General features: G+C 62.9%; 49 protein-coding genes and 1 pseudogene (1 of these 50 running past the window's edge). 33 read left to right on the top strand and 17 right to left on the bottom strand.

The window, feature by feature from the left end; all coding sequences use genetic code 11:
• Positions 1-658, top strand: the 3' portion of a protein-coding gene (locus PVZ80_RS17000) for a substrate-binding periplasmic protein (protein WP_009046527.1). It extends 98 nt beyond the left edge of the window; the window shows 658 of its 756 coding nt (coding positions 99-756); its start codon lies beyond the left edge, outside the window; its stop codon occupies positions 656-658.
• Positions 659-789: 131 nt separating this feature from the next.
• Here the strand turns inward: PVZ80_RS17000 and PVZ80_RS16995 are convergent, their stop codons facing one another.
• The 4 genes from PVZ80_RS16995 to gpmI all read right to left on the bottom strand — a co-directional run bounded on the left by PVZ80_RS16995 (position 790) and on the right by gpmI (position 6,006).
• Positions 790-1,548 carry a divergent polysaccharide deacetylase family protein gene (locus PVZ80_RS16995; RefSeq protein ID WP_041985458.1) on the bottom strand — a complete coding sequence of 253 codons (759 nt, stop codon included), beginning with the start codon at positions 1,546-1,548 and terminating at the stop codon, positions 790-792.
• Between the two features lie 163 nt (positions 1,549-1,711).
• Positions 1,712-3,022, bottom strand: coding sequence for a S41 family peptidase (locus PVZ80_RS16990; protein WP_009046529.1), 1,311 nt, complete (start codon positions 3,020-3,022; stop codon positions 1,712-1,714).
• A gap of 31 nt (positions 3,023-3,053) precedes the next feature.
• Positions 3,054-4,340, bottom strand: a complete 1,287-nt coding sequence (locus PVZ80_RS16985; RefSeq protein ID WP_041985460.1) for a murein hydrolase activator EnvC family protein — start codon at positions 4,338-4,340, stop codon at positions 3,054-3,056.
• A 136-nt stretch (positions 4,341-4,476) separates the two neighbouring features.
• Complete coding sequence (gene gpmI / locus PVZ80_RS16980; protein WP_198919643.1) at positions 4,477-6,006, bottom strand: 2,3-bisphosphoglycerate-independent phosphoglycerate mutase; 1,530 nt, start codon at positions 6,004-6,006, stop codon at positions 4,477-4,479.
• A 151-nt stretch (positions 6,007-6,157) separates the two neighbouring features.
• Here gpmI and PVZ80_RS16975 point away from each other — a divergent pair, with 151 nt between their 5' ends.
• The 3 genes from PVZ80_RS16975 to secB are packed head-to-tail and all read left to right on the top strand — an operon-like array spanning position 6,158 to position 7,366.
• Complete coding sequence (locus PVZ80_RS16975; protein ID WP_009046532.1) at positions 6,158-6,571, top strand: rhodanese-like domain-containing protein; 414 nt, start codon at positions 6,158-6,160, stop codon at positions 6,569-6,571.
• 1 nt (position 6,572) lies between these two features.
• Positions 6,573-6,827 carry a glutaredoxin 3 gene (grxC, locus tag PVZ80_RS16970; RefSeq protein WP_124339496.1) on the top strand — a complete coding sequence of 85 codons (255 nt, stop codon included), beginning with the start codon at positions 6,573-6,575 and terminating at the stop codon, positions 6,825-6,827.
• A 56-nt stretch (positions 6,828-6,883) separates the two neighbouring features.
• A complete protein-coding gene (gene secB / locus PVZ80_RS16965) occupies positions 6,884-7,366 on the top strand; it encodes a protein-export chaperone SecB (protein ID WP_009046533.1) in 483 nt (160 codons plus the stop codon).
• Positions 7,367-7,585: 219 nt separating this feature from the next.
• On the opposite strand, the gene trmL is transcribed toward secB, so the two are convergent.
• Positions 7,586-8,041 (bottom strand): tRNA (uridine(34)/cytosine(34)/5-carboxymethylaminomethyluridine(34)-2'-O)-methyltransferase TrmL, encoded by a 456-nt coding sequence (gene trmL / locus PVZ80_RS16960; protein WP_007930832.1) that lies wholly within the window; start codon positions 8,039-8,041, stop codon positions 7,586-7,588.
• Between trmL and PVZ80_RS16955 the strand changes: the two genes are divergently transcribed.
• On the top strand, positions 8,040-8,480 hold the full coding sequence (locus PVZ80_RS16955) for a hypothetical protein (protein ID WP_028683798.1): 441 nt from the start codon (positions 8,040-8,042) through the stop codon (positions 8,478-8,480). The genes trmL and PVZ80_RS16955 overlap by 2 nt on opposite strands.
• A 919-nt stretch (positions 8,481-9,399) precedes the next feature.
• Here PVZ80_RS16955 and ntrC read toward each other — a convergent pair.
• The 3 genes and pseudogenes from ntrC to PVZ80_RS16940 all read right to left on the bottom strand — a co-directional run.
• Positions 9,400-10,836 carry a nitrogen regulation protein NR(I) gene (gene ntrC, locus PVZ80_RS16950; protein ID WP_007929941.1) on the bottom strand — a complete coding sequence of 479 codons (1,437 nt, stop codon included), beginning with the start codon at positions 10,834-10,836 and terminating at the stop codon, positions 9,400-9,402.
• The gene (glnL, locus tag PVZ80_RS16945; RefSeq protein ID WP_009046535.1) at positions 10,833-11,918 is read right to left on the bottom strand and encodes a nitrogen regulation protein NR(II); all 1,086 of its coding nucleotides are present in this window, start codon (positions 11,916-11,918) and stop codon (positions 10,833-10,835) included. The genes ntrC and glnL overlap by 4 nt, the downstream gene beginning before the upstream one ends.
• Positions 11,919-12,276: 358 nt before the next feature.
• Positions 12,277-12,498: pseudogene (locus tag PVZ80_RS16940) on the bottom strand (MFS transporter); the annotation flags it as partial.
• Here PVZ80_RS16940 and PVZ80_RS16935 point away from each other — a divergent pair.
• A complete protein-coding gene (locus PVZ80_RS16935; RefSeq protein WP_435307304.1) occupies positions 12,479-12,631 on the top strand; it encodes a hypothetical protein in 153 nt (50 codons plus the stop codon). The pseudogene PVZ80_RS16940 and the gene PVZ80_RS16935 overlap by 20 nt on opposite strands.
• A 141-nt stretch (positions 12,632-12,772) precedes the next feature.
• Positions 12,773-13,888, top strand: a complete 1,116-nt coding sequence (locus tag PVZ80_RS16930; protein WP_198919645.1) for a bifunctional transcriptional activator/DNA repair enzyme AdaA — start codon at positions 12,773-12,775, stop codon at positions 13,886-13,888.
• Here the strand turns inward: PVZ80_RS16930 and PVZ80_RS16925 are convergent.
• The 4 genes from PVZ80_RS16925 to glnA all read right to left on the bottom strand — a co-directional run bounded on the left by PVZ80_RS16925 (position 13,860) and on the right by glnA (position 18,694).
• Complete coding sequence (locus tag PVZ80_RS16925; protein WP_101281682.1) at positions 13,860-14,375, bottom strand: DUF4124 domain-containing protein; 516 nt, start codon at positions 14,373-14,375, stop codon at positions 13,860-13,862. The genes PVZ80_RS16930 and PVZ80_RS16925 overlap by 29 nt on opposite strands.
• An 88-nt stretch (positions 14,376-14,463) precedes the next feature.
• The gene (locus PVZ80_RS16920) at positions 14,464-15,006 is read right to left on the bottom strand and encodes a chorismate mutase (protein ID WP_041985467.1); all 543 of its coding nucleotides are present in this window, start codon (positions 15,004-15,006) and stop codon (positions 14,464-14,466) included.
• Between the two features lie 86 nt (positions 15,007-15,092).
• On the bottom strand, positions 15,093-17,126 hold the full coding sequence (locus PVZ80_RS16915) for a hypothetical protein (RefSeq protein WP_273864226.1): 2,034 nt from the start codon (positions 17,124-17,126) through the stop codon (positions 15,093-15,095).
• Between the two features lie 161 nt (positions 17,127-17,287).
• Positions 17,288-18,694, bottom strand: a complete 1,407-nt coding sequence (glnA, locus tag PVZ80_RS16910) for a glutamate--ammonia ligase (protein WP_007929953.1) — start codon at positions 18,692-18,694, stop codon at positions 17,288-17,290.
• A 330-nt stretch (positions 18,695-19,024) separates the two neighbouring features.
• Here glnA and thiI point away from each other — a divergent pair, with 330 nt between their 5' ends.
• Positions 19,025-20,479: a tRNA uracil 4-sulfurtransferase ThiI gene (gene thiI, locus PVZ80_RS16905; RefSeq protein WP_016702616.1), complete on the top strand. Its 1,455-nt coding sequence runs from the start codon at positions 19,025-19,027 to the stop codon at positions 20,477-20,479.
• Positions 20,480-20,618: 139 nt separating this feature from the next.
• Positions 20,619-22,439: a translational GTPase TypA gene (gene typA / locus PVZ80_RS16900; protein WP_009046549.1), complete on the top strand. Its 1,821-nt coding sequence runs from the start codon at positions 20,619-20,621 to the stop codon at positions 22,437-22,439.
• A gap of 272 nt (positions 22,440-22,711) precedes the next feature.
• Here typA and PVZ80_RS16895 read toward each other — a convergent pair whose 3' ends face one another.
• The gene (locus PVZ80_RS16895; RefSeq protein ID WP_028683793.1) at positions 22,712-23,155 is read right to left on the bottom strand and encodes a YkgJ family cysteine cluster protein; all 444 of its coding nucleotides are present in this window, start codon (positions 23,153-23,155) and stop codon (positions 22,712-22,714) included.
• A gap of 265 nt (positions 23,156-23,420) precedes the next feature.
• On the opposite strand from PVZ80_RS16895, the gene PVZ80_RS16890 reads away from it, so the two are divergent.
• From PVZ80_RS16890 to PVZ80_RS16880, 3 genes are all read left to right on the top strand, one after another.
• The gene (locus PVZ80_RS16890; protein ID WP_081362923.1) at positions 23,421-25,871 is read left to right on the top strand and encodes a glycogen/starch/alpha-glucan phosphorylase; all 2,451 of its coding nucleotides are present in this window, start codon (positions 23,421-23,423) and stop codon (positions 25,869-25,871) included.
• Positions 25,872-26,069: 198 nt separating this feature from the next.
• Positions 26,070-27,080, top strand: coding sequence for a class 1 fructose-bisphosphatase (locus PVZ80_RS16885; RefSeq protein WP_009046552.1), 1,011 nt, complete (start codon positions 26,070-26,072; stop codon positions 27,078-27,080).
• Between the two features lie 3 nt (positions 27,081-27,083).
• Positions 27,084-27,686 carry a DUF924 family protein gene (locus PVZ80_RS16880; protein WP_009046553.1) on the top strand — a complete coding sequence of 201 codons (603 nt, stop codon included), beginning with the start codon at positions 27,084-27,086 and terminating at the stop codon, positions 27,684-27,686.
• Between the two features lie 139 nt (positions 27,687-27,825).
• Here PVZ80_RS16880 and PVZ80_RS16875 read toward each other — a convergent pair whose 3' ends face one another.
• From PVZ80_RS16875 to PVZ80_RS16865, 3 genes are all read right to left on the bottom strand, one after another.
• Positions 27,826-28,158, bottom strand: coding sequence for a type II toxin-antitoxin system RelE/ParE family toxin (locus tag PVZ80_RS16875; protein WP_273864225.1), 333 nt, complete (start codon positions 28,156-28,158; stop codon positions 27,826-27,828).
• Positions 28,155-28,427 (bottom strand): type II toxin-antitoxin system Phd/YefM family antitoxin, encoded by a 273-nt coding sequence (locus PVZ80_RS16870; RefSeq protein ID WP_009046555.1) that lies wholly within the window; start codon positions 28,425-28,427, stop codon positions 28,155-28,157. Before PVZ80_RS16870 ends, PVZ80_RS16875 begins: the two co-directional genes overlap by 4 nt.
• Before the next feature lie 90 nt (positions 28,428-28,517).
• Entirely contained in the window at positions 28,518-30,410 is a 1,893-nt protein-coding gene (locus PVZ80_RS16865) for a methyl-accepting chemotaxis protein (RefSeq protein ID WP_273864224.1), read from the bottom strand.
• 283 nt (positions 30,411-30,693) lie between these two features.
• On the opposite strand from PVZ80_RS16865, the gene PVZ80_RS16860 reads away from it, so the two are divergent.
• Together PVZ80_RS16860 and PVZ80_RS16855 are read left to right on the top strand one after the other, a co-directional pair.
• Positions 30,694-30,948: a hypothetical protein gene (locus PVZ80_RS16860; RefSeq protein ID WP_007925924.1), complete on the top strand. Its 255-nt coding sequence runs from the start codon at positions 30,694-30,696 to the stop codon at positions 30,946-30,948.
• A 35-nt stretch (positions 30,949-30,983) separates the two neighbouring features.
• Positions 30,984-31,553: a lipocalin family protein gene (locus PVZ80_RS16855; protein ID WP_009046557.1), complete on the top strand. Its 570-nt coding sequence runs from the start codon at positions 30,984-30,986 to the stop codon at positions 31,551-31,553.
• A 42-nt stretch (positions 31,554-31,595) separates the two neighbouring features.
• On the opposite strand, the gene PVZ80_RS16850 is transcribed toward PVZ80_RS16855, so the two are convergent.
• Entirely contained in the window at positions 31,596-32,960 is a 1,365-nt protein-coding gene (locus PVZ80_RS16850; RefSeq protein WP_273864223.1) for a formimidoylglutamate deiminase, read from the bottom strand.
• A 188-nt stretch (positions 32,961-33,148) separates the two neighbouring features.
• On the opposite strand from PVZ80_RS16850, the gene hutC reads away from it, so the two are divergent.
• From hutC to PVZ80_RS16755, 19 genes are all read left to right on the top strand, one after another.
• Complete coding sequence (gene hutC, locus PVZ80_RS16845; protein WP_231999351.1) at positions 33,149-33,817, top strand: histidine utilization repressor; 669 nt, start codon at positions 33,149-33,151, stop codon at positions 33,815-33,817.
• Positions 33,818-33,826: 9 nt separating this feature from the next.
• A complete protein-coding gene (locus PVZ80_RS16840; protein WP_041985480.1) occupies positions 33,827-34,399 on the top strand; it encodes a HutD/Ves family protein in 573 nt (190 codons plus the stop codon).
• Between the two features lie 482 nt (positions 34,400-34,881).
• Positions 34,882-36,564, top strand: coding sequence for a urocanate hydratase (gene hutU / locus PVZ80_RS16835; protein WP_009046561.1), 1,683 nt, complete (start codon positions 34,882-34,884; stop codon positions 36,562-36,564).
• Positions 36,565-36,681: 117 nt separating this feature from the next.
• Positions 36,682-38,145 (top strand): purine-cytosine permease family protein, encoded by a 1,464-nt coding sequence (locus PVZ80_RS16830; protein WP_009046562.1) that lies wholly within the window; start codon positions 36,682-36,684, stop codon positions 38,143-38,145.
• Positions 38,146-38,219: 74 nt separating this feature from the next.
• The gene (locus PVZ80_RS16825) at positions 38,220-39,188 is read left to right on the top strand and encodes an ABC transporter substrate-binding protein (RefSeq protein WP_025808237.1); all 969 of its coding nucleotides are present in this window, start codon (positions 38,220-38,222) and stop codon (positions 39,186-39,188) included.
• A 71-nt stretch (positions 39,189-39,259) separates the two neighbouring features.
• Positions 39,260-40,111 (top strand): ABC transporter permease, encoded by an 852-nt coding sequence (locus PVZ80_RS16820; RefSeq protein WP_009046564.1) that lies wholly within the window; start codon positions 39,260-39,262, stop codon positions 40,109-40,111.
• Entirely contained in the window at positions 40,108-40,938 is an 831-nt protein-coding gene (locus tag PVZ80_RS16815) for a quaternary amine ABC transporter ATP-binding protein (RefSeq protein WP_009046565.1), read from the top strand. Before PVZ80_RS16820 ends, PVZ80_RS16815 begins: the two co-directional genes overlap by 4 nt.
• Before the next feature lie 99 nt (positions 40,939-41,037).
• The gene (gene hutH, locus PVZ80_RS16810; RefSeq protein WP_273864222.1) at positions 41,038-42,561 is read left to right on the top strand and encodes a histidine ammonia-lyase; all 1,524 of its coding nucleotides are present in this window, start codon (positions 41,038-41,040) and stop codon (positions 42,559-42,561) included.
• A 158-nt stretch (positions 42,562-42,719) separates the two neighbouring features.
• Positions 42,720-44,252 (top strand): histidine ammonia-lyase, encoded by a 1,533-nt coding sequence (gene hutH / locus PVZ80_RS16805; protein ID WP_151263457.1) that lies wholly within the window; start codon positions 42,720-42,722, stop codon positions 44,250-44,252.
• A 154-nt stretch (positions 44,253-44,406) separates the two neighbouring features.
• Complete coding sequence (locus PVZ80_RS16800; RefSeq protein ID WP_009046568.1) at positions 44,407-45,816, top strand: amino acid permease; 1,410 nt, start codon at positions 44,407-44,409, stop codon at positions 45,814-45,816.
• 16 nt (positions 45,817-45,832) lie between these two features.
• Positions 45,833-47,038 (top strand): imidazolonepropionase, encoded by a 1,206-nt coding sequence (gene hutI / locus PVZ80_RS16795; RefSeq protein ID WP_273864221.1) that lies wholly within the window; start codon positions 45,833-45,835, stop codon positions 47,036-47,038.
• 10 nt (positions 47,039-47,048) lie between these two features.
• The gene (gene hutG, locus PVZ80_RS16790; protein WP_009046570.1) at positions 47,049-47,852 is read left to right on the top strand and encodes an N-formylglutamate deformylase; all 804 of its coding nucleotides are present in this window, start codon (positions 47,049-47,051) and stop codon (positions 47,850-47,852) included.
• Positions 47,853-48,107: 255 nt separating this feature from the next.
• On the top strand, positions 48,108-49,079 hold the full coding sequence (gene pip, locus PVZ80_RS16785) for a prolyl aminopeptidase (protein WP_009046571.1): 972 nt from the start codon (positions 48,108-48,110) through the stop codon (positions 49,077-49,079).
• The gene (dtd, locus tag PVZ80_RS16780; RefSeq protein WP_016704431.1) at positions 49,076-49,513 is read left to right on the top strand and encodes a D-aminoacyl-tRNA deacylase; all 438 of its coding nucleotides are present in this window, start codon (positions 49,076-49,078) and stop codon (positions 49,511-49,513) included. The genes pip and dtd overlap by 4 nt, the downstream gene beginning before the upstream one ends.
• 277 nt (positions 49,514-49,790) lie before the next feature.
• Positions 49,791-51,584 (top strand): glucan biosynthesis protein G, encoded by a 1,794-nt coding sequence (locus tag PVZ80_RS16775; RefSeq protein ID WP_009046572.1) that lies wholly within the window; start codon positions 49,791-49,793, stop codon positions 51,582-51,584.
• On the top strand, positions 51,577-54,147 hold the full coding sequence (gene mdoH / locus PVZ80_RS16770) for a glucans biosynthesis glucosyltransferase MdoH (protein WP_016704433.1): 2,571 nt from the start codon (positions 51,577-51,579) through the stop codon (positions 54,145-54,147). Before PVZ80_RS16775 ends, mdoH begins: the two co-directional genes overlap by 8 nt.
• 369 nt (positions 54,148-54,516) lie before the next feature.
• On the top strand, positions 54,517-55,314 hold the full coding sequence (locus PVZ80_RS16765; protein WP_016704434.1) for a transporter substrate-binding domain-containing protein: 798 nt from the start codon (positions 54,517-54,519) through the stop codon (positions 55,312-55,314).
• Positions 55,315-55,466: 152 nt separating this feature from the next.
• Positions 55,467-56,426 carry an amino acid ABC transporter permease gene (locus PVZ80_RS16760; protein WP_371923113.1) on the top strand — a complete coding sequence of 320 codons (960 nt, stop codon included), beginning with the start codon at positions 55,467-55,469 and terminating at the stop codon, positions 56,424-56,426.
• Complete coding sequence (locus PVZ80_RS16755; protein WP_009046576.1) at positions 56,419-57,153, top strand: amino acid ABC transporter ATP-binding protein; 735 nt, start codon at positions 56,419-56,421, stop codon at positions 57,151-57,153. Before PVZ80_RS16760 ends, PVZ80_RS16755 begins: the two co-directional genes overlap by 8 nt.
• Positions 57,154-57,195 lie beyond the last annotated feature (42 nt).

Raw genomic sequence — 57,195 nt, 5'->3', positions numbered from 1 at the left:
GACGGAAAACTTCCCCCCCTACAACATGGCCAGGAACGGCAAGAACTTCGCCCAGGGCGAGAATATCAACGGCATCGCCGTGGATATCGTCCGCGAAATGTTCAAGCGCGCCGGGATCAACTACAGCCTGACCCTGCGCTTTCCCTGGGAGCGCATCTACAAGCTCGCCCTGGAGCAGCCGGGGTATGGCGTGTTTGTCACGGCGCGGCTGCCGGACCGGGAGCCGCTGTTCAAATGGGTCGGCCCCATCGGCCCGGATGACTGGATCCTGCTGGCCCGGGACGACAGCAAGATCGCCCTGCAATCCCTGGAGCAGGCGCGCAAATACCGGATCGGCGCCTACAAGGGCGACGCCATCGCCGAGACCCTGGCCAAGCAAGGGCTCAAGCCGCAGGTGGTGCTGAAGGACCAGGACAACGCCAGGAAGCTGGTCGGCGGCCAGATCGATCTATGGGCCACCGGCGACCCCGCCGGGCGTTACCTGGCCAGGCAGGAAGGCGTGACCGGGCTCAAGACCGTGCTGCGCTTCCACAGCGCCCAGCTGTACCTGGCGCTGAACAAAGAAGTGCCGGACGAGACCGTCGCCCGGCTGCAGGCCGCGCTGGATCAGCTGCGCGAGGAAGGCGTGGTGGAAGAGATCATGGGCCGCTACCTGTAGGCAGACGCAGCTGAATATCGCGGGCAAGCCTCGCTCCTACGGATTCAGGTCGTTTGCGGTAATTGCGTCTGGCACGGCTCCTGTAGGAGCGAGGCTTGCCCGCGATGCATTCGAACGTCCGCCGCCAATCCTCAGCGGTAAACCCCATCCTTGCCGTGCCCGGACATCGCCCTGTTGCTGCGCACGCTGATCATCAACTCGATATCGATCCAGTCGATGCCCTGGGCCTTGAGCCTGGGCAGTTCGCGTTCGAGCACGGCCAGGGTCTGCGGGTAGGGATGGCCGATCATCACCGCCGAACCCTGCTTGCGCGCCAGGTCGATCGCGGTCTGCAACTGGTGGCCGATGGCGGCTTCGGTGCGTTCGTCGTCGAGGAACACATCGCGGGACACACTGGCCAGGCCGATCTTCTGCGCTTCGGCGGCGGCCACGGTCTTGGCGCTGGTGCGGCTGTCGACAAAGAACTTGTGGCGGCGCTGCAACTCGGCCATCAGCCAGGCCATGGCCTGGGGCTGGGAGGTCATGCGGCTGCCCATGTGGTTGTTGATGCCGCTGGTGTAGGGCACGGCCTTGAAGGCGGCATTGAGGCGTCTTTCCAGCTCTTCGATGGGCAGCTCGGGGTGCCAGGCGAAGGGGCCGGTGGCCGGATCCATGGGCATGTGCAGGATGACGATCTTGCCGGCGCGATGGGCTTCGCGGGCGAATTCGGCGGCGTGGGGCGTGTCGGGCATGATCGCCGTGGTCACCGGGCCGGGCAGGGCGAGTACGCGGCGATCGCGGGGCAGGTTCTGCCCGAGATCGTCGATGATCAGGCTCAGGTAGGCCTTGCGCGCAGCGGGCTCGGCGGCCTGGGTCGAGGTGAAGGCGAGAAGGCACAGAAGCCCGATCATGAGCCTCCACGACAACCGTGGGTGGGGTTGGCGTTGGTTGGTCAGGATTTGAAGCATAAGGTTCGGGTAAGGCCTTGGCGGGGTGTGGCGATCATGATGACGCCATCGCGAGCAAGCTTCGCTCCTACAGAGGAGGCGGCGGGCTTGCTCGCGATGGGTTCCATCACTTGCTGCGGGTGATGCTCAAGCCCTTGAGCAGGCTGAGGGCCTGGGCCAGCTGGTAGTCGTCGTCCTGCGGCATCGGCTTGGGCTTGCTGCCGGAAGCGGTCGGCTTGTCGGCGCCGCCGTTGCCATTGCCCAGGTGACCTTGCAGGTCGGCTTCCTTGAAGTACTCGTTGTCCTGCGCCTCGTTGGTGATCTTGGCGCGGCGCACCTCGATGTCCGGCACGATGCCCTGGGCCTGGATCGAGCGGCCGTTCGGGGTGAAGTACAGCGCGGTGGTGATCTTCAGCGCACGGTCGTTGTTCAGCGGCAGCACGGTTTGCACCGAGCCCTTGCCGAAGCTGGTGGTGCCCATCAGCACCGCGCGTTTCTGGTCCTGCAGGGCGCCGGCGACGATCTCCGAAGCCGAGGCGCTGCCACCGTTGATCAGCACCACCATCGGTACCGCTTCGCTTTCGTCCTTGCCAGTGGCGGAGAAGCGCAGCTCGGAGTTGGCGATGCGGCCCTTGGTGTAGACGATCAGGCCCTTGGTGATGAAGTGGTCGACCACTTCCACCGCCGACTGCAGCACGCCGCCCGGGTTGTTGCGCAGGTCGAGGATGATGCCGTTGAGCTTCTTGCCGTTGTCCTTGCGCAGCTTGGCCAGGGCCTTGGACACTTCCTCGCCGGTCTTGACCTGGAACTGGGTGATGCGGATGTAGCCGTAGCCCGACTCCAGCAGCTGGCTCTTCACGCTCTTCACCTGGATGGTAGCGCGGGCCAGGGTCACGTCGAACGGCGCACCGCCGTCGCGGACCAGGGTCAGGGTGATTTTCTGGCCGATCTTGCCGCGCATCTTGTCCACGGCTTCGGTCATGCTCTGGCCACGGGTCGGCTGGCCGTTGATCTTGACGATCAGGTCGCCGGCCTGGATGCCGGCCTTGGACGCCGGGGTGTCGTCGATCGGCGACACCACCTTGATGATGCCGTCCTCGGCGCCGACTTCGATGCCCAGGCCGCCGAATTCGCCGCTGGTACTTTCCTGCAGCTCGGCGAAGTCTTCAGGGCCCAGGTAGGCCGAATGCGGGTCGAGGTTGCTGAGCATGCCCTTGATGGCGTTTTCCAGCAGGGTCTTGTCGTCGACGGGTTCGACATAGGCGGCCTTGATCCGGTCCATGACCTCGGCGAAGGTGCGCAGCTCTTCGAGCGGCAATGGCGCCTTGGTGGTCGTGGCGGCTGTCGATTGAGCGGTTTCGGCGGCAAACGCCAGGGGCGCACCGATCACCAGAGCGATCGTCAGGGCCAGCGAGGTGAGGCGGGACAAATGCAGCATGTCGAACGAACTCCTGAATGAGATGGCGCGCTTATCCTTGCGCGCGGCACCATTGTGCCGGGTCGCTTGGGCGACCCTGCTGGCGAATAGCGAAGTACAGTGCAGGCGCGCCCTGGCCGCCACTGCTACCCACAGTGGAGATGGACTCGCCGGCCTTGACCACATCGCCTGCTTCTTTAAGCAGCGTCTGGTTGTGTCCGTAGAGGCTCAAGTAGCCGTTGCCATGGTCGAGGATCACCAGCAGGCCGGCGCCGCGCAACCAGTCGGCGAACACGACGCGGCCGCCGTGGACGGCATGCACCTGGCTGCCGGCCGAGGCGCTGATCATCACCCCGTCCCACTTGGTCCGGGCATCGTCGCCGCGGCTTTCGCCGAAGCGCGCCAGCAGTCGACCATCAACCGGCCATGGAAGTTTTCCCCGGGATGAAGCAAAAGGGCCTCCATAGGAGGCGCCTGCGCTGGAAACCAAGGGGCCGGGCGCCGCTCGGGGCGGCTTGCGCGGGCTGTCGTCGGCACTGGCCTGGGCCTCACGCAAACGCTTTTTTTCGGCTTCCTGCTGGGCGATCAGCGCTTTCTGTCGCGCTTGCTCTGCCTCGCGGGCCTGGCGGGCCAGGGTTTCCTCGATGGTTTTCAGCACCTTGCCCAGGTCGGCCTGGTCCTGTTCGCGGGCCTTGAGCTTGTCGCCACGGGCCTTCACGTCGTCATTGAGCTTGGCCAGGGCCACCTGGCGTTCCTTGCGGACCTTGTCGAGCTCTTCGCGCTGGGTGTCGAGGCTGCTTTTCTGCACCAGCAGCTGGGCTTGCTGCAGGGAGATTTCCTTTTCGACATTGGCCAGCTGGCGCAGGGTCTCGTTGAAATTCTTCAGCTGCTCCAGACGGGCCTGGCTCAGGTAGTCGTAATAGGTCAGGGTGCGGGCGAATTTTTCCGGGTTCTGCTGGTTGAGCAGCAGCTTGAGGTACTCCTGACGGCCGTTCTGGTAGGCCGCGCGGGCCTGGATGGCGATCAGTCGTTGCTGTTCAATGCGCGCGCTCTGGAGTTTTTTTTTCTCCTCATCGAGACGCTGCAGCTCGGATTCGCTTTTCTTCAGCTCTTTCTGCAGGGCATCGACCTGCTTTTCCAGCTTGCCCATCTCGGTTTCGGTGCCGCGCAGGTCTTTCTGCACGCCGGACTTTTCTTCCTGCAGCTTGCCCAGCAGCTTTTTCAGCTCGGCAATGTCCTGACGCGTGGCGTCCAACTGCTGTTGGGTTTGCGCGCGCTCGTCGGCGAAGGCCGGTTGGAGCAGGCAGATCAGAGCTAGGGTAATCAGGGCGCGAAGCATAGAGGCGGGCGACACCAGGGAAAGGGACGGCCTAGTATGCCCGCCCCTCGCTGCAAAAAAAACGCCTCAAAGCCAACTGCTTTGAGGCGTTCGTCATAAAAAGCCGTTTCCGGCCCATTATTCGGACTGTTTGATATCAGACCAGTATCGAAGTGCCAGTCATTTCCGCAGGCTGCGGCAGGCCCAGCAACTTGAGCATGGTCGGCGCCACGTCAGCCAGGACTCCGCCTTCGCGGACCTTCAGGTTGCGCTTGCCAACATAGATGAACGGCACCGGCTCGCTGGTGTGGGCGGTGTGGGCCTGGCCGGTGGCGGCGTCGGACATCTGCTCGACGTTGCCGTGGTCGGCGGTGATCAGGGCTTCGCCGCCGACCTTTTCCAGGGCGTCGACGATCCGGCCGACGCACAGGTCCAGGCATTCAACGGCCTTGACCGCCGCGTCGAACACGCCGCTGTGGCCGACCATGTCGCCGTTGGCGTAGTTGACCACGATCACGTCGTAGCGCTGGTTTTCGATGGCGTCGACGATCCGGTCGGTGACTTCCGGCGCACTCATTTCCGGCTGCAGGTCGTAGGTGGCGACTTTCGGCGACGGGATCAGGATGCGTTCTTCGCCCGGGAACGGCTCTTCGCGGCCACCGGAGAAGAAAAAGGTCACGTGGGCGTATTTCTCGGTTTCGGCGATGCGCAGCTGGGTCTTGCCGTTTTTCGCCAGGTAATCGCCCAGCACGTTTTCCAGGCTGCCCGGGGCAAAGGCCGAAGGGGCCGGAATGCTCGCCGCGTATTGGGTCAGCATGACGAAGCCGGCCAGTTTCGGCTGGCGGGCGCGCTCGAACTCCTTGAAACCGTCCTCGACGAACACCCGGCTCAGCTCGCGGGCGCGGTCGGCGCGGAAGTTCATGAACACCACGGCGTCGCCGTCTTCGACCTTCACCGGCTCGCCGAGGGTGGTGGCCTTGACGAATTCGTCGCTCTCGCCACGCTCGTAGGCGGCCTGCAGGCCTTCCTGGGCGGTGGCGGCGTTGAATTCGCCCTTGCCGTCGACGATCAGGTTGTAGGCCTGGGCCACGCGGTCCCAGCGATTGTCGCGGTCCATGGCGAAGTAGCGGCCGATCAGGCTGGCGATACGGCCCTTGCCCAGGGTCTTGAAGGTTTCATCCAGCAGTTCGATCGACGAGGCGGCGCTTTTCGGCGGGGTGTCGCGGCCGTCGAGGAAGGCGTGCAGGTAGATCTTCTCGGCGCCACGCTTGAAGGCCAGTTCGGCCATCGCCACCAGGTGGTCCTGGTGGCTGTGCACGCCACCGTCGGACAGCAGGCCGAGGATGTGCACGGCCTTGTCGGCGGCCACGGCTTTATCCACGGCGGCGCAGATGGTCGGGTTTTCGAAGAACTCGCCATCGCGGATGGCTTTGGTGACACGGGTGAAATCCTGGTACACCACGCGGCCGGCGCCGAGGTTCATGTGGCCGACTTCGGAGTTGCCCATCTGGCCGTCCGGCAGGCCGACATCCATGCCCGAACCCGAGATCAGGCCATTCGGCACGCTGGCGTACAGGCGGTCGAGGACCGGCTTCTTGGCCGCATAGATAGCGTTGGATTCGTGGCTCTCGCTGTGACCGAAGCCATCCAGAATCATCAGGACCAAAGGTTTAGGCGTGGTAGTCATAGATTCCACTCGTGGCTGGATTGGGAGAATGTTGGAAAAAGGGAGTGGCAGTTTAAAGCGAAGTTCCGGTGGCGTCACCGCCGGGCGGGGTTTGGCCGACCCGGAGGGCTGTGTATACTGGCCGACATTTTAACGCCCTGGAACCTCCTTGATGGTTGCTCACCTGATTCAATTCGCCACTGAACACTACTTGCTCGTCGGCGCCTTCGTCATCTTGCTGGCTCTGTTGATCGCTCACGAGTTGAGCCGCGGTGGCCGCAGCCTCAGCACCCGTGAACTGACCGCGCTGGTCAACAGCGAGCAGGGCGTGGTGATCGATATCCGTCCGTCCAAGGACTTCGCCGCGGGCCATATCGTCGGCGCGTTGAACATCCCTCAAGACAAACTGGCCGCCCGCGTGGGCGAGCTGGAAAAGCACAAGGCCAAGACCATCATTCTGGTCGACGCCCTGGGTCAGCACGCCGGCACCCACGCTCGCGAGCTGATGAAGTCCGGCTTCACCGCCGCCAAGCTGTCCGGTGGCGTTGGCAGCTGGAAAGCCGACAACCTGCCGCTGGTGAAGTGATATGGCCGCCGTCGTCGTCTATTCCAGCGATTACTGCCCCTACTGCTCGCGGGCCAAGTACCTGCTCGAGAACAAAGGCGTAGCCTTCGAAGAGATCAAGGTCGACGGCAAGCCGCAGGTTCGCGCCGAAATGGCCCAGAAGGCCGGGCGCACGTCCGTGCCGCAGATCTGGATCGGCAACACCCATGTGGGCGGTTGTGACGATTTGTTCGCCCTGGAGCGCGCCGGCAAGCTCGACGCACTGCTCGCGGCCTGACTGCCCCCCCAAGATCAGCAAACCCTACATGACCCCGAGATCAAGAAGGATCTGAGATGACTGACCAACAGAACACCGCTGCGACCGAAGACGAATCCGCACCGCAATTCTCGCTGCAGCGTATCTATGTGCGTGACCTGTCTTTCGAAGCTCCGAAAAGCCCGGCGATCTTCCGCCAGCAGTGGGAGCCGAGCGTCGGCCTGGACCTGAACACCCGCCAGAAGGCGTTGGAAGAAGGTTTCCACGAAGTCGTGCTGACCCTGTCGGTCACCGTGAAGAATGGTGAAGAAGTAGCGTTCATCGCCGAAGTGCAACAGGCCGGTATCTTCCTGATCAAGAACCTGGACGACGCTTCGATGAGCCACACCCTGGGCGCGTTCTGCCCGAACATCCTGTTCCCGTACGCTCGCGAAGCGCTGGACAGCCTGGTGACCCGCGGTTCGTTCCCGGCCCTGATGCTGGCTCCGGTGAACTTCGACGCGCTGTACGCACAAGAGCTGCAACGCCTGCAGGCAGCTGGTGAAGGCACTGTTCAATAAGCTGCTGGGTTCCATGAAAAAAGCGCCGTTTCAGGCGCTTTTTTCATGTTCGGGCCCAAGGTTTCGAGACTGATGTCGATACCGGCGCCGAACCTGTAGCCGCTGCCGAAGGCTGCGATCACCGCCGAAGGAGGCGCAAGGCCTTGAGAACGCTGAAGGCCTTCGGCCTTATCGCAGCCTGCGGCAGCGGCTACAGGGAGTGGCGCGGAAGTGGGTGGCTTATTTGAACCCCAGCTGGCGCCAGGCTTCGTAGACGGCCACCGCCACGGTGTTGGACAGGTTCAGGCTGCGGCAGCCTTCACGCATGGGCAGGCGCAGGCGTTGTTCGGCGGGCAGGGCGTCCAGCACTTCGGCGGGCAGGCCGCGGCTTTCCGGGCCGAACAGGAAGGCGTCGCCCTCGGCGAAGCTGGCGTCGTGGAACGGTCGCGAGCCCTTGGTGGTGAAGGCGAACAGGCGCGGATGGCCTAGGCTTTCAAGACAGCTGGCGAGGTCGGCATGGCGCTGCAAGGTGGCATATTCGTGGTAGTCGAGGCCGGCCCGGCGCAGGCGCTTGTCGTCCATTTCGAAACCCAGTGGCTCGATCAAATGCAGGTGGCAGCCGCTATTGGCGCACAGCCTGATTACGTTGCCGGTATTCGGCGGAATTTCTGGTTGAAAAAGGATGACGTGAAACATGCACGGCTCCGAAGAAAAAGACAGGCCGCATTCTACGCCTGAAGCGGACGTCAGGCCGAAGCTAATGCTGCGGGTGTTCGGCTCGCTGGCGATCTTTGGCGTGATGGTGGGGCTGATGATCGGTCGCCTGACCACTCCGGACCCTACCGAGTTGCAGGAAGTGCAGGTCCAGCCCAATGCCCTGGTGGTGTGGTTCAACAACGAGCCCAAGGTCCATGGCGAGCACATCGACGGGGCAGTGGCGCTGCTGTTCGAAGCCGAGGGGCGAGCGCAGAAGGGCCAGTTGAAGATCAACGACAAGGATGCCAACTGGCGGGTGCGGGCGGCTGAGGAAGGCTTGCTGCTGAACGTGGTCGCCGCGCGGGCGCTGCACGGCGAGTGGTCGGGCAGCGAGGTCGACGGGCGCTGGCGCCTGGAGCTCCAGCTGCGCGAGGAATAAAAGAGGGGATTCCCGGCCTGCCTGTACCAAGGTCCCCAAAAGCGTGAGGGCGGGGCGCTGATTGCGCCGGGCCCGGTGTAAAGAGGGGAAGCCCCGGCCTGCCTGTACCAAGGTTCCCAAAAGCGTGAGGGCCGCGCTGATCGCGCTGGGCCCGGTGTAAAGAGGGAATCCCCGGCCTGCCTGTACCAAGGTTCCCGAAACGGGTAGGGCTCGTCGCTGTGAGCGTGATGAGCCCGGGTGTTAAAGAGGGAATCCCTGGCCTGCCTGTACCAAGGTTCCCGAAACGGGTGGGGCTCGTCGCTGAGAGCGTGATGAGCCCGGGGTTAAAGAGAGAATCCCTGGCCTGCCTGTACCAGGGTTCCCCAAACCGGCTGGAACCCGTCGCTGCGAGCGGTAGGGGTTCCGGGTGTAAAGAAGGGGATTCTCGGCCTGCCTGTACCAAGGTCCCCAAAACGGGTGAGTGACTGCACTCGTGATCTTGTCTTTGCAGGGGGCGTGCCAATTCTGGCTTAAACGGTTAAGCGAATTTTCAAGAAATGCTGAAAGCCCCGGTTTACGGGGCTTTCGTCGTTCTGTGGATTTGTTCTTGCCGGAAATATCGACGGCGTCGGAGCTGAAACTCCATGCCCGGCCACGCATTCCGGCAGTGCAGGCTCACCATTGCGGTGCACAAAAAGCATCGCGGGCAAGCCTCGCTCCTACAGAAGCCGTGTCGGGCGCAATTGCCGCAAACGACCTGAATCTGTAGGAGCGAGGCTTGCCCGCGATTGGCTCTGCCATTCGACACAGCACGAATGCCTTGCACTGTAGCCGCTGCCGAAGGCTGCGATCGCGACCGAAGGGCGCGCAGGATCTCAAGATCGCTGAAGGCCTTCGGCCTTATCGCAGCCTGCGGCAGCGGCTACAGGCTCACAGCGGCTCAGCCCTCGTCGCTGTCGTCGTCATCCCCGCCGTCGACCTTCATCCCCAACTCCTTGATCTTGCGCGTCAGGGTGTTGCGGCCCCAGCCCAGCAGCACGGCGGCGTCGCGACGGCGGCCGGCGGTGTGCTTGAGGGCGGTCTCGATCATGATCCGCTCGAAGCTCGGCACCGCGCTGTCCAGCAGGCTCGACTGGCCGCGAGCCAGGGCCTGGTCGGCCCACTGGCGCAGGGCCTGCTCCCAGTTGGTCACCGGCGCCGAATCCTGCGGCAGGCTCAGCAGCTCCGGCGGCAGGTCGCTGATATGCACCTCGCGACCCGAAGCCATCACGGTGATCCAGCGGCAGGTGTTCTCCAGCTGGCGCACGTTGCCGGGCCACGGCAGGTTCTTCAGGTATTCCTCGGTCTCGCTTTTCAGCAGCTTGGGCTCGACGGCCAGCTCCTGGGCGGCGCGGCTGAGGAAGTGCTTGGCCAGGGTCGGGATGTCTTCGCGACGGTCCGACAGGCGCGGAATATGGATGCGGATCACGTTCAGGCGGTGGAACAGGTCTTCGCGGAACTTGCCGGCGTGCACCAGGGTTTCCAGGTTCTGGTGGGTCGCGGCGATGATGCGCACGTCGACCTTGACCGGCGTATGCCCGCCGACCCGGTAGAACTCGCCGTCGGCCAGCACCCGCAGCAGGCGGGTCTGGGTGTCGGCCGGCATGTCGCCGATCTCGTCGAGGAACAGCGTGCCGCCGTCGGCCTGCTCGAAGCGCCCACGCCGCAGGTTAGCGGCGCCGGTAAACGCGCCTTTTTCATGGCCGAACAGCTCGGATTCCATCAGGTCCTTGGGGATCGCCGCCATGTTCAGCGCGATGAACGGCGAAGCCGCCCGCGGGCTGTGGCGGTGCAGGGCGTGGGCCACCAGCTCTTTACCGGTACCGGACTCACCGTTGATCAGCACGGTGATGTTGGAATGGCTGAGGCGACCGATGGCGCGGAACACCTCCTGCATCGCTGGCGCTTCGCCGATGATCTCCGGAGTGCGGGCCAGCGCGGGGATCACCTCCAGGCCTTGCTGTTCCTGGGCATGCTGGTTGGCGCGCTTGACCAGCGACACCGCTTCGTCGACATCGAACGGCTTGGGCAGGTACTCGAAGGCGCCGCCCTGATAGGAAGCGACAGCGCTGTCCAGGTCGGAGTGCGCGGTCATGATGATCACCGGCAGGCGCGGATGTTGCTCGCGGATCCGCGCCAGCAGGTCCAGGCCACTGGCGCCGGGCATGCGGATGTCGGAGATGATCACGTCCGGCTGCTGGCGGGCCAGGCGACTCATCACACCATCGGCGCTATCGAAGCTCTGGGTGGTCATGCCTTCCTGTTGCAAGGCTTTCTCCAGAACCCAACGGATAGAACGGTCGTCATCGACGATCCACACGGTTTCACTACGGCTCATGTCGATGGGGCTCCTTGTTCCAGTGGCAGAAAGATCGAGAACGTGGTGTGGCCGGGATGGCTGTCACACTCGATCAGGCCCTGGTGCTGGCTGATGATGTTCTGGGTAATGGCCAGGCCCAGCCCGGTACCGTCCGGACGGCCGCTGACCATGGGGAAGAAGATGGTTTCCTGGAGTTCCGCGGGGATCCCCGGGCCGTTGTCGATGATCTCGATCTTGGTCACCAGGCGGTGGCGCACGTGGCCGATGGTGAACTGGCGCATGGTGCGGGTACGCAGGCAGATGCGGCCCAGGCGCAGCTCGTTCTGGCTGCTGATGGCCTGCATCGCGTTGCGCACGATGTTGAGCACCGCCTGGATCATCTGTTCGCGGTCGATCAACACATCGGGAATGCTCGGGTCGTAGTCGCGCACCAGGGTGATGCAGCCCTGGCTTTCGGCTTCCACCAGGCTGCTCACGCGCTCCAGCACTTCGTGCACGTTGCACATGGCCAGCGACGGCAGCTTGTTGGAGCCGAGCATGCGGTCCACCAGGTTACGCAGGCGGTCGGCCTCTTCGATGATGACGTTGGTGTAGTCCTTGAGGTTCTCGTCCGGCAGTTCGCGGGCCAGCAACTGGGCGGCGCCGCGAATCCCGCCGAGGGGGTTCTTGATCTCGTGGGCCAGGCCGCGCACCAGCATCTTGCTGGTTTCCTGCTTGGACAGCTGGGCCTCTTCCTTGGTGATCCGCAGCAGGCGGTCACGGGGATGGACTTCGAGCAACAGCAGGGTGTCGCCATTGCTCAGGATCGGCGTCACGGCGTAGTCCACGGTCAGGGTCTGGCCGGTCAGCGCGGTGAGCATGGCTTCGCGCTTGGTGAACGGATGCGCCTGTTCCACCGCCTGGCGCAGGGAGCTCAGGGCTTCGGCCGATTCGGTGAACAGTTCGCTGATGAATTGCCCATGGCTGCGCTGGCCACTGATGGCCAACAACATCTCCGCCGCCGGGTTCATGTACTCAAGGCGCAGGTCGGCGTTGAGCAGGATGGTCGCGGTGGTCAGGTTGTCGAGTAGCAAGCGGTGCAGTTGATCGCTGATGGTCATGGGTAAATGTTGACCTCTTTTGAAACAAGGCAATCCCGGGCCGGCCCAGGATTGCGCGCGCGAATAAGGCGCTGGTATCGAGAAAATGCAAAAACCAAACCAAGGCTCCGAAAAGAAGCGCTCGAGCCCTGAAACAGACGTTTAAAGTTCTCTTTCGCAGCGTTTTGCCGGCTGCGCTGGGTACTTTCGAACCAAAATGGGCTGCGGATGGATGAAGGTGCAGTTTGATGCACCAATATAGTGCGATTTATCCGAGGCTGCGCTAAAGAATGGCCAGCGGCACGCCGGGCCGAAAATTTTCGGCGCACGTAAAAAGGCCCGCTTGCTGCGGGCCTGGAAGAATGCGGCGGATGGCATCTCAGTGGGCGGGCTGGGCGTCCTTGTCGATACTCGGTTGCAGCGTCGCGGGACCCTCGATCAGCGGCGTGACTCGGGGCTCCCGGGCCAGTTCGTCGGCGTCCGCCTGCTCGGCGGTGGACAGGTCGGCGGCGTTGTGGCCGATGCGCTTGAGCAGCAGGAGCATGCACACCAGGGAGACCAGGGCATAGCAGGCGGAGGCGATGGCCACGCCGACAATGCTTAACGATGGCGCGGCGGTGTGGTTGCTCGGCAGCCGCGAGATCGGCATGGAGCATGGGGTCGTGCCCATGGCGCGAATCCTCTCATCGGCCTCGGTCAGCCTGTGCGTGGCCATGGTGATCGAGCGCGCCTGAGGCGGAGCTACTGCTCGGCGTTGTTTCACGCCGGGCGCAAAGTGGGGGCACCGTTGGCGAATCAACGCCTGATTTGCGGCGGCATCCGCTGCGGCGCTGCTCTACAGTGCACAGACATTCCCTCTGGTGCTGGAGACGGCCATGGACAACGCCCCCTTGCTGTTCCAACTGCCCGATGACGACACCCTGTACCGCGCCTTGCTCGAACGCGACCCGGCCTATGACGGGTTCGCTTTCGTCGGGGTCAAGAGCACGGGCGTGTTCTGTCGGCTGACCTGCGCGGCGCGCAAGCCCAAGCGCGAAAACACGGTGTTCTTCAGCTCGATCAAGGCCTGTGTCGAGGCCGGTTTTCGCGCCTGCCTGCGCTGCCGTCCGCTGGAGCAGACAGGTGCCCAGGAGCCCTTGGTCAAACAGCTGCTGGCCTTGCTGGAACACAATGCCGACAAGCGCTGGTATGAAGGCGACCTGATCGAGCTCGGCTTCGACCCTTCCACGGTGCGCCGGGCCTTCAAGCGCCACTTCGGCGTGACCTTCCTGGAAATGGCCCGGCTGCGGCGGATCGGCGAGGGCATGCAGCAACTGGCGGGCGGCGCCAGCGTGATCGATGCGCAGATCAGCGCCAGTTTCGATTCCGACAGCGGCTTTCGCAGTGCCTTCACCCGGCTGCTCGGCCAACCACCGTCGAACCTGCGCGGCCGCGAACTGCTCAAGGCCGACTGGCTGCAAACCCCGATCGGCGTGATGCTGGCGGTGGCCGATGCGCAGGCCCTGCATCTGCTGGAGTTCTTCGACCGCCCGGCATTGGCCACTGAGCTGAAGCGCCTGCAAGAGCACACCGGCTCGACCATCGGTTTTGGGCGTTTTGCCCCCATCGACCAGATCGAGAGCGAATTGCGGCGATTTTTCGCCGGGGAGTCGGCGAGCTTTGCCACGCCGCTGGCGCTGAATGCTTCGGCCTTTACCCGCACGGTGTGGCAGGCACTCAGGGCCATTCCTCCAGGCGTTACCCGCAGTTACGCCGAGGTGGCGGGCAGCATCGGTTCGGCCTCCGCCGTGCGGGCCGTGGCCCGGGCCAATGGCGCCAATCAGATCGCCATCGTGATTGCCTGTCACCGGGTGATAGGTTCCGACGGTTCGCTCACCGGTTATGGCGGCGGGCTGTGGCGCAAACGCTGGTTGCTTGAGCATGAGCGGCGCCTGTATTCGCAGATTCAGACGCGACAACACCTCAGGGCCGATGAACCCGTTGCAGGGTGAAGGTCAGTTGCGGGCTTTGCTGCACCACCCGCTCGCCATCGAGTACTTGCACCGCCAGGCGGTGCTCGCCGCGATCGATGTTCACCAGTTGCAAGCTCGGTACGTTGCCGGGCTGACCGTAAGGCTGGTCGTCCAGCAGCAGGCGCAGGCGATGCTCGTTGAGCAGGGGCGGTTGCAGGCGCACCTCGACCTCGAAAGTGCCGTTATTGGCGCGCACCACGCCGCCATCCGCTACGCCGCTCAGCTCCAGGGTGGTGTAGGCCGGTGCGCGGGTGGGTGGCGCCTGTGTTGGTTCGACGCCGGGCGGTGTGAGCGGCCTGGGCGCCTCGATGCGGTTCAGCGGCGCCAGCTCGACGGCCTGGCCGGGCACGCCGGCCGGCGGCTGGTCGCTGTAGGCGGTGTTGCCGTGGGCATCGGTGTAGCGGTAGATCTGCGCAGCGGCCGGCAGGGCGGCCAGCAACAGCAGGTAGAGACAGTGCACACGCATGGCGGCTTTCCTGGGCGCTGGGGTTGGCGGCTTCAAGGGTGAAAGTGCCTCCAGCATAGAGCCGCAGACCGTGCCCGGGTTCGCCACTTCAACCTTTGAACACACAAAGCTCGGCGGTGGCACGGATCAGCGCTAGTTGACGCAGTGGTGCCCGATCACCTTCGTGGGTGGCCTGGGCCAGCCATTGTGGGCACTGTGGGTCGTTACGGTGGGGGCTGAAATCGGCCAGTTGCTGCAGCAGGCGTTTTTGTAACCGATCAAGTTGCGGGCGGATCTGTCCCACCAGGTCCGGGCGCGGCGCGTCCGGTGCCTGGCCTTGCAAGGTCCACTCGGACAGATGGGCGTACTGCACCAGCTTGTTGGCCTCGATCTGCGCGGCGAAGAACTGTTCCACCGCCGCGCCGTCGAGCTTGTAGGCCGGCGCCTGGGCCACCGCGCCGGCAATCACCTCACGCTCGCGCGGGCGGTCTTCCACCGGCTTGTGGCTGTCCCATTTGCTCAGGGCCACCTGGTCGGCGATGGCCAGGCGTTCTTCGATGCTGGCCAACAGAGGGCTGAGGGTGGCAGGGGCGGCACAGGCATTGCCGGCCAGCAACAGGGTCAACAGGGCAAGGCAGAATCGCGAAGTCATGGGCAGTCTCGGCTTCTTGGGGACAAGTCGGCGGCCATGATGCACGCAAAACCGCAGTGCCTGGCAAGCGTCGGGCACAAGATGGATCATTGGCCGGCCGCGGCGGTCGCGGGCGCCCCGCAATCGGTCGGGCTGGAAGACAGTCGCTTGCCGCTTTCGTCATAGATGATCCGGCAGGCGCTCAAGCCGTTGTCGATCAGCTCGCGGCTCTTGACCACGCCGTTGCGGTGATAGCACAGCTGTTCGCCGGTCAGTTGGCCGTCGGACTCATGACTTTTCACCTGTTGCTGGTTGATGGTCATCCAGGTGAAACCCACCGAGTTTTTCTGGCACTCGACCTGCCCATTGTCGTAGTAGGTGCGCTGAGTGATCTGGTCATTGTCGCCGATGATCTTCTCGCGGATCTTTTGGCCTGTTTCATAGTTGTACTCGATGGAGCCTTGGGGGCTGCCAAAGAGAAAGTCCGTTTCCCAGGACAGCTTTCCGTGGGTGAACCGCCGTTGTTTTCCACAGCGTTCGACGGTTGAACCGCGCTTGTCGAAGCGGCACCAGTTGGCTTCTTCATAAAGCACTTCGTCCTGATCGTATTGTTTCATCAGGCCGACAAAGCGCCCTCCCTCGAAGCGTCCGACCGTGGCCGGCGTACCGTCGCTCAGGAAGGTCAGGTGAGGGCCTTCGTAGCGATCGTTGTGCCAGGAAATATCGCTGATCAGCTTGCCGTCTTCGCTGTAACCCAGTGAGCGGCCTTCCCGTTTGCCATTCTCATATTGCTGCGAGTACTGCAGGTTGCCGCTGGGGCTATAGCCTTCGCGGGTACCGGACAGCACATCTGCCTTGTAATGCTCGATCAGGACCAGCACGCCGTTGGCGTCGGTTTCGCGCAACTCACCGTCTTTTTTATCGGCGACGAAGTTCACGCTCTGGTTATGGCCCTTGTCTGTCTTGAGTATCCACGGGCCGCTTTTCAGGCCGTTCTCGAAGCTGCCGCGACCTGCTTGGGTCACCCATGGCCCTTCGCGTTTGTCGTTGCGGTAGCTGCCGCTCTCCGTGGAGCCGTCCACCCGCTCTTCGCTCGGACCGTCGAGCACACCCTGGACATAGGTCTGGAAGCCGGTGACAGCGGATTCGCCTCCTTCGTCGTAGGACAGCACCCAGCGTCCCTCACGCAGATCGTCCCGATACTCGCCGGTAGCGGTTTGCCAGCCGTAGGACTCAGTCCACTGGCCTTGGCGTTTGCCATCGACAAAACGGCCGTGGGTCCAGCCATCGTCTGGGTTGGAAAAACTCCATTCGCCGGTGCGTTGGCCGCGGGCATAGGCACCCTGGGCGATGACGGCACCGCCGAAACTGGAGTACTCCACGTAGGCCCCGTCCTCACTGCCAGTGAAGCGCTGCGGCTCGGTCTCCCAGGCGATGTGGCTGGCCCGGTAGTTGTACAGCAGGGGCTCGCCCTCCAGCGCAGGCGCTTCGCCGCGCCAGTAGGTGGCGGTGAGAAAGCGTCCGTCCTTTTCGGCGAAGGTCTTTTTGTAGCGGTACTGGTCGGCTCCGGGCGGATTGGCGGTGATGGGCTGCCCGTTAGCGTCGAAATAACCCACCAGGGTGCCGGCCGAATGGTCGAGCTGGTCGAATTCGTCGATACCCGAGTCTTCGTAGAAGACGCTGTAGTTCAGTGGCGTCAGCTGGCGCAGGGCCTGTTTCACCGTCGGGGCATCGAGCTTCTTGCGGTCTTTGGCGATGCGCTCCAGGGCGGGCTGCAGTTTCTCCAGGCGCCGGTAGAGGCGGTCGTTTTCGTCATAGCGATAGGCATGCAGGCGGTATTGGCCACGCTGTTTGAACAGCACCAGGCGGGTCAGGGACTCATCATCCAGGGCGATGTTGAACACCGACTCGATGGTGGCATCGCCGAAGTCATCCAGCAGCTGCGGTTGGCCCTCGTCCGGGTCGACCGAGTAATAACCTTTGACGCTGCCGCCCTGCTTGATAAAGGCCAGGGTCGCCTGGCTTTCCGCCAGGCCGGTGATCAGCGGGTGGGCCAGGGATTTGCCGGCATAGAAAGGAGCGGCCTGGGTACTGCCGAACGCCAGGCAGGCGATCAGGCCGAGAGAACGAGTCCACTGCATACGAATCCCTTCGTCGAGGCGCCGGACAGCGGGCGCGAGAGGCGCGGATTATCCATGGATGGCTGGCCTGGGGGAATGCTCCGGGGCGATGGGCGGGCAATAAAAAAGGCCTCCCGAGGGAGGCCTTTTCTTGTCACGCCGCGTGGGGCGGCGCTACCGGATCAGCAGCTGTAGTACAGCTCGTATTCCAGTGGGTGTACGAAGGTACGGACCTTGATTTCTTCTTCGCTTTTCAGGGCGATGTAAGCGTCGATGAAGTCGTCGCTGAAAACGCCGCCTTTGGTCAGGAACGCACGACCTTTGTCCAGCTCTTCCAGGGCTTCTTTCAGGCTGCCGCAAACTTGTGGGATCTCTTTCGCCTCTTCAGGCGGCAGGTCGTACAGGTTTTTGTCAGCGGCGTCGCCAGGGTGGATCTTGTTCTGGATACCGTCCAGGCCGGCCATCAGCAGGGCAGCGAAGGCCAGGTATGGGTTGGCAGCCGGATCCGGGAAGCGTGCTTCGATACGGCGGGCTTTAGGGCTCGACACGTAAGGGATACGGATCGAAGCGGAACGGTTGCGAGCCGAGTAGGCCAGCATTACCGGAGCTTCGAAGCCTGGTACCAGACGCTTGTAGGAGTTGGTCGAAGGGTTGGTGAAACCGTTCAGGGCCTTACCGTGCTTGATGATGCCGCCGATGAAGTACAGGGCGGTGTCGGACAGGCCGGCATAACCTTCGCCAGCGAAGGTGTTCTTGCCATCCTTGGAGATGGACATGTGCACGTGCATACCCGAGCCGTTGTCGCCGTACAGAGGCTTAGGCATGAAGGTAGCGGTGCGGCCGTAGGCATCGGCCACGTTGTGTACGCAGTACTTCAGGGTCTGAACTTCGTCGCCCTTGTTGACCAGGGTGTTGAACTTCACGCCGATTTCGTTCTGGCCGGCAGTCGCCACTTCGTGGTGGTGAACTTCGATGACCAGGCCCATTTCTTCCATGGCATTACACATGGAGGTACGGATCTCGTGGTCGTGGTCGAACGGAGGAACCGGGAAGTAGCCGCCTTTGACACCTGGACGGTGGCCTTTGTTACCGCCTTCCACGTCCTGGTCGGACATCCACGAGCCTTGCTCGGAGAAGATCTTGAACATGGAGCCGGAGATGTCGGACTTGAACTTCACTTCGTCGAAGATGAAGAACTCAGGCTCTGGGCCTACGAATACGGTGTCGCCGATACCGGTGGACTTCAGGTACTCCTCGGCACGCTTGGCGATGGCGCGTGGGTCGCGATCGTAGCCCTGCATGGTCGAAGGTTCGATGATGTCGCAGACCAGGATCAGGGTCGGCTCTTCGGTGAACGGGTCCAGGACGGCGGTTTCGTCAACCGGCATCAGGATCATGTCGGAGGCTTCGATGCCTTTCCAGCCAGCGATGGAGGAACCGTCGAACATTTTGCCGATTTCGAAGAAATCGTCATCCAGCGCATCACGGGCCGGCATGGTCACGTGGTGCTGAGTGCCTTTGGTGTCAGTGAAGCGCAGATCAATCCATTTGACGTCATGATCTTTGATGAGTTGAACCGACTTCGACATAGTGTCCTCCGGGTGGCTTCGGGCGAGTGTTGGTGTGCCCTTAGAATGTGGGTGATGCCGGCGCAGATACTCTGCCATGGCAACCTGCCTCACAAGGGAGCAAATTGCATGCCAGTGCCCTGAGTTGGGTTTTATGCCCCAAACTCACGCATTCCGGGCGCTATTTGGGCCAGATTGGCAAACTGACGCACCGCAATGTTGCGTTTTTATCTGGCGTCGACCTGTTTTGGTGCACGAAAAACCGAGTGCACATTAATTGGTTAAACCTTGAGCAATTTCCGCTATAATCCGCGCCCCCCTTTTTCGGCTGGCCCAGCGCGCGCTGTTTTCATGAAACTAATCGTTAAAGTTTTCCCGGAAATCACCATCAAGAGCCGCCCGGTACGGACGCGTTTCATCCGTCAGCTGGCCAAGAACATCCGTGCCGTGCTCCGCGATCTGGACCCGGCCGTGGTGGTCAATGGTGTGTGGGACAACCTCGAGCTGGAAACCGCCGTCAGCGAGCCGAAAGCCTTGAAGGAGATGACCGAGCGCCTGAGCTGCATGCCGGGCATCGCGCATTTCCTGCAGGTCGATGAATACCCGCTGGGCGACTTCGACGACATAGTCGCCAAGTGCAAGCAGCACTTTGGCGAGGCCCTGGCGGGGAAAGTTTTCGCTGTGCGTTGCAAGCGCGCCGGCAAGCACGAATTCAGCTCCATGGACGTGGAGAAATACGTCGGCAGCCAGCTGCGTCGGCAGTGCGGCGCCGCCGGGATTTCCCTGAAAGAGCCTGCAATCGAAGTGCGGATGGAAATTCGCGACCAACGGTTGTTCGTGATCCACAGCCAGCACAACAGTATCGGCGGTTATCCGCTGGGCGCCCTGGAACAGACCCTGGTTTTGATGTCCGGCGGTTTCGATTCCACGGTGGCGGCCTACCAGATCATGCGTCGCGGCCTGATGAGCCACTTCTGCTTCTTCAACCTGGGCGGGCGTGCCCACGAATTGGGCGTGATGGAAGTCGCGCACTATATCTGGAAGAAGTACGGCAGCTCCCAGCGCGTGCTGTTCGTCAGCGTGCCGTTCGAGGAAGTGCTCGGCGAAATCCTCGGCAAAGTCGACAACAGTCATATGGGCGTCATTTTGAAGCGTATGATGTTGCGTGCCGCGTCGAGCATCGCCGACCGCCTGCACATCGACGCGCTGGTCACCGGCGAGGCGATTTCCCAGGTGTCGAGCCAGACCCTGCCGAACCTCTCGGTCATCGACTGCGTAACCGACAAGCTGGTGCTGCGCCCGCTGATCGCCAGCCACAAGCAGGACATCATCGACCTGGCCAACGAAATCGGCACCGCCGACTTCGCCAAGCACATGCCGGAGTACTGCGGGGTCATCTCGGTGAACCCCAAGACCCACGCCAAGCGCCATCGCGTGGAGCACGAAGAGAAAGAATTCGACATGGCGGTGCTCGAGCGTGCGATCGAGCGGGCCAAACTGGTGCCGATCGATCGGGTAATCGACGAACTGGGCCAGGATTTGCAGATCGAAGAAGTCAGCGAGGCGCTGGCGGGGCAGATCGTGATCGACATCCGTCATCCGGATGCTCAGGAAGACGACCCGCTGGAGTTGGCTGGCATCGAGATAAAAGCGCTGCCGTTCTATGCATTGAATGCACGCTTCAAGGAACTGGACCCTACTCGCCAGTACCTGCTGTATTGCGACAAAGGCGTCATGAGTCGCCTGCATGCTCACCATCTGCTCAGTGAGGGACATGCCAATGTGCGCGTTTATAGACCGAGCTAAGTGCCCGGGGCTGTTTGCCTGTGGCTTGCGTCACCGGCCCCCCGACGCCACCGTCAAGCTGTAACGGCCTTGCCGGACTCTATTGTTAATCGCTGCCAGCAGTTGTCAGCACACCGAATCCTCTGATCGAGATACACAAGTGATCGAAAATCTACGCAACATCGCCATCATTGCTCACGTTGACCACGGTAAAACCACCCTGGTAGACAAACTCCTGCGTCAATCCGGCACCCTGGAGCGCAACGAGCTCAACGACGAGCGCGTGATGGACTCCAACGACCAGGAAAAAGAGCGCGGTATTACCATCCTGGCCAAAAACACCGCCATCAACTGGAACGGCTACCACATCAACATCGTGGATACCCCGGGCCACGCCGACTTCGGCGGCGAAGTTGAACGCGTAATGTCGATGGTCGACTCCGTTCTGCTGCTGGTCGATGCCCAAGACGGCCCTATGCCGCAAACCCGTTTCGTGACCAAGAAGGCTTTCGAAGCCGGCCTGCGTCCAATCGTGGTAATCAACAAGGTCGACCGTCCAGGCGCGCGTCCTGACTGGGTTCTGGACCAGATCTTCGACCTGTTCGACAACCTGGGTGCCACCGAAGAACAGCTGGACTTCAAAGTCGTCTACGCCTCGGCCCTGAACGGCATTGCCGGTCTGGACCACACCGACATGGCCGAAGACATGACCCCGCTGTACCAGTCGATCGTCGACAACGTTCCGGCTCCAGCCGTTGACCGTGACGGTCCGTTCCAGATGCAGATCTCCGCTCTGGACTACAACAGCTTCCTGGGTGTGATCGGCGTTGGTCGTATCGCTCGCGGTCGCGTCAAGCCGAACACTCCGGTCGTCGCTATCGACACCGAAGGCAAGAAGCGTAACGGCCGTATCCTGAAGCTGATGGGTCACCACGGTCTGCACCGTGTGGACGTTGAAGAAGCCGCTGCCGGCGACATCGTCTGCATCAGCGGTTTCGACGAGCTGTTCATCTCCGACACCCTGTGCGATCCGACCGCTGTCGAAGCGATGAAGCCGCTGACCGTCGACGAGCCGACCGTTTCCATGACCTTCCAGGTCAACGACTCGCCATTCTGCGGTAAAGAAGGCAAGTTCGTGACCAGCCGTAACATCAAGGAACGTCTGGACAAAGAGCTGCTGTACAACGTTGCACTGCGCGTTGAAGAAGGCGACTCGGCCGACAAGTTCAAGGTTTCCGGTCGTGGTGAGCTGCACCTGTCGGTACTGATCGAAACCATGCGTCGCGAAGGTTTCGAAATGGGCGTTGGCCGTCCTGAAGTGATCATCCGTGAAGTCGACGGCGTGAAGCAGGAACCGTTCGAGAACGTCACCATCGACATCCCTGAAGAATCCCAGGGCAAGGTCATGGAAGAAATGGGTCTGCGTAAAGGCGACCTGAGCAACATGGTTCCGGATGGCAAGGGCCGTGTACGCCTGGAATACAACATTCCAGCCCGTGGTCTGATCGGTTTCCGTAACCAGTTCCTGACCCTGACCAACGGTGCAGGCATCCTGACCTCGATCTTCGATCGCTACGCTCCGATGAAGTCCGGCCACATGTCCGGCCGTCAGAACGGCGTACTGGTTTCGGTCGAGACCGGCAAGGCACTGACCTACTCCCTGGAAACCCTGCAGGCGCGCGGCAAGCTGTTCGTCGAGCACGGCCAGGAAATCTACAACGGTCAGATCGTTGGTCTGAACAGCCGTGACAACGACCTGGGCGTGAACCCAACCAAAGGCAAGAAGCTCGACAACATGCGTGCTTCGGGCAAGGACGAAACCATCGCCCTGGTTCCGCCGGTTCGTTTCACCCTGGAACAGGCTCTGGAATTCATCCAGGACGACGAGCTGTGTGAAGTGACTCCTAAGTCCATCCGTCTTCGCAAGAAGATCCTGGACGAAGGCGAGCGTACCCGCGCTGCCAAGAAAGCCAAGAACTGATCTTTTAGTTCAGGCTGAATAAAAACGCCCCCGGTCGAAAGGCCGGGGGCGTTTTTTTTGATCTGCGAAAATGAGCTGATTCCTGTAGCCGCTGCCGAGCGCCAGCGAGGCTGCGATCGGCCGCGTAGCGGTCGTCAAGCGGTGTATCTGAAACTCTGCGGTGGCCCGTACTGCGGCTGCTTTGCAGCCGTTCGCAGCTTCGCCAAGGCTCGGCAGCGGCTACAGGGTGGCAGGGTTACGCGGGGAACAGGGTTGCAGGCGCAGGTCGAGGCTCAGAAGCGTTCCAGGGTCCGGCTGCCGGTGTTGGTCGGGCGCTCGACCGGCTTGGGCTTGTACGCGCAATAGCCCGGACGCGGGCCGATCTTCGGGTGGTTGCGGCAGGTGTCCGGGCGCTTGTCATAAATGGTGCACAGGCGGCTCTTACGATCCAGATACAGGCAGTCGTTGTTGCTCATGCGCTGCAGGGTGAAGATCTCGGACTTCTGGTTGTAGCGCTCGACGATGCCTTCCTTCTGCAGGCGCTTGGCGATGTTCTTCGCCGGCTCGCCGCGCTCGAATTCGTCGACGATGCCGATGCGGATCAGATCCTTGATCTTGACCTCCACCGGCAGGGTGCAGCAGCTGGACATGCAGGAGCCGCACATGGGCGCGGAATACTTGGCCCAGGTATCGAGTCGGTCGATTTCCGCGGCGGCGATCAGGTTGGACTTCATCAGGCTTGCTTCCAGCGTGTGTATCAGGGCGCGCGATCATACCGGTACTGGTGGATTTTTGAACAACCATTTAACGGAATTTAACCGTGCCCGGGGGGATTGCGAGGGTCGGCACGGCATCTGCATCATTTTTACCCGCTGCCGCGGGAGACGCTGCCTCTGTTCGGGCAATTGCACGACGCACCGAACCAGAGACTTTGGCTCCTGTCAGACCGACTAGGCTCAGACAATTCCATGCTCGCTGTCTATCTCGCTCGAGGTCGTATTCATGACTCAGGAACTGCAAGTTCGTGACGCTGAGGTGGCCGCTTTTCGCGATGCCGTCCTGACCAAACTCACCTACGCGGTGGGCAAAGACCCGGACCACGCTTTCGACCATGACTGGTTCGAAGCCATCGCCCTGGCGGCGCGCGATCACATGGTCGAGCACTGGATGGACCACACGCGGCAGATCTACCGCAAAGGCCAGAAGCGCGTTTATTACCTGTCCCTGGAATTCCTCATCGGCCGCCTGCTCTACGACAGCCTGAGCAACCTCGGGCTGCTGGACGTGGCGCGCGATGCCCTGAGCGATCTGGGCGTCGACCTGGAGCGCATCCGCCTGCTGGAGCCGGACGCGGCGCTGGGCAACGGTGGCCTCGGCCGGCTGGCGGCGTGCTTCATGGAAAGCATGTCGACCCTGGGCATTGCCGGCCACGGCTACGGCATCCGTTATGAGCACGGCTTGTTCCGCCAGGCCATAGTCGATGGCTGGCAGCAGGAGCAGACCGAGCACTGGCTGGATTTCGGCAACCCCTGGGAGTTCGAGCGTCCGGAAGTGATCTATTCGATCGGCTTCGGTGGCAGCGTCGAGACCGTCACCGACGAGGCTGGCCATGCGCGGCAAGTCTGGTGGCCGGCGGAAACCGTGCGCGCGGTGGCCTACGACACGCCGGTGGTCGGCTGGCGCGGCGCCAGCGTCAACACCCTGCGCCTGTGGCGGGCGCGAGCCATGGAAGATCTGCACCTGGAGCGCTTCAACGCCGGCGATCACCTCGGCGCGGTGGCCGAGGTGGCCCGCGCCGAGAGCATCTCGCGGGTGCTCTACCCGGCGGACAGCACCGAAGCCGGCCAGGAACTGCGCCTGCGCCAGGAGTACTTCTTCGTCTCCGCGTCCCTGCAGGACCTGCTGCGCCGGCACAAGAACATGCACGACTCGGTGCTCAGCCTCGGCGAGCATGCGGCGATCCAGCTCAACGACACGCACCCATCGATCGCCGTGGCCGAACTGATGCGCCAGTTGGTGGACCTGCACGGCATCGCCTGGGAGGCGGCCTGGCAGATCACTGTCGAAACCCTGGCCTACACCAACCACACGCTGCTGCCCGAGGCCCTGGAAACCTGGCCGGTGGGCCTGATGGAACGCATGCTGCCGCGGCACATGCAGATCATTTACCTGATCAACGCCCAGCACATCGATTCGCTGCGGGCCAAGGGCATCCACGACTTCGACGTGCTGCGCGCGGTGTCGCTGATCGAAGAAGACAACGGGCGCCGGGTGCGCATGGGCAACCTGGCGTTTCTCGGTTCCCACAGCGTCAACGGCGTGTCCGGGCTGCATACCCAGCTGATGCGCAGCACGGTGTTCTCCGAGCTGCACAAGCTGTATCCGGAGCGGATCAACAACAAGACTAACGGCATCACCTTCCGCCGCTGGCTGTACCAGGCCAACCCCAAGCTGACGGCGATGCTGGTCGAAGCCGTCGGCCCGGAGCTGCTGGACAACCCCGAGGAGCTGTTGCTCAAGCTCGAGCCCTTCGCCGAGAAATCGTCCTTTCGCAAGCAGTTCGCCGAGCAGCGCCTGCACAGCAAGCGCGCGCTGGCGGCGATCATCCATGAGCGCCTGGGGATCGCGGTCAATCCGGCGGCGCTGTTCGACGTGCAGGTCAAACGGATCCATGAGTACAAGCGCCAGTTGCTCAATCTGTTGCACACCGTGGCGTTGTACCAGGCGATCCGTGCCGAACCGGAGATCGACTGGGTGCCGCGGGTGAAGATCTTCGCCGGCAAGGCCGCGGCCAGTTATCACCAGGCCAAGCTGATCATCAAGCTGAGCAATGACATCGCCCGCACGGTGAATAACGACCCGACCGTGCGCGGCCTGCTCAAGGTGGTGTTCCTGCCCAACTACAACGTCAGCCTGGCCGAAAGCATCATCCCGGCGGCCGACCTGTCGGAGCAGATTTCCACTGCCGGCTTCGAGGCCTCGGGCACCAGCAACATGAAGTTCGGCCTCAACGGCGCCCTGACCATCGGCACCCTGGACGGCGCCAACGTCGAGATGTGCGAGCGGGTCGGCGCCGAGCACATGTTCATCTTCGGCCTCAGCGCCCAGCAGGTAGAGGCGCGCAAACGCAACGGCGAGTTCAGCGCGGTGCCGGACATCGCCGCCTCCCATCGTCTCAACGATGTGCTGCAGGCGATTCGTGGCGGGGTGTTCTCGCCGGACGATCCGGCCCGTTACACCGGGCTGATCGATTCGTTGGTCGACTATGACCGCTTCCATGTATGCGCCGATTTCGATTCCTACTGGAATGCCCAGCTGCATGTCGAAGAGCGCTGGCGCGACAGCAATCACTGGTGGCGCTCGGCGGTGCTCAACAGCGCGCGCATGGGCTGGTTCTCTTCGGACCGGACCATTCGCGAGTACGCCACGGAGATCTGGAAGGCTCTGGAATAGGCTGTTCATCAGCCTCGTAGTGTTGAAAGGGCGCAGGCTAGCGCAGCCTGCGCCAGCGGCTGCGGGGCGGATTTCGGGCTACGCTCAACCCCATGCATGAACTCTCTGTGGCGGATCTCGTCTCATAGGAGGAAATGCACCCCGACTCGCGCTAAACTGCGCGGGTTTTTTAGCCCCCCCATTCCTCCGGAGCCTTCCATGTCCCGCGTTACCCTGAGTCGCTATTTGATTGAGCAGACCCGCAGCAACAACACTCCTGCCGATCTGCGCTTCCTGATCGAAGTGGTGGCGCGTGCCTGCAAGGAGATCAGCCACGCCGTGTCCAAAGGCGCCCTGGGCGGTGTCCTGGGCAGCATGGGCACTGAAAACGTTCAAGGCGAAGTGCAGAAGAAGCTCGACGTGCTCTCCAACGAGATCCTGCTCGAAGCCAACGAATGGGGCGGCCACCTGGCCGGCATGGCGTCCGAGGAAATGGACAACGCCTACCAGATCCCGGGCAAATACCCGAAAGGCGCCTACCTGCTGGTGTTCGACCCACTGGACGGTTCGTCCAACATCGACATCAACGCGCCGGTCGGCACCATCTTCTCCGTGCTGCGTTGCCCGAACGAGCACCTGAGCCAGAACGAAGCCCTGAACGAAAAGGCCTTCCTGCAACCCGGCACCCAGCAGGTAGCTGCCGGTTATGCCATCTACGGCCCGCAGACCATGCTGGTGCTGACCCTGGGCGATGGCGTCAAGGGCTTTACCCTGGACCGTGAAATGGGCAGCTTCGTGCTGACCCACGAAGACCTGACCATTCCTGAGAGCACCCAGGAGTTCGCCATCAACATGTCCAACCAGCGTCACTGGGAAGCGCCGGTCGCGCGCTACGTGAGCGAGCTGATGGCTGGCGAGGAAGGTCCGCTGAAGAAGAACTTCAACATGCGCTGGGTTGCCGCGATGGTGGCCGACGTGCACCGCATCCTGACCCGTGGTGGCGTGTTCATGTACCCACGTGACAGCCGCGAGCCATCGAAGCCGGGCAAACTGCGCCTGATGTACGAAGCCAACCCGATGTCGTTCCTGGTTGAACAGGCGGGCGGCGCAGCCACCGATGGCCACCAGCGCATTCTCGACATCCAGCCTGAAGGCCTGCACCAGCGCGTAGCGGTGTTCCTCGGCTCGAAGGAAGAAGTCGCCCGCGTCACCGCCTACCACAAGGAATAAACCATGGCCGCGCCCTGGCAGCCCCTGCTCGACTGGTGGTTCGGCTCTGCCGAGAAACCTGCGGACATCGTCGCTGAAAAGGGCAAGCTGTGGTTTGGCAAGCGTGACAGCCAGGACCTCGAGGCGCGCGAGCGTTTCGGGGATCTGGTGGAACAGGCCTTGGCCGGTGGATTGACCGAGTGGGCGCAACGCCCGCAAGGCTGGCTGGCCCTGGTGCTGCTGCTCGACCAACTGCCACGCATGCTGTATCGCGAAACCCCCAAGAGCTTTGCCGGCGACCTGCGTGCCCAGGCACTGGTGGCCCAGGGCATCGCCGCGGATTTCGACCGGCAGCTGCCCGCGATGCAGCGCAGCTTCATCTACCTGGTGTTCGAGCATTGCGAGAACCTGGCGGTGCAGAACGAAGCGATCTCCAGGTTCGCCGCCTTGCAGGACGAACAGCCGCCGGAAGATCGACCGGTGTTCGCCGACCAGCTGGATTACGCCGAACGGCATCAGAAAATCATCGCCCGCTTCGGGCGCTTCCCCCATCGCAACCGGATTCTCGGGCGTGAATCGACGCCGGAGGAACTGGCATTCCTGCGCGAGCCGGGTTCCAGCTTCTAAATCGGCTGAGCGGCATCAAACGCTATCGCGGGCAAGTCGGATCGCCGCCCGCTCGCTCCTACAGACGCCTAGGTTCTTCTGTAGGAGCGGCCGGTCGACGCTCGATTGCCCGCGATAGGGCTTCAAGACCCATGAATGCTTAGCGCCTGGCGCGCAGTAACCGCTTCATCAGCAAGCTTTGCAGGTCCCGGCGGGTGTCGGCGATGACATGGATGTAGACGGTGGCGTCCAGTACTTCATAGATGATTCGATTCATTCCCGAGAGTATCTGCCGGTAGTGGCCGATATGCAGTTGTTCGAGTTCTTCGGGAATCACCCCGGCATAGGGCAGGCTGGCCAGTTGGAGAATGGCCTGTTTCAGGTTGCCGTAGCTGCTTTGCCAGGTGGCGGTGGAGAACCGCTGGGTGAGGTAGGTGCGCAACTCGATGAGGTCGGTTTCCGCCGAATGCAGAAGCACCACCTTGAACGTCACGGTTGATCGGCCTGGTCCAGGTCGGCGAACACGTCCTCCGCATCGCGGAATTGACCTTCATCGATCTCGCGATTACCGAGGGCGAGGATCTTCAGCAGCGCCATGGTTTCTTCCTGCTGCTCGAAGCTTTTCACATCCATGACCACCAGTTTCGCCTCGCCATTCTGGGTAATGACCATGGGCTCACGGCTTTCGGTGATGGTCTTGACGATCTCGGCGGTGTGGCTTTTCAGGTAGCTGATCGGTTTGATCTGAGAGGAAAGCTTCATGGGAGCATCTCGTCTGGGGAAGCAGGACTGAGTTTAGTCTTTATTCAGTCCTGTGTGCGTCGCGCCAGACGAGTTGAGTGTTGCCGATCGTTAAATCCGGAAACTGCCCACCAGATGCGTCAACCGCGCCGCTTGCTGCTCCAGGTCGGCGCAGGCGCGCAGGGTTGCCTGCAGGTTTTCCACGCCTTCCTGGTTGAGGGTGTTGATCTCGGTGATGTCGACGTTGATCGATTCCACCACGGCGGTCTGTTCCTCGGTGGCGGTGGCCACGGACTGGTTCATGCCGTCGATCTCGCCGATGCGCTGGGTCACGCTGCCCAGGCGCTGGCCGGCCTGGTTGGCGATGCCGACGCTGCTTTCGCTCTCGCGCTGGCTTTCGGTCATGGTGTTCACCGCCTGGCGGGCGCCGACCTGCAGGTCCTCGATCATCTTCTGCACCTGCTGCGCCGAGTCCTGGGTGCGGTGGGCGAGGTTGCGCACTTCATCGGCGACCACCGCGAAACCACGCCCGGCCTCACCGGCGCGGGCGGCCTCGATGGCGGCGTTGAGGGCCAGCAGGTTGGTCTGCTGGGAGATGCTGGTGATGACTTCGAGGATCTGCCCGATGTTCACCGTGTTGCTGTTCAGGGTTTCGATATTGCCGCAGGAGTCGCTGATCTTCGCCGACAGCTGCTGCATGGCGGCGATGGTCTGGTCCACTACGGCCTGGCCTTCGCTGGCCAGGTTGCGCGCATCGCTGGAGTGCTGCGACGCCAGGGCGGCGTTCTGGGCGATTTCCTGGGCGGCGGCGCCGAGCTGGTTGATCGCCGCGGCGACGCTGCTGGTGCGCGAGGCCTGCTGGTCGGAGTTGAACATCGACGAGTTCGAGGCACTGACCACCCGCAGGGCGACTTCGTTGACCTGGCCGGTGGCCGAGGCGACCTCGCGGATCGAGCCGTGAACCCGTTCGACGAAGCGGTTGAACGACACGCCCAGGGTGCCGAATTCGTCGTGGCCATGGATGGTCAGGCGCTTGGTCAGGTCGCCTTCGCCCTCGGCGATGTCATGCATAGCGCGGCCCATCAGGTGCAGCGGCTGCATCAGTACACGGATCAGCATGCCCAGCAGGCTGATGATGATCACCACGGCGATCAGCATGGCAATGATCGCCGAGGTGCGGAATTCGCTGAGCATCGAGAACGCGGTGTCCTTGTCCAGCACCAGCGCCACGTACCAGTCTGCCGACGGCACACCGTTGACCCGGGTGAAGGAGATGAACTGGGTCTTGCCGTCCAGCTCGACTTCCTTCAGGCCCGGGCTGACCTGCGGAGCGCCATTGGGGTAGGCGTCGCTGAGGTTCTTGAGCACCAGCTTGTTGTCCGGGTGGATCAGGATCTTGCCGGCGGCGCTGACGATGAACGCCTGGCCATGGCCGCCGAAGTTCAGCGAGTTGATGATGGCGCTGACGTTGGACAGGTCGATGTCGGCCCCGGCGACGCCGATGAAGCTGCCCTGGTGCTGGACCGGGGTGGCGACGGTGATCACCAGCTTGCCGGAAGAGGCGGCGATGTAGGGTTCGGTGACGATGGTCTGCTGGGCCGCGTTGGCCGCCTTGTACCAGCCGCGGGCGCGCGGATCGTAATCGGGCGCGCGGTTGCCCGCCGGGACCGAGAACATCGTACCGTCCTGGCCGCCGAAATAGCTGAGCTGGAAGTTGCTGGCGTAGGCGGGGAGGCCGACGCTGCGTTTCAGGCCGTCGGCACCGCTGCCGTCCACGGCGATCTGCTGGGCCAGGGTGTGCAGCAACTGGATGCGGCTTTCCAGCCAGGTCTGGATGTTGCTGCTGGTCAGGCTGCCGAGTTCCTGCATGGAGGATTCGTTGCTGCTGCGCAGGGCTTCGCGCTGTCGATAGTCGTTGAACAGGATAAAACAGACGAACGCAACGGCGACCACAAGAGCGGCGGCAAGCAGGATCTTATGGCTGAATTTCATGTTTCTGGTCATTAAGTGAACTACCGCGAGAGGGTGGTCAGCGAGGGGGCGTCAATTTGCCATAACGGCGGCTTTTTCGCTGCTTTTATGTCGACTGGCCATCACTAAAGATGAGGGGCGTCGAAGCCTGTCCGACGAAATGTCTTTGGCCGTCGCAAAGTGGTTGATTCGGGAGGAAATGCTGGGCGCTGCGTCACAATAAATAGCCGTCTGGCTGGGGAACCAGATGGGGCTTTTCTCTTCTAAGCTTCTGGTTGGCAGCATGCCATCCCCCCGTCCGCCCAGGAGTTTCACCATGTCCCTGCGTTCTCTCGCTCTGTTGTCGTTCTGCGTGCTGTTGGCTGCGTGCGGCAAGATCAATCAGGAAAACTATTCCAAGCTGTCGGCCGGCATGCCCAAGGCCGAAGTTGAAAAACTGCTGGGCAAACCGACCGACTGTTCCGGCGCGCTGGGCATGTCCAGCTGCACCTGGGGCGACAAGAACAGCTTTATCAGCGTGCAGTACGCCGGTGACAAAGTGTTGATGTTTTCCGGGCAAGGCCTGAAGTAAAAAAACCGGGGCCACGTGCCCACGGGAGAAAAATAATGATGCGTTTGCTAGTCACTCTTCTGGCCGGCCTGTTGTTGGCCGGCTGCGCCACTTCCCGGGACGATTCACTGGCGCCCAAGACCGCGAATCACGTCGATCTCAAGCGTTACCAAGGGACCTGGTACGAGTTGGCGCGTTTGCCGATGTATTTCCAGCGTAACTGCGCGCAATCCGAAGCCCGCTACACCCTGTTGCCCGAAGGCAATATGACGGTGCTCAACCGCTGCCTGACCGCCAACTGGCAATGGGAAGAGGTGCGGGGCACGGCAACGCCGCAGGCACCGGATAAAACCGACAAGCTGTGGGTCGAGTTCGATACCTGGTTTTCCCGTTTGATACCGGGCCTGGCCAAGGGCGACTACTGGGTGCTGTACGTGAGCGACGACTACAAGACCGCCATTGTCGGCAACCCGGATCGTCGATACCTGTGGCTGTTGTCGCGCCGGCCGAATGTCAGCGAGGCGGTTCGCGAGGACCTGCTGAGCAGGGCGCGTCAGCAAGGGTATGACACCACCCGCCTGATCTGGCGTGTGTCGGACTCGGCGATGGCCAAGACCTCGAAGTGAATCCATGCGGGAACCAGCACGCTGGCTCCCGCGGTAACGGCTTCAGCCGAGCAGGTCGCGCAGCACCCGGGTAAAGGCCCGATTGCTTTCTTCCTCGCCTGCGTGACGTCCGTCGCGCACCACCCACTGACCGTTGACCAGCACATCGCGTACCTGACGATCACCGCCGGCGAACAGCCAGCGGTTGAGGATGCCGTCGCCCTCGGCGGTGGCCAGGTAAGGATCGTTGCCGTCGAGCACCAGCCAGTCGGCGCGCTTGCCCACTTCCAGGGCGCCGATCGGCTGCCCCAGGGCCTGGGCGCCACCATCCAGCGCGGCGTCGTACAGAGTCCGGCCAACCATCGGCTGGTCGCTGCGATACAGGCGGTTGCGGCGTTGATCGCGCAGGCGCTGGCCATATTCCGCCCAACGCAATTCTTCCACCACGCTCAGCGATACATGGCTGTCGGAGCCGATGCCCATGCGGCCGCCCTGGGCAAGGAAATCCACCGCCGGGAAAATCCCGTCGCCGAGATTGGCCTCGGTGGTCAGGCACAGGCCGGCGATGGCCCGGCTTTGCGCCATGAGGCTGACTTCTTCGGCATTGGCGTGGGTGGCGTGGACCAGGCACCAGCGCTGATCGACCTCGGTGTTTTCATACAGCCATTGCAGCGGTCGGCGTCCGCTCCAGGTCAGGCAGTCGTCGACTTCCTTTTGCTGTTCGGCGATATGGATATGCACCGGGCACAGCTTGTCGCTGGCGGCCAGCACCTCGCTGATCTGCTGCGGGGTGACCGCGCGCAACGAGTGGAAGCACAGCCCCAACTGCTGGGCCGGCTGCCGGGCCAGCAGCGATTGCAGGCGGCTTTGCAGCTTGAGGTAGTTTTCCGTGCTGTTGATGAAGCGGCGCTGGCCTTCGTTGGGCGCCTGGCCGCCGAAACCGGAGTGGCTGTACAGCACCGGCAGCAGGGTCAGGCCGATGCCGGCGGCGCTGGCGGCCTGGCTGATACGCAGCGACAGCTCGGCCGGGTCGGCGTAGGGCTGGCCGCTGGTGTCGTGATGCACGTAATGGAATTCGGCGACCGAGGTGTAACCGGCCTTGAGCATTTCGATGTACAGCTGGCGGGCGATGATGCCCAGCTGGTCCGGGCTGATCTTGCCCACCAGGCGATACATCAGGTCGCGCCAGGTCCAGAAGCTGTCGTTGGGGTTGCCGGCCACTTCCGCCAGCCCGGCCATCGCCCGCTGGAAGGCGTGGGAGTGCAGGTTGGGCATGCCCGGCAGCAGCGGGCCCTGTAGCCGTTCGGCGCCTTCTGCGCTGGCATCGGCCTGGATGTGGGTCAACAGGCCGTCGGCGCTGACCTTGAGACGTACGTTGTTGGCCCATCCGTTAGGCAGCAGTGCGCGTTCGGCAAAGAAGGCGGACATGGTTCAAGCACCCCGTCGTGTGTTATTTGTATATACATATACAGACGTTTGCCTGCTCGGTAAACTCCGGCAAGCTAGTGGCCTTCTTCGACAAACAAGGATTTCCCGTGCCGACTCCGCCCGCCAACTCCCCGCTGGCCGCCCATCTGGGCGATAGTCCGGCGCCCCTGTACGCCCGCGTCAAGCAGATGATCACTCAGCAGATCGAGAGTGGAAACTGGCCGCCGCACTACCGTGTGCCCTCGGAAAGCGAGCTGGTCAGCCAGCTGGGTTTCAGCCGCATGACCATCAACCGCGCCCTGCGCGAGATGACCGCCGAAGGCATGCTGGTGCGCATGCAGGGCGTGGGGACTTTCGTCGCCGAACCCAAGAGCCAGTCAGCCTTGTTCGAGGTGCACAACATCGCCGACGAGATCGCCTCGCGCGGCCATCGCCACACCTGCAAGGTCATCACCCTGGGTGAAGAGACGGCCGGTTCCGAGCGCGCCGTGGCCCTGGAAATGCGCGAAGGGCAGAGGGTCTTCCACTCGCTGATCGTGCATTTCGAGAACGATATCCCGGTGCAGATCGAGGACCGCTTCGTCAACGCGCTGGTGGCGCCGGACTACCTCAAGCAGGACTTCACCCTGCAGACCCCATACGCCTACCTGAACCAGGTCGCGCCGCTGACCGAGGGCGAGCATGTGGTCGAGGCGATTCTGGCCGAGCCGGAAGAATGCAAGTTGCTGCAGATCGAGCGCGGCGAGCCGTGCCTGCTGATTCGCCGCCGGACCTGGTCCGGCCGCCAGCCGGTGACCGCCGCGCGCCTGATCCACCCGGGTTCTCGTCACAGCCTGGAAGGGCGGTTTCATAAGTAAGGGGCATCAATGACTCAGTTGAACGTTTTGCGCGCGGCCAGCTACCCGCGCATGCCGTGGAAGAACGGTGGCGGCAGCACCGAAGAGATCACCCGGGACGCCGGCGTCGGCCTGGAAGGTTTCGGCTGGCGGCTGTCGATCGCCGATATCGGCGAGTCCGGCGGCTTTTCCAGCTTCACCGGCTACCAGCGCATCATCACCGTGCTGCAAGGCGCGGGCATGACCCTGACGGTGGACGGCCAGGACAGCCGCGCACTGTTACCGCTGGACCCCTTTGCCTTCAGTGGCGCCAGCCAGGTCGCCTGCACCCTGATCGACGGGCCGATTCGCGACTTCAACCTGATTTACGCGCCGGACCGCTACAGCGCTCGCTTGCAATGGCTGCAGGGTGGCCAGCGTTTCTTCACCCAGGCCAGCACGGTGTTGGTATTCAGCGTGGCCGACGAAATGCGCGCCGACCTGGGTGGCGGTGTCGCCGCCTTGCTGGAGCGCCATGACTGCCTGCAACTGCTCGATAACCCCGGCCTGCGGGAAGTCAGCGTCAGCGGCGCTTGCTGCGTGATCGAACTGACGGCCATCTGACCTGTAGCCGCTGCCGCAGGCTGCGATAAGGCTCGAAGAGCCTTCCGGCCTGCAAAGAGCGCGTCTCCTTCGGAGTCGATCGCAGCCTTCGGCAGCGGCTACAAAGCCCTCCTGTTTCTCTCCCTCCCTGATGTTGTTTCCCTCGCGCACCAATTTGTTACCGAACGCCCCAGCGTGGCGCAAGGCTCAGCCGAAGTAACAGCGCTCACATCTCTCGCCACATTCCCCGCGAAAAAATAATCGACGCTGAAACCCTTGATCCAATGGCCTCTCCAGCATTTCCAGAGATTTTCTTGAAGGTGCATTCAACGAGTTGGCCGCTCGATTGCATATGCTTGTATGTACAAGTAAAGACGTATGCGTATGAGTCGCTGAAGACTCTTCGCAGCGTCCCCTGATTCGCTTGCTGCGCAGCGCCCTGCGCGCAGGCACGCTCGCCCACTGCCTGGGTTGGTTTGGATTGATCGCTGAGGAGTTTTTTCGTGACTGAGAATAAACCTACGAAATACCGGAACGTCGAAATTCGCGCTGCCCGCGGCAACAAGCTGACCGCCAAGAGCTGGCTGACAGAAGCGCCGCTGCGCATGCTGATGAACAACCTCGATCCGGAAGTCGCCGAGAATCCGAAAGAGCTGGTGGTTTACGGTGGCATCGGCCGCGCCGCGCGCAACTGGGAGTGCTACGACAAGATCGTCGAGAGCCTGACCAACCTGAATGACGACGAGACCCTGCTGGTGCAATCCGGCAAGCCGGTCGGCGTGTTCAAGACCCACAGCAACGCACCGCGTGTGCTGATCGCCAACTCCAACCTGGTACCGCACTGGGCCACCTGGGAACACTTCAACGAACTGGATGCCAAGGGCCTGGCCATGTACGGCCAGATGACCGCCGGCAGCTGGATCTACATCGGCAGCCAGGGCATCGTCCAGGGCACCTACGAAACCTTCGTCGAAGCCGGTCGCCAACACTACAACGACAACCTCAAGGGCCGCTGGGTCCTGACCGCCGGCCTCGGCGGCATGGGGGGCGCCCAGCCTCTGGCCGCGACCCTGGCCGGCGCCTGCTCGCTGAACATCGAATGCCAGCAGACCAGCATCGATTTCCGCCTCAAGACCCGCTATGTCGACGAGCAGGCCAAGGACCTGGACGACGCCCTGGCGCGTATCGCCAAGTACACCGCCGAAGGCAAGGCGATCTCCATCGCCCTGTGCGGCAACGCGGCTGAAATCCTTCCGGAAATGGTCCGTCGCGGCGTGCGTCCGGACATGGTCACCGACCAGACCAGCGCCCACGACCCGCTCAACGGCTACCTGCCGGCCGGCTGGACCTGGGAGCAGTACCGCGAGCGCGCCAAGACCGAGCCGGCGGCGGTGGTCAAGGCGGCCAAGCAATCGATGGCCGTGCACGTCAAGGCCATGCTCGACTTCCAGAAGCAGGGCATTCCGACCTTCGACTACGGCAACAACATCCGTCAGATGGCCCAGGAAGAGGGCGTCGAGAATGCCTTCGACTTCCCTGGCTTCGTACCGGCCTATATCCGTCCGCTGTTCTGTCGCGGCATCGGTCCGTTCCGCTGGGCCGCGCTGTCGGGCGATCCGCAGGACATCTACAAGACCGACGCCAAGGTCAAGGAACTGATCCCGGACGACGCTCACCTGCACAACTGGCTGGACATGGCGCGCGAGCGCATCAGCTTCCAGGGCCTGCCGGCGCGTATCTGCTGGGTTGGCCTGGGCCTGCGCGCCAAGCTCGGCCTGGCGTTCAACGAAATGGTGCGCAGCGGCGAGCTGTCGGCGCCGATCGTGATCGGCCGCGACCACCTGGACTCCGGCTCGGTATCCAGCCCGAACCGCGAAACCGAATCGATGCAGGACGGTTCCGACGCTGTGTCCGACTGGCCACTGCTCAACGCCCTGCTGAACACCGCCAGCGGCGCGACCTGGGTTTCCCTGCACCACGGCGGCGGCGTCGGCATGGGCTTCTCCCAGCACTCCGGGATGGTAATCGTCTGCGACGGTACCGACGAAGCGGCCGAGCGTATCGCCCGTGTGCTGCATAACGACCCGGGTACCGGTGTCATGCGTCACGCCGATGCCGGTTACCAGATCGCCATCGACTGCGCCAAGGAACAGGGCCTGAACCTGCCGATGATCACTGGCAAGTAAGCTCCCGGCGGATTGCCGCCAGGATCAGGGAAGAAGCCGTCGCACGCTGTAGTGCGGCGGCTCGGTCCATGTAGCAGAGCTTTGACATGACAAGAATCTCCCGGGAGAACAATAACGATGTCCACGGCCAGCGATAGCTCCAAACCCCTGATCGAACGGCGCTCGATCAACTACATCCCCGAAGCCGAACGCCACGGCAAGCTCTACAGCCAGTTCACCCTGTGGCTGGGGGCTAACCTGCAGATCACGGCCATCGTCACTGGCGCTCTGGCGGTGGTGCTGGGCGGTGATGTGTTCTGGTCGTTGATCGGCCTGCTCATCGGTCAACTGCTGGGCGGCGGTGTGATGGCGTTGCACGCGGCGCAGGGGCCCAAGCTCGGCCTGCCGCAGATGATCTCCAGCCGGGTCCAGTTCGGCGTCTATGGCGCGGCCATCCCGATTGTCCTGGTGTGCCTGATGTACCTGGGCTTCACCGCCACCGGCACCGTGCTTTCCGGCCAGGCGCTGGGCCAGCTGTTCGGGGTCAGTGACAGCGTCGGGATCCTGATCTTCGCCAGCGTCATCGTGCTGGTCACGGTGCTTGGCTACCGGGTGATCCATTTCATCGGTCGCGCCGCCAGCGTCATCGGCGTGATCGCCTTCGTTTACCTGTTCAGCCGCCTGATGAGTCAGACCGACGTTGGCGCGCTGTTGGAAATCCGCCATTTCAGCTGGAGCAGCTTCCTGCTCGCGGTGTCGCTCGCCGCGTCCTGGCAGATCGCCTTCGGCCCCTACGTGGCGGACTATTCGCGCTACCTGCCGAGCAAGACCTCCTCGGTGAAAACCTTCCTCGCCGCTGGCGCAGGCTCGGTGATCGGCGCGCAGGTGGCGATGATGCTCGGCGTGTTCGCCGCAGCCATGGCCGACGGGCAGTTCGCCGGTCACGAAGTGGCCTACATCGTCGGCCTGGGCGGTAGCGGTGCCACTGCGGCGCTGCTGTACTTCAGCATCGCCTTCGGCAAGATCACCATCTCGACGCTGAACTCTTACGGCAGCTTCATGTGCATCGCCACCATCATCAGTGGCTTCCGTGGCCACCTGGAAGTGACGCGCTTGCAACGGCTGGTGTTCGTGCTGGTCATCGTCGGCACCGCGACCCTGATCGCCTTGCTCGGCCAGCACTCGTTCCTCGGTGCGTTCAAGTCTTTCATCCTCTTCCTGCTGGCCTTCTTCACCCCGTGGAGCGCGGTCAACCTGGTGGACTACTACTGCATCACCCGCGAGCACTATGACGTGCCGGCGCTGGCCGATCCGAACGGTCGCTACGGCCGCTGGAACATCCTCGGGATCAGCGTCTACGTGATCGGCGTGCTGGTGCAACTGCCGTTCATCGGCACCAAGTTCTACACCGGTCCGCTGGTGGAAGTCCTGGGTGGCGTGGATATCTCCTGGATCGTCGGCCTGGTGGTTCCCGCGGCGCTGTATTACGTCTGCGCGAAGAAATGGCATGGCGCTGTACCCGATCGCCTGATCCTGCCGGTAGAGCAGGACTCGATCACAGAACAAAAGCTGAGTGGGGCAGGCCGCGCTACTGCGGTCTAGACCTGATTGGACGTGGACGGGCTGGATGCCTTTTGACTGCCGTAATCCATTTCAATGATTGGGAGCGTCACACAATGAAAATGAATAAGACCCTGCTGACCACTTTGCTTTCCATGGGCCTGCTGGCCAGCGCCGGCGCTACCCAGGCGGCCGGCTGGTGCGAGTCCGGCAAGCCGGTGAAATTCGCCGGCCTGAACTGGGAAAGCGGCATGTTGCTGACCGACGTGCTGCAAGTGGTCCTGGAAAAAGGCTACGGCTGCAAGACCGACAGCCTGCCAGGCAACTCCATCACCATGGAGAACGCCCTGAGCAGCAATGACATCCAGGTTTTCGCCGAGGAGTGGGTCGGCCGCAGCGAGGTCTGGAACAAGGCCGAGAAGGCCGGCAAGGTGGTCGGCGTCGGCGCCCCGGTGGTGGGCGCCATCGAAGGCTGGTACGTGCCGCGCTACGTGATCGAGGGCGACGCCAAGCGCAAGCTGGAAGCCAAGGCCCCGGACCTGAAGAACATCGCCGACCTGGGCAAGTACGCCGCCGTGTTCAAGGACCCGGAAGAACCGAGCAAAGGCCGTTTCTATAACTGCCCGGCCGGCTGGACCTGCGAGCTGGACAACAGCGAGATGCTGAAAAGCTACGGCCTGGAAAGCAGCTACACCAACTTCCGCCCAGGCACCGGCCCGGCGCTGGATGCCGCGGTGCTGTCGAGCTACAAGCGTGGCGAACCGATCCTGTTCTACTACTGGTCGCCAACCCCGCTGATGGGCCAGGTCGACCTGGTGAAGCTGGAAGAAAAGCCGGGCGTGGACAAGAGCGTGACCATCAAGGTCGGCCTGTCGAAGACCTTCCACGAACAAGCGCCTGAGCTGGTGGCCGTGCTGGAAAAGGTCAACCTGCCGATCGACCTGCTGAACCAGAACCTGGGCCGCATGGCGAAGGAACGTATCGAATCGCCAAAACTGGCGAAAATTTTCCTCAAGGAACATCCTGAAGTCTGGCACGCATGGGTGAGCGACGACGCAGCCAAGAAAATCGACGCGGCCTTGTAGGTAGAGCCTTTCCGGCTGCCTGAACGGTAGCCGGGAGCCTTGCCGCAACCCACTTGATCGAGAGTCTCTCTATGTTTCCTGAAAGCTTCACCTTTTCCATCGCCGACTGGGTCAACGGTTGGGTCGATTCGCTGGTGACCAACTACGGCGATGTGTTCCGCCACATCTCCGACACCCTGCTGTGGGCCATCGTCAACCTCGAAGGCCTGCTGCGCCTGGCGCCCTGGTGGCTGATGCTGGCGATCGTCGGCGGCATCGCCTGGCATTCGACCCGCAAGCTGGTGACCACCGCGGTGATCGTCGGCCTGCTGTTCCTGGTGGGCGCGGTCGGCCTGTGGGACAAGCTGATGCAGACCCTGGCGCTGATGCTGGTGGCGACCTTCATTTCGGTGCTGATCGGCATTCCCCTGGGGATCCTCTCGGCGCGCAGCAATCGCCTGCGTTCGGTGCTGATGCCGCTCTTGGACATCATGCAGACCATGCCGAGCTTCGTGTACCTGATCCCGGTGCTGATGCTGTTCGGCCTGGGCAAGGTGCCAGCGATCTTCGCCACCGTGATCTACGCCGCGCCGCCGCTGATCCGCCTGACCGACCTGGGCATCCGCCAGGTCGACGGCGAGGTCATGGAAGCGATCAACGCCTTTGGCGCCAACCGCTGGCAGCAACTGTTCGGCGTGCAACTGCCGCTGGCCCTGCCGAGCATCATGGCCGGGATCAACCAGACCACCATGATGGCCCTGTCGATGGTGGTGATCGCCTCGATGATCGGTGCCCGTGGCCTGGGCGAAGACGTGCTGGTGGGGATCCAGACCCTCAACGTCGGCCGTGGCCTGGAAGCCGGCCTGGCGATCGTGATTCTGGCCGTGGTCATCGACCGTATTACCCAAGCCTATGGTCGTCCACGCCATGAGGTGAGCAAATGAACAACGCAACCGTGAGCAAGATCGAAGTCAAGAACGTCTTCAAGATTTTCGGCAACCGTTCGGCCGACGCGCTGAACATGATTCGCCAGAACAAGACCAAGGACCAGGTACTGGCCGAGACCGGCTGCGTGGTCGGGGTCAACGACCTGTCGCTGAGCATCGGCACCGGCGAGATCTTCGTGATCATGGGCCTGTCCGGCTCCGGCAAGTCGACCCTGGTGCGCCACTTCAACCGCCTGATCGACCCGACCAGCGGCGCGATCCTGGTGGACGGCGTGGACATCCTGCAATACGACATGGAAGCCCTGCGCGAATTTCGCCGGCACAAGATCAGCATGGTGTTCCAGAGCTTCGGCCTGCTGCCGCACAAGACCGTGCAGGAAAACGTCGCCTACGGCCTCAAGGTGCGTGGCGAGAGCAAGGAAGTCTGCGCCGAGCGCGCGCTGCACTGGATCAACACCGTGGGCCTCAAGGGCTACGAGGCCAAATACCCGCACCAGCTGTCCGGCGGCATGCGCCAGCGCGTCGGCCTGGCCCGCGCCCTGGCGGCGGACACCGACATCATCCTGATGGACGAAGCCTTCAGTGCCCTCGACCCGCTGATCCGCGCGGAAATGCAGGACCAGTTGCTGGAGCTGCAAAAGACCCTGCACAAGACCATCGTCTTCATTACCCACGACCTCGACGAGGCCGTGCGCATCGGCAACCGCATCGCGATCCTCAAGGATGGCCGGCTGATCCAGGTCGGCACGCCGAAGGAGATCCTGCATTCGCCGGCGGACGAGTACGTCGACCGTTTCGTGCAGCGGCGCGCGGCGGTGGTTTGAAGGCGTGCGGCGGGCCTCTTCCTATGTAGGAGCGAGGCTTGCCCGCGAATGCGGCGGTAAAGCTGCATCAATGTTCAGGTGGTACCCGTGAGGTCGAAGATGTCGCAGGCTGAAAAAATCGTTATCGCCGACGCCCCGCTGCGTTGGCAGGATGTGGTCGCCGTAGCCCGGCATGGCGCGCAGCTCGAGCTGTCGGCCCAGGCCTGGGCACGCATCGAGAATGCCCAGGCCATCGTCCAGCGCATCGTCGTCAGCGGCGAACGCGCCTATGGCATCAACACCGGTCTTGGCGCGCTGTGCAACGTTTCGCTGCAGGACGAACAGCTCAGCCAGCTGTCGCGCAACACCTTGCTCAGCCATGCCTGTGGCGTGGGTGCGCCGCTGGCGGACGAGCAGGCCCGGGCGATCATCTGCGCGGCCATCGTCAACTACAGCCACGGCAAGTCCGGCCTGCATCGCCGGGTGGTCGAGGCGCTGCTGGCCCTGCTCAATCGTGGTATCACCCCGCAGGTGCCGTCCCAGGGCTCGGTGGGTTACCTGACCCACATGGCGCATATCAGCATCGCCTTGCTTGGTGTCGGCCAGGTCAGCTATCGCGGGCAGGTCGTATCGGCCGAGCAGGCGCTGGCGGCGGAAGGCCTGCAGCCGGTGCAACTGGGGGCCAAGGACGGTCTGTGCCTGGTCAACGGCACGCCGTGCATGACCGGCCTGAGCTGCCTGGCCCTGGCCGATGCCACGCGCCTGCTGCAATGGGCCGACGTGATCGGCGCCATGAGCTTCGAGGCCCAGCGCGGGCAGATCGCCGCGTTCGATGCCGAGATCATCGCGCTCAAGCCGCACCCGGGCATGCAGCAGGTCGGCATCAACCTGCGCGCCTTGCTCGACGGCAGCGAAGTGATTGCCGCCAGCAAAGGTATCCGCACCCAGGATGCCCTGAGCATCCGTTCCATCCCGCAGGTTCACGGCGCCGCCCGCGATCAGTTGGCGCACGCGACGCAGCAGGTCGAAACCGAGCTCAACTCCGTCACCGATAATCCGATGGTGCTGGGCACTCCGGACAACTACCGGGTGATGTCCCAGGCCAACCCCCACGGCCAGTCGGTGGCATTGGCGGCGGACCTGCTGGCGATCGCCATGGCCGAGATCGGCTCGATCGCCGAACGGCGCCTGGATCGCTTGATCAACCCCCACGTCAGCGGTTTGCCGGCATTCCTGGTGAGCAACCCCGGGGTCAACTCCGGAATGATGATCGTCCAGTACGTCGCTGCCTCGCTGTGTGCGGAAAACCGCCAGCTGGCACAACCGGCGGTGCTCGACAACTACGTCACCTCCGGCCTGCAGGAAGACCACCTGAGCCTGGGCACCAACGCCGCGCTGAAGCTTTCCCGTGTGCTGGAAAACTGCACCCAGATCCTCGCCATCGAATACCTGCTGGCGGCCCAGGCCTTTGAATTTCTCAAGGAACAGCGTTTCGGTGCCGGCACCGATGCAGCCTGGAAGCTGTTGCGCCAGCGGGTTGCGGCCTATGACCAGGACCGCTGGCTGGCCCCGGACATCGCCAGCGCGGCGGCGCTGCTCAAGGCTCCAGCCTTGCTGCAGGAGGTTTTACCGGGCGTGCGCTGAGCAACGCCCTGCAAGAACGGAATTTTCCACGACAACGGTTTCCACGAAAAACCAGCGTGCCAAGGCGCCACTCGCTCACAAACGGCGGGCTGCGACGGACAACGGAAGCTTCCGGAGCGACTGGTAGTTAATAACAAACTCTCAAAAGGAGCATAAATGTGACTGCGCTAAATCTGATTCCCGGCCAACTGACCCTGGCCCAACTGCGTGCCGTCTACCAACAGCCGGTAACTCTCAGCCTCGATGACAGCGCTTCGGCCCAGATCGACGCCAGCGTCGCCTGTGTCGAGCAGATCCTCGCCGAGAACCGCACCGCCTACGGCATCAACACCGGTTTCGGCCTGCTGGCCTCGACCCGTATCGCCAGCGCAGACCTGGAAAACCTCCAGCGCTCCCTGGTGCTGTCCCATGCCGCCGGTGTCGGCGAGCCGATCAGCGACGCCTTGGTGCGCCTGATCATGGTGCTCAAGGTCAACAGCCTGAGCCGTGGCTTCTCCGGTATCCGCCGCCAGGTGATCGACGCGCTGATCGCCCTGGTCAACGCCGAGGTTTACCCGCATATCCCGCTCAAGGGCTCGGTGGGCGCTTCCGGCGACCTCGCGCCGCTGGCGCACATGTCCCTGGTGCTGCTGGGTGAAGGCAAGGCCCGTTATAAAGGTCAATGGCTGAACGCTACCGAAGCGCTGAGTGTGGCCGGCCTCAAGCCGCTGACCCTGGCGGCCAAGGAAGGCCTGGCGCTGCTCAACGGCACCCAGGTGTCCACCGCTTTCGCCCTGCGTGGCCTGTTCGAAGGCGAAGACCTGTTCGCCGGCGCCCTGGCCTGTGGCGGCCTGACCGTCGAGGCGGTGCTGGGCTCGCGTTCGCCGTTCGATGCGCGGATTCATGCCGCCCGTGGCCAGAAAGGCCAGATCGACGCTGCCGCGGCTTACCGCGACCTGCTGGGCGACAGCAGCGAAGTCTCCAAGTCGCACCAGAACTGCGACAAGGTGCAGGACCCGTACTCCCTGCGTTGCCAGCCACAGGTCATGGGCGCCTGCCTGACCCAGTTCCGCCAGGCCGCCGAGGTGCTGGTGGTCGAAGCCAACGCCGTGTCGGATAACCCGCTGGTGTTCGCCGCCGAGGGCGACGTGATCTCCGGTGGCAACTTCCACGCCGAGCCGGTGGCCATGGCCGCCGACAACATGGCCCTGGCCATCGCCGAAATCGGTTCCCTGAGCGAGCGCCGCATCTCGCTGATGATGGACAAGCACATGTCCCAGCTGCCGCCGTTCCTGGTGGCCAATGGCGGGGTCAACTCCGGCTTCATGATCGCCCAGGTGACCGCCGCGGCCCTGGCCAGCGAAAACAAGGCGCTGTCCCATCCGCACTCGGTGGACAGCCTGCCGACTTCCGCCAACCAGGAAGACCATGTGTCCATGGCGCCCGCCGCTGGCAAGCGCCTGTGGGAAATGGCCGAAAACACCCGTGGCATCCTCGCCGTGGAATGGCTGGCGGCCTGCCAGGGCCTGGACCTGCGTGACGGCCTGAAGACCTCGACCAAGCTGGAAAAGGCCCGCGCTACCCTGCGTAGCAAAGTGCCGTTCTACGAGAAGGACCGCTTCTTCGCCCCGGACATCAACGCCGCGAGCGAACTGCTGGCGTCCCGTTGCCTGAATGAGCTGCTGCCGGCCAAGTTGCTGCCGAGCCTGTAACCCCATGCCGGTAGCCGCTGACGAGGCACGAGGCTGCGATGGGCTGCACAGCAGCCCCCGAGGGTGGTCCTGCGGACCGCTTCGCAGCCTCGTACCTCGGCAGCGGCTACAGGTGGTTTCGGTTTTCTCCGATAAAAATAATTAGGAACGAGAAATGCAACAGCAAGCTCAAGGATTGAAACGCGGGCTGTCCGCCCGACATATTCGCTTCATGGCGCTGGGGTCGGCGATCGGCACCGGGCTGTTCTATGGTTCTGCCTCGGCCATCCAGATGGCCGGTCCCGCGGTCCTCCTGGCCTACCTGATCGGTGGTGCCGCGGTGTTCATGGTGATGCGCGCGCTGGGCGAGATGGCCGTGCACAACCCGGTGTCCGGCTCGTTCGGCCACTACGCCAGCAATTACCTGGGGCCGTTGCCGGGATTTATCCTCGGCTGGACCTATGCCTTTGAAATGATCATCGTCTGCCTGGCCGACGTCACGGCCTTCGGCATCTATATGGGCTTCTGGTTTCCGGAAGTGGCGCGCTGGGTCTGGGTGCTCGGCATCGTGTTCCTGATCGGCGGCCTCAACCTGTGCAACGTCAAGGTCTTCGGCGAGATGGAGTTCTGGCTGTCGCTGCTGAAAGTCGGCGCGATTGTCGCGATGATCCTCGCCGGCTTCGGCATCATGCTGTTCGGCATCGGTTCGGCCAGCAGCGAGCAGGCCACCGGGGTGGCCAACCTCTGGGCCCACGGCGGTTTCATGCCCAACGGCATCGGCGGCCTGATCGCCTCGTTCGCGGTGGTGATGTTCGCCTTTGGCGGCATCGAGATCATCGGTATCACCGCCGGTGAAGCCAAGGACCCGCAGCGGGTCATCCCCAAGGCAATCAACGCGGTGCCGATGCGCATCCTGCTGTTCTATGTGCTGACCCTGTTCGTGCTGATGGCCATCTATCCATGGCCGCAGATCGGTAGCCAGGGCAGCCCGTTCGTGCAGATCTTCGACAACCTGGGCATCGGCTCGGCGGCGACCATCCTCAATATCGTGGTGATCTCGGCGGCGGTGTCGGCGATCAACAGCGACATCTTCGGCGCCGGGCGCATGATGTACGGTCTGGCCCAGCAAGGGCAGGCGCCCAAGGGCTTTGCCCAGCTGTCGAAACACGGCGTGCCGTGGATGACCGTGGTGGTCATGGGCGCCGCGCTGCTGGGCGGTGTGCTGCTGAACTACCTGATTCCGGAAAACGTGTTCCTGCTGATTGCCTCGATCGCCACTTTCGCCACGGTCTGGGTCTGGCTGATGATCCTGGTCACCCAGGTGGCCATGCGTCGCTCGATGAGCGCCGAGCAGGTCGCCCAACTGAAATTCCCGGTGCCGTTCTGGCCCTGGGCGCCGGCAGCCGCCATCGTGTTCATGCTGTTCGTCTTCGGCGTGCTGGGTTACTTCCCGGAGACCCAGGCGGCGCTGGCGGTGGGCGCGGTGTGGATCGTGCTGCTGGTGATCGCTTATCTGTTGTGGGTCAAGCCGGCCGCCGGTCAGGCGGTCCAGGTACACCGCGACCCTTCTTTGTCCCATCGATAACTAACGGAGGCCTCGGATGAAAACTCTCTGGCAACACTGCCACGTCGCAAGCATGGCGCAAGGCGCTTACTCGATCATCGAGGATGCCGCCATCGTGACGTCAGGAGCGCTCATAGAGTGGATCGGCCCGCGCGACCAGGTTCCGGCCGGCGACTATGCCGAGCGGCATGACCTGGCGGGGGCCTGGGTCACCCCGGGCCTGATCGACTGCCACACCCACACGGTGTTCGGCGGCAACCGCAGCGGCGAATTCGAGCAACGCTTGCAAGGGGTGAGCTACGCCGAAATCGCCGCCGCCGGTGGCGGTATCGCCAGCACCGTGCGGGCCACCCGTGCGGCGAGCGAGGATGAACTGTTCGACAGTGCCCGCAAGCGCTTGAAAAGCCTGCTGCGCGACGGCGTGACCAGCGTCGAGATCAAGTCTGGCTACGGCCTGGACCTGGCCAGCGAACGCAAGATCCTGCGGGTGATCCGGCGCCTGGGCGCCGAGTTGCCGGTCAGTGTGCGCAGCACCTGCCTGGCGGCCCACGCCTTGCCGCCGGAATACGCCGAGCGCTCGGACGACTACATCGAGCACATCTGCAGCGAAATGCTCCCGGCCCTGGCCGCCGAGGGCCTGGTGGACGCGGTGGATGCGTTCTGCGAATACCTGGCGTTCTCGCCGGAGCAGGTGGAGCGGGTGTTCATCGCCGCGCAGAAGCTCGGCCTGCCGGTGAAGCTGCACGCCGAGCAGCTGTCGTCGCTGCATGGCTCCAGCCTGGCGGCGCGTTATCACGCGCTGTCGGCCGACCACCTGGAGTTCATGACCGAGGAGGACGCCATCGCCATGGCCAAGGCCGGCACCGTCGCCGTGCTATTGCCGGGCGCGTTCTATTTCCTGCGCGAAACCCAGCTGCCGCCGATGGACGCGCTGCGCAAGCACGGGGTGAAGATCGCCGTGGCCAGCGACCTCAATCCCGGCACTTCGCCGGCGCTCTCCCTGCGCTTGATGCTGAACATGGCCTGCACCTGTTTCCGCATGACCCCGGAAGAAGCCCTGGCCGGCGTGACCCTGCATGCGGCCACCGCGCTGGGCATGGAGCGGACCCACGGTTCGCTGGAGGCCGGCAAGGTGGCGGACTTCGTCGCCTGGCAGATCGATCGTCCCGCCGACCTGGCCTACTGGCTGGGCGGCGACCTGGAAAAACGCGTCGTGCGCCACGGCGTTGAAGTGGATTTATAGGAGAAGGGTTGTGGATAAGGTTCTGAACTTCAAACAAGGCCGGGTGCCGCTGCTGATCAGCATGCCCCACGCCGGCCTGCGCCTGACGCCAGTGGTCGAGGCCGGGCTGATCCCCGAGGCGCAAAGCCTGCCGGATACCGATTGGCACATCCCGCGGCTCTACGCGTTCGCCGAGGAACTGGGCGCCAGCACCCTGGCGGCCGAGTATTCGCGTTTCGTCATCGACCTCAATCGCCCGTCCGACGACAAGCCTTTATATGTCGGCGCCACCACCGGGTTGTACCCGGCCACGCTGTTCGATGGTGTACCGCTGTTCCGTGAGGGGCGGGAGCCGTCGAAACAGGAGCGAGCGACTTATCTGGAGCAGGTCTGGACGCCTTATCACAGCACCCTGCAGCAGGAGCTGGCGCGGCTGAAGGCCGAGTTCGGCTATGCCTTGCTGTTCGACGCGCACTCGATCCGCTCGCTGATCCCGCACCTGTTCGAAGGCAAGCTGCCGGACTTCAACCTGGGTACCTTCAATGGCGCCAGCTGCGATGCCGAGCTGGCCAGCCAGCTGGAAGCGATCTGCGCCCGTCATGCCGACTACAGCCATGTGCTCAATGGCCGTTTCAAGGGCGGCCATATCACCCGGCATTACGGCAACCCGGCGGAGAACATCCATGCCGTGCAGCTGGAGCTGGCGCAGAGCACCTACATGGAAGAGTTCGAGCCGTTCCGCTACCGCGACGATCTGGCGGCGCCGACCCAGGTGGTGCTCAAGCAGCTGCTGCAAGGGCTGCTGGCCTGGGGGCAGAAGCGCTACGGGCGCTGAGGCCGACGGGAAAGCCTGTAGCCGCTGCCGCAGGCTGCGATAAGGCCGAAGGCCTTCAGCGATCTCAAGATCCTGCGCCTGCTGCGCAGTCGAGCGCAGCCTTCGGCAGCGGCTACAGGTGCGCCTGGCTTTCCGGGGGGAACAACCGCATTTTTTCCAAGGACATGCTCATTCCGTAATTCGGGTTTATGATGCCGGACGGCAGAATAATTGAAGTCCCCCCAGGGATGACCTCGACCCCTTACGGAGCGCGCAATGCAGACTTTGTACCCGCAGATCAAACCCTATGCCCGGCACGATCTGGCTGTCGACGAACCCCATGTACTGTATGTCGATGAGAGCGGTTCCCCGGAAGGCTTGCCGGTGGTGTTCATCCACGGTGGCCCGGGAGCCGGGTGCGATGCCCAGAGTCGCCGTTACTTCGACCCGAACCTGTACCGCATCGTCACCTTCGACCAGCGCGGTTGCGGGCGCTCCACCCCGCACGCCAGCCTGGAAAACAACACCACCTGGGACCTGGTCGCCGACCTCGAGCGGATCCGCCTGCACCTGGGCATCGAGAAATGGGTGGTGTTCGGCGGCTCCTGGGGTTCGACCCTGGCCCTGGCCTATGCGCAAACCCATCCTGAGCGTGTCCATGGTCTGATTCTGCGGGGGATCTTTCTGTGCCGTCCGCAGGAAATCAAATGGTTCTACCAGGAAGGCGCGAGCCGTTTGTTCCCCGACTACTGGCAGGACTACGTGGCGCCTATCCCGCTGGACGAGCGCGACGACCTGCTCAGCGCCTTCCACAAGCGTCTCGTCGGTAATGACCAGATCGCCCAGATGCATGCGGCCAAGGCGTGGTCGATCTGGGAAGGGCGCACCGCGACCCTGCGGCCGAACCCGCTGGTGGTCGATCGTTTCTCCGAGCCGCAGCGCGCGCTGTCGATCGCCCGGATCGAATGCCATTACTTCACCAACCATGCGTTCCTCGAGCCGAACCAGCTGATTCGCGACATGGGCAAGATTGCCCACCTGCCGGGCGTGATCGTGCATGGCCGCTACGACGTGATCTGCCCGCTGGACAACGCCTGGGAATTGCACCAGGCCTGGCCGAACAGCGAACTGCAGGTGATCCGCGATGCTGGTCACGCCGCGTCGGAGCCGGGCATCACCGATGCCCTGGTGCGCGCCGCTAATCAGATGGCCCGGCGCCTGCTCGACCTGCCGCCCGAAGAAGCATGAAGGGGTTGTTGCAGCGCGTGCGCGGCGCGCGGGTCGAAGTGGCGGGGGAAATCGTCGGTGCGGTGGACCAGGGCTTGCTGGTGCTGGTAGCGGTGGAGCCCGAGGACACCCGGGCCAGTGCCGACAAACTGCTGCACAAGCTGCTTAACTATCGGGTATTCAGTGATGCCGAGGGCAAGATGAACCAGTCCCTGGCTGATGTGGACGGCGGTTTGCTGCTGGTCTCGCAGTTCACCCTGGCCGCGGATACCAAGAACGGCCTGCGCCCGAGCTTTTCCACCGCGGCGCCGCCGGCCCTCGGCGAAGAACTTTTTGACTATCTGCTATGCAAGGCGCAACAGTTGCATGGCAAAGTAGCATCAGGGCGCTTCGGGGCGGATATGCAGGTCCATCTGGTCAATGATGGCCCGGTAACCTTCCTGTTACAGACCTGAAAGTGCTTGAAACATCTTTTTCGGCCGGAAGCGGCCGAAAATAGGCGTTTTTCGCGATAAATACTTGGTCGCCCCTGATGCGTTGTAACGCGGGCTACTAGATAATCGCGCGCTACGGGGATCAGCGTTCGTTGGTCCGTTTTTGACTTAGGTAGAGACTTGTTCGGGACCGTTTGGGGAATCATTTAGCCCCATCGGAGTCGGAACAATGCTCGCCAACCTGGCATATAGATAGCTGGCCGTTGGTTTTTTGATCTGTTTTCGGCGAGGGTTGCTCGTGATTGTTAGTCCCTGTAATGCACCAAAATTGTCTGCCAAACGGTTACGAAACGCACTGGTGACGGGCTCCGCACTGCTCTGCCTGCTTAGCGCCGGCCAACTCTGGGCATTCAATCTGGATGATGTATCGGCCAAGGCTAAGGATCTGGCCGGGCAGAAGTACGAGGCTCCGCGCAGTAACCTGCCGAACGAATTTCGTGAGATGAAGTTCGCGGACTATCAGAAAATCCGCTTCCTGCCTGAAAAGGCCGAGTGGGCCAAGCAGAAAACCCCATTCAAGCTGTCCTTCTATCACCAGGGCATGCACTTCGATACGCCGGTGAAAATCAACGAAATCACGGCGAACACCGTCGAAGAGATCAAATACGACTCGACTCGCTTCGATTTCGGCGACCTCAAGTTCGATCCCAAGGCCACCGAACAGCTCGGTTACGCGGGCTTCCGTGTCCTGTACCCGATCAACAAGGCGGACAAGCAGGACGAAATCATGACCATGCTCGGCGCGAGCTACTTCCGCGTCATTGGCAAGGGTCACGTCTATGGTCTGTCGGCCCGTGGCCTGGCCATCGACACCGCGCTGCCATCCGGTGAGGAATTCCCGCGCTTTACCGAATTCTGGATCCAGCAACCCAAGCCGACCGACAAGCACCTGGTGATCTTCGCCCTGCTGGACTCGCCGCGGGCCACTGGCGCCTATCGCCTGACCCTGCGTCCGGGCAGCGACACCATCGTCGACGTCAAGGCCAAGATGTTCCTGCGTGACAAGGTCGGCAAGCTGGGCATTGCCCCGCTGACCAGCATGTTCCTGTTCGGCGCCAACCAGCCGTCGAAAGTCCTCAACTACCGCCGCGAGCTGCACGACTCCAGCGGCCTGTCGATCCATGCCGGCAACGGCGAGTGGATCTGGCGTCCGCTGAACAACCCGAAACACCTGGCCGTGAGCAACTTCTCGGTAGAGAACCCGCGTGGTTTCGGCCTGCTGCAGCGTGGTCGCGACTTCAGCCACTACGAAGACCTCGACGACCGCTACGACAAGCGCCCAAGCGCCTGGATCGAGCCGAAGGGCGACTGGGGCAAAGGCACCGTCGACCTGGTAGAGATCCCGACCGCGGACGAAACCAACGACAACATCGTGGCGTTCTGGAGCCCGGAAAAGCAGCCTGAGCCAGGCCAGGCGTTCGATTTCGCCTATCGCCTGCACTGGACCATGGACGAGGCTTCCCTGCATTCGCCAGACAGCGCCTGGGTCGAGCAGACCCTGCGTTCCACCGGTGACGTCAAGCAATCCAACCTGATCCGCCAGCCGGACGGCAGCGTGGCCTACCTGGTGGACTTCGAAGGTCCATCCCTGGCGGCATTGCCGGAAGACACCGAGGTGCGCAGCCAGGTCAGCGTCGGCGACAACGCCGAGCTGGTCGAAAACAGCGTGCGCTACAATCCTGAAACCAAGGGCTGGCGCCTGACCCTGCGGATGAAGATCAAGGATCCGAGCAAATCCACCGAGATGCGTGCGGCCCTGGTCAAGAACGCCACCCCTGTCGAGCCGGCCAAGGCCGTGTCGCCAGCCTCCAGCTCCTCCATCGCCAAGGCCGACAAAGTCGCCGCCAAGCAGCAGGAGAAGAAAGAGGCGGATGCCAAGCAAGCCGAAGCCAAGCCGGCCAAGGACGCCAAGAACCACAAAGACGCCAAGCAGCCTGCTGCTGCCGAGGCGGCCCCAGCCACACCGGAATCTGTCCCGACCGAGCAAGTCCTGACCGAGACCTGGAGCTACCAGTTGCCTGCCGATGAGTAACCCTCAAGTACAGCCAGAGACTCTTGCCGAGTATCTGGCGCACCTGCCAATGACCGATGAGCAGCGCGCGGAACTCGCGGGCTGCAAGTCCTTCAGTGAACTGCACGAACGCCTGTCGTCCTCGACGTTCGACGCGCCTGCCGATGCCGCCCAGGCCTCGGTGGGTCGCCGGCTGACCCTGAGTTCCGCCGAGGAACTGATCGATGCCGAGATGCTGGCGCTCGACGCCAGCGGTCGCGTGTGCCTCAAGGCCACGCCGCCGATCCGGCGGACCAAGGTGGTTCCCGAGCCCTGGCGCACCAATATCCTGGTGCGTGGCTGGCGGCGCCTGACCGGGCGCACCAACCCGCCGGCACCGCCGAAGGATGAGCGGGTGCTCCCGGCGGCGCGCTGGCGCACCGTGGGTTCGATCCGCCGTTACATCCTGCTGGTGCTGATGCTCGGCCAGACCATAGTGGCCGGCTGGTACATGAAAGGCATCATGCCGTACCAGGGCTGGTCGTTCGTCGACCTGGAAGAAGTCATGCATCAGCCATTGATGCAGACCGCCACCCAGGTACTGCCGTACGCCCTGCAGACCAGCATCCTGATCATGTTCGGCATCCTGTTCTGCTGGGTTTCGGCCGGTTTCTGGACCGCGCTGATGGGCTTCCTCGAGCTGCTCACCGGGCATGACAAATACCGCATTTCCGGTAAAAGCGCCGGCAACGAGCCGATTCCGCAAGATGCACGCACCGCGCTGGTGATGCCGATCTGCAACGAAGACGTGCCGCGGGTATTCGCCGGCCTGCGGGCGACCTTCGAGTCGGTCGCGGCCACCGGTGACCTGGACCGCTTCGACTTCTTCGTGCTCAGCGACAGTAACGACACCGATATCTGCGTGGCCGAGCAGCAGGCCTGGCTGGACGTCTGCCGCGAAACCAAGGGTTTCGGCAAGATCTTCTATCGCCGCCGTCGCCGTCGGGTGAAACGCAAGAGCGGTAACCTCGACGACTTCTGCCGTCGTTGGGGCGGCGACTACAAGTACATGGTGGTGCTCGACGCCGACAGTGTGATGAGCGGCGAATGCCTGACCAGCCTGGTGCGCCTGATGGAAGCCACGCCGGACGCGGGGATTATCCAGACCGCGCCGAAAGCCTCGGGCATGGACACCCTGTATGCGCGCATGCAGCAGTTCGCCACCCGCGTCTACGGCCCGCTGTTCACTGCCGGCCTGCACTTCTGGCAGCTGGGCGAGTCCCACTACTGGGGCCACAACGCGATCATCCGCATGAAGCCGTTCATCGAGCACTGCGCCCTGGCGCCGTTGCCCGGTAAAGGCGCCTTCGCCGGTGCGATCCTGTCCCACGACTTCGTCGAAGCGGCGCTGATGCGTCGCGCCGGCTGGGGCGTGTGGATTGCCTACGACCTGCCGGGCAGCTACGAAGAGCTGCCGCCGAACCTGCTGGACGAGCTCAAGCGCGACCGTCGCTGGTGCCACGGCAACCTGATGAACTTCCGCCTGTTCCTGGTCAAGGGCATGCACCCGGTGCACCGTGCGGTGTTCCTCACCGGGGTGATGTCCTACCTGTCGGCGCCGTTGTGGTTCTTCTTCCTGGTGCTGTCGACGGCCCTGCTGGCGGTCAATACCCTGATGGAACCGCAGTACTTCCTGGAGCCGCGCCAGCTGTATCCGCTGTGGCCACAATGGCATCCGGACAAGGCGATCGCGCTGTTCTCGACCACTATCGTGCTGCTGTTCCTGCCGAAACTGTTGAGCATCATCCTGATCTGGGCCAAGGGCGCGAAAGAGTTTGGCGGCAAGTTCAAGGTGACCCTGTCGATGCTGCTGGAGATGCTGTTCTCCATGCTGCTGGCGCCGGTACGGATGATCTTCCACACCCGTTTCGTGCTGGCCGCGTTCCTTGGCTGGGCCGCGACCTGGAACTCGCCACAACGTGACGACGATTCCACGCCGTGGAGCGAAGCGGTGCGCCGCCATGGTCCGCAGACCTTGCTGGGCTTCTTCTGGGCGCTGCTGGTGATCTGGCTGAACCCGAGCTTCCTCTGGTGGCTGGTGCCGATCGTCGGTTCGCTGATGCTGTCGATCCCGGTGTCGGTGATTTCCAGCCGTGTCGGCCTGGGCCTGAAGTCCCGTGACGAAAGCCTGTTCCTGATCCCCGAGGAATACGCGCCGCCACAGGAGCTGGTGTCCACCGACCAGTACACCCATGAAAACCGTTGGCATGCGCTGAACGACGGCTTCATCCGGGCGGTGGTCGATCCGCAGCAGAACGCCCTGGCCTGTGCCCTGGCGACGTCCCGGCACGGCCTGGCCGAGCCGATCGAGTGGCTGCGTAGCGAACGTGTCCGCCATGCCCTGAAAGTGGGGCCGGCGGCGCTGAATAATGGCGAGCGCCTGGCGCTGCTGAGCGACCCGGTGGCCCTGGCCCGCCTGCATGAGCAGGTCTGGAGCGAAGGCCATGCCGACTGGCTGAGCGCCTGGCGGCAATCGGTGGATGAAGACCCTCATGCACCGTTGTTGCCGTTGCGACCGCAAACGGCAATCGCCCAACCGGCCTGATGACAACGCCCTTGAGAGCACTCTCAAGGGCGTTGTTGTTTGTGGGCCCGCTCTTGTAGCCGCTGCCGCAGGCTGCGATCGATTGGGCGGCATCCGTACCGAAGGGGACGCAGGATCCTGAGATCGCAGGAGGTCCTACGACCAGCGTGGCCCGGACCATCGCAGCCTGCGGCAGCGGCTACAGGGAGATTGTCACCCCCCTCTGTAACAACAAATCCTGGTCAAACCCTTGTGCAAACGGCCGGGTGAGTTAGCATCGCACCCCGAATTGCTGCGAGCGGGCATTCCTGGTGCCCGTATCCGTCGGTTTTCCAGGGAAAACCTGTCGCGGGTTCGCCTCACAATAAAATGGGTTCAGGGGACTTGAAGATGAAGAAGTATCTCTCGATGCTGTTGCTCGGCGTCACGGCAATGGTGGCGGTCAATGCAGCCCAGGCTGGCGCCATCGATGATGCGGTCAAGCGCGGCACGCTGAAAGTCGGCATGGACCCGACCTACATGCCGTTCGAGATGACCAACAAGCGCGGTGAGATCATCGGTTTCGAGGTCGATATCCTCAAGGCCATGACCAAGGCCATGGGCGTCAAGCTGGAGCTGGTTTCCACCGGCTACGACGGCATCATCCCGGCCCTGCTGACCGACAAGTTCGACATGATCGGCAGCGGCATGACCCTGACCCAGGAACGCAACCTGCGCCTGAACTTCAGCGAACCCTTCATCGTGGTCGGCCAGACCCTGCTGATCCGCAAGGAACTGGAAGGCACCATCAAGTCCTATAAAGACCTGAACACCGCCGACTACCGCATCACCTCCAAGCTGGGCACCACCGGCGAGATGGTCGCCAAGAAGCTGATCGCCAAGGCCAAGTACCACGGCTACGACAACGAGCAGGAAGCCGTGCTCGACGTGGTCAACGGCAAGGCCGACGCCTTTATCTACGATGCCCCGTACAACGTGGTGGCACTGAGCAAGGTCGGCAACGGCAAGCTTACGTTCCTCGACAAGCCGTTCACCTACGAGCCTTTGGCCTTCGGTCTGAAGAAGGGTGACTACGACAGCCTCAACTTCATCAACAACTTCCTGCACCAGATCCACGAAGACGGCACTTACGATCGTATCCATGACAAGTGGTTCAAGAGCACCGAGTGGCTCAAGGACATGGAATAACACTCGGTCAGACAGACCGAGTCGCCCCATTCGCGGGCAAGCCTCGCTCCTACGGATTCACGCAATCCCTGTAGGAGCGAGCCGGCTCGCGATGGCGTCCTGATCGGCGATACCGAACTTCCCCGCTGCAAACGGCTGGAACCTGCAAAGTGATCAAACATAAAAAAGCCCAATGGCCCTGGCACGTATTGACCGTGCTGGTGCTGATCGGCCTGGCCGGCGCGCTGTATTACGCCACCTCGCTGATGTCCTACGAATGGCGCTGGAACCGCGTACCGCAGTACTTCGCCTACCAGGCCGAGGAATCGCAGCGGGCGGCGGACATCTCCACCGTCAGCGAGCTGGTGCGCAAAGGCGGCAAGGCCGAGGTCACGCTGCGCAACGACGCGGGTGACGAGCAACGACTGACGGTCGACGAGAACAGCCTGCAAGTCGCCCGTGGCGACGATGTGGCCGAAGGCGATGTGATCGGCGTGACCCGCCATTGGGCGGCCGGGCCGCTGCTGCTGGGGCTGTGGACCACCTTGTGGCTGTCGCTGGTGTCCGGGGTGCTGGGGCTGTTCATCGGCCTGGCGACCGGGCTTTGCCGGCTGTCGAACAACCCGACCCTGCGGGACCTGTCGACCATTTACGTCGAACTGGTGCGTGGCACGCCGCTGTTGGTGCAGATCTTCATTTTCTATTTCTTCATCGGCACGGTGCTGAACCTGTCCCGCGAGTTCGCCGGGATCGCCGCGCTGTCGCTGTTCACCGGTGCCTATGTGGCGGAAATCGTCCGCGCCGGCGTGCAGTCGATCGCCCGTGGCCAGAATGAAGCGGCCCGCTCCCTGGGCCTGAACGCCAGCCAGTCGATGCGCCATGTGGTACTGCCGCAGGCCTTCAAGCGGGTGCTGCCGCCGCTGGCCGGGCAGTTCATCAGCCTGGTGAAAGACACCTCGCTGGTGTCGGTGATCGCCATCACCGAGCTGCTCAAGAGCGGACGTGAAGTCATCACCACCTCGTTTTCGCCGTTCGAGATCCTGTTCTGCGTGGCGGCCCTGTACCTGTTGATCAACCTGCCGCTGTCGAAGATGGCCAGCCGGCTTGAGCGGAGGCTCGCGCAAAGTGATTGAAGTCCGCGATCTGGTAAAAGTCTTCGACACCCGGGGCCAGGTGGTCCGCGCGGTAGATAACGTCACCACTAACGTGGCCAAGGGCGAAGTGCTGGTGGTGATCGGCCCGTCCGGCTCCGGCAAGTCGACCTTCCTGCGTTGTCTCAACGGTCTGGAACAGTTCGATTCCGGCTCGGTGAGCATCGACGGTCTGCAACTGGCCGATCCGAAGACCGATGTGAATGCCTATCGCCGCGAAGTCGGCATGGTGTTCCAGCATTTCAACCTGTTCCCGCACATGACCGTGCTGGAAAACCTCTGCCTGGCGCAGAAGGTGGTGCGCAAGCGCGGCAAGCAGGAGCGCGAGGCCAAGGCCCTGGCGTTGCTGGAGAAGGTCGGTATCGCGCAGAAGGCCAACGAGTTCCCGTCGCGGCTCTCCGGCGGCCAGCAACAGCGCGTCGCCATCGCCCGGGCGCTGGCCATGGAACCCAAGGTCATGCTGTTCGACGAGCCGACTTCGGCGCTGGACCCGGAAATGGTCGGCGAAGTGCTGGACGTGATGAAAACCCTGGCCCTGGAAGGCATGACCATGGTCTGTGTGACCCACGAAATGGGCTTTGCCCGGGAAGTGGCGGATCGGGTGCTGTTCTTCGATCACGGCAAACTGCTGGAAGACGCCTCGCCAGCGGCGTTCTTCGATGCGCCCCAAGACCCGCGGGCCCAGGCGTTCCTGCGTCAGGTCCTGTAGGTTTTCCACCGGCTGAAACCCATCGCGGGCAAGCCTCGCTCC

The sequence above is a fragment of the Pseudomonas sp. B3G-3 genome, assembly GCF_028640915.1.
GTDB classification, from domain to species: domain Bacteria; phylum Pseudomonadota; class Gammaproteobacteria; order Pseudomonadales; family Pseudomonadaceae; genus Aquipseudomonas; species Aquipseudomonas chlororaphis_I.
Note: the sequence above shows the minus strand (reverse complement) of the source record. Positions and strands in the feature narration are given on the sequence as shown.

What these genes read in the sequence shown, in the direction of transcription:
- PVZ80_RS16995 (WP_041985458.1), bottom strand. Translation starts at nt 1,548, where the DNA reads ATGATCGGGCTTCTGTGCCTTCTCGCCTTCACCTCGACCCAGGCCGCC.
- PVZ80_RS16990 (WP_009046529.1), bottom strand. Translation starts at nt 3,022, where the DNA reads ATGCTGCATTTGTCCCGCCTCACCTCGCTGGCCCTGACGATCGCTCTG.
- PVZ80_RS16985 (WP_041985460.1), bottom strand. Translation starts at nt 4,340, where the DNA reads ATGCTTCGCGCCCTGATTACCCTAGCTCTGATCTGCCTGCTCCAACCG.
- gpmI (WP_198919643.1), bottom strand. Translation starts at nt 6,006, where the DNA reads ATGACTACCACGCCTAAACCTTTGGTCCTGATGATTCTGGATGGCTTC.
- PVZ80_RS16975 (WP_009046532.1), top strand. Translation starts at nt 6,158, where the DNA reads ATGGTTGCTCACCTGATTCAATTCGCCACTGAACACTACTTGCTCGTC.
- grxC (WP_124339496.1), top strand. Translation starts at nt 6,573, where the DNA reads ATGGCCGCCGTCGTCGTCTATTCCAGCGATTACTGCCCCTACTGCTCG.
- secB (WP_009046533.1), top strand. Translation starts at nt 6,884, where the DNA reads ATGACTGACCAACAGAACACCGCTGCGACCGAAGACGAATCCGCACCG.
- PVZ80_RS16955 (WP_028683798.1), top strand. Translation starts at nt 8,040, where the DNA reads ATGCACGGCTCCGAAGAAAAAGACAGGCCGCATTCTACGCCTGAAGCG.
- trmL (WP_007930832.1), bottom strand. Translation starts at nt 8,041, where the DNA reads ATGTTTCACGTCATCCTTTTTCAACCAGAAATTCCGCCGAATACCGGC.
- ntrC (WP_007929941.1), bottom strand. Translation starts at nt 10,836, where the DNA reads ATGAGCCGTAGTGAAACCGTGTGGATCGTCGATGACGACCGTTCTATC.
- glnL (WP_009046535.1), bottom strand. Translation starts at nt 11,918, where the DNA reads ATGACCATCAGCGATCAACTGCACCGCTTGCTACTCGACAACCTGACC.
- PVZ80_RS16935 (WP_435307304.1), top strand. Translation starts at nt 12,479, where the DNA reads ATGGCCACGCCGACAATGCTTAACGATGGCGCGGCGGTGTGGTTGCTC.
- PVZ80_RS16930 (WP_198919645.1), top strand. Translation starts at nt 12,773, where the DNA reads ATGGACAACGCCCCCTTGCTGTTCCAACTGCCCGATGACGACACCCTG.
- PVZ80_RS16925 (WP_101281682.1), bottom strand. Translation starts at nt 14,375, where the DNA reads ATGCGTGTGCACTGTCTCTACCTGCTGTTGCTGGCCGCCCTGCCGGCC.
- PVZ80_RS16920 (WP_041985467.1), bottom strand. Translation starts at nt 15,006, where the DNA reads ATGACTTCGCGATTCTGCCTTGCCCTGTTGACCCTGTTGCTGGCCGGC.
- PVZ80_RS16915 (WP_273864226.1), bottom strand. Translation starts at nt 17,126, where the DNA reads ATGCAGTGGACTCGTTCTCTCGGCCTGATCGCCTGCCTGGCGTTCGGC.
- glnA (WP_007929953.1), bottom strand. Translation starts at nt 18,694, where the DNA reads ATGTCGAAGTCGGTTCAACTCATCAAAGATCATGACGTCAAATGGATT.
- thiI (WP_016702616.1), top strand. Translation starts at nt 19,025, where the DNA reads ATGAAACTAATCGTTAAAGTTTTCCCGGAAATCACCATCAAGAGCCGC.
- PVZ80_RS16890 (WP_081362923.1), top strand. Translation starts at nt 23,421, where the DNA reads ATGACTCAGGAACTGCAAGTTCGTGACGCTGAGGTGGCCGCTTTTCGC.
- PVZ80_RS16885 (WP_009046552.1), top strand. Translation starts at nt 26,070, where the DNA reads ATGTCCCGCGTTACCCTGAGTCGCTATTTGATTGAGCAGACCCGCAGC.
- PVZ80_RS16880 (WP_009046553.1), top strand. Translation starts at nt 27,084, where the DNA reads ATGGCCGCGCCCTGGCAGCCCCTGCTCGACTGGTGGTTCGGCTCTGCC.
- PVZ80_RS16870 (WP_009046555.1), bottom strand. Translation starts at nt 28,427, where the DNA reads ATGAAGCTTTCCTCTCAGATCAAACCGATCAGCTACCTGAAAAGCCAC.
- PVZ80_RS16865 (WP_273864224.1), bottom strand. Translation starts at nt 30,410, where the DNA reads ATGACCAGAAACATGAAATTCAGCCATAAGATCCTGCTTGCCGCCGCT.
- PVZ80_RS16860 (WP_007925924.1), top strand. Translation starts at nt 30,694, where the DNA reads ATGTCCCTGCGTTCTCTCGCTCTGTTGTCGTTCTGCGTGCTGTTGGCT.
- PVZ80_RS16855 (WP_009046557.1), top strand. Translation starts at nt 30,984, where the DNA reads ATGATGCGTTTGCTAGTCACTCTTCTGGCCGGCCTGTTGTTGGCCGGC.
- PVZ80_RS16850 (WP_273864223.1), bottom strand. Translation starts at nt 32,960, where the DNA reads ATGTCCGCCTTCTTTGCCGAACGCGCACTGCTGCCTAACGGATGGGCC.
- hutC (WP_231999351.1), top strand. Translation starts at nt 33,149, where the DNA reads ATGATCACTCAGCAGATCGAGAGTGGAAACTGGCCGCCGCACTACCGT.
- PVZ80_RS16840 (WP_041985480.1), top strand. Translation starts at nt 33,827, where the DNA reads ATGACTCAGTTGAACGTTTTGCGCGCGGCCAGCTACCCGCGCATGCCG.
- PVZ80_RS16830 (WP_009046562.1), top strand. Translation starts at nt 36,682, where the DNA reads ATGTCCACGGCCAGCGATAGCTCCAAACCCCTGATCGAACGGCGCTCG.
- PVZ80_RS16825 (WP_025808237.1), top strand. Translation starts at nt 38,220, where the DNA reads ATGAAAATGAATAAGACCCTGCTGACCACTTTGCTTTCCATGGGCCTG.
- PVZ80_RS16820 (WP_009046564.1), top strand. Translation starts at nt 39,260, where the DNA reads ATGTTTCCTGAAAGCTTCACCTTTTCCATCGCCGACTGGGTCAACGGT.
- PVZ80_RS16815 (WP_009046565.1), top strand. Translation starts at nt 40,108, where the DNA reads ATGAACAACGCAACCGTGAGCAAGATCGAAGTCAAGAACGTCTTCAAG.
- hutH (WP_273864222.1), top strand. Translation starts at nt 41,038, where the DNA reads ATGTCGCAGGCTGAAAAAATCGTTATCGCCGACGCCCCGCTGCGTTGG.
- PVZ80_RS16800 (WP_009046568.1), top strand. Translation starts at nt 44,407, where the DNA reads ATGCAACAGCAAGCTCAAGGATTGAAACGCGGGCTGTCCGCCCGACAT.
- hutI (WP_273864221.1), top strand. Translation starts at nt 45,833, where the DNA reads ATGAAAACTCTCTGGCAACACTGCCACGTCGCAAGCATGGCGCAAGGC.
- pip (WP_009046571.1), top strand. Translation starts at nt 48,108, where the DNA reads ATGCAGACTTTGTACCCGCAGATCAAACCCTATGCCCGGCACGATCTG.
- dtd (WP_016704431.1), top strand. Translation starts at nt 49,076, where the DNA reads ATGAAGGGGTTGTTGCAGCGCGTGCGCGGCGCGCGGGTCGAAGTGGCG.
- mdoH (WP_016704433.1), top strand. Translation starts at nt 51,577, where the DNA reads ATGAGTAACCCTCAAGTACAGCCAGAGACTCTTGCCGAGTATCTGGCG.
- PVZ80_RS16765 (WP_016704434.1), top strand. Translation starts at nt 54,517, where the DNA reads ATGAAGAAGTATCTCTCGATGCTGTTGCTCGGCGTCACGGCAATGGTG.